The sequence below is a fragment of the Streptomyces sp. NPDC046465 genome, assembly GCF_040646035.1.
Classification (GTDB): domain Bacteria; phylum Actinomycetota; class Actinomycetes; order Streptomycetales; family Streptomycetaceae; genus Streptomyces.
In genome coordinates, this window is record NZ_JBEYZK010000002.1 from 56782 (window position 1) to 112111 (window position 55330).

General features: G+C 71.2%; 52 protein-coding genes and 2 pseudogenes (2 of these 54 running past the window's edge). 25 read left to right on the forward strand and 29 right to left on the reverse strand.

All coding sequences use genetic code 11. From position 1 onward, the window contains the following. Nucleotides 1-220: the start of a cellulase family glycosylhydrolase gene (locus ABZ953_RS03175; RefSeq protein ID WP_361715852.1), read on the reverse strand. The gene continues 1253 nt to the left of window position 1, outside the view; the window shows 220 of its 1473 coding nt (coding positions 1-220); it begins with the start codon at nt 218-220; the stop codon falls past the left edge of the window. 110 nt (nt 221-330) lie between these two features. Here ABZ953_RS03175 and ABZ953_RS03180 point away from each other — a divergent pair, with 110 nt between their 5' ends. Next, on the forward strand, nt 331-906 hold the full coding sequence (locus tag ABZ953_RS03180; RefSeq protein WP_361715855.1) for a hypothetical protein: 576 nt from the start codon (nt 331-333) through the stop codon (nt 904-906). 4 nt (nt 907-910) lie between these two features. Here the strand turns inward: ABZ953_RS03180 and ABZ953_RS03185 are convergent, their stop codons facing one another. The 5 genes from ABZ953_RS03185 to ABZ953_RS03205 all read right to left on the reverse strand — a co-directional run bounded on the left by ABZ953_RS03185 (nt 911) and on the right by ABZ953_RS03205 (nt 4867). Beyond that, nucleotides 911-1198, reverse strand: coding sequence for an SCO5918 family protein (locus ABZ953_RS03185; protein WP_361715858.1), 288 nt, complete (start codon nt 1196-1198; stop codon nt 911-913). A 91-nt stretch (nt 1199-1289) separates the two neighbouring features. Beyond that, nucleotides 1290-2729 carry a DEAD/DEAH box helicase gene (locus ABZ953_RS03190; RefSeq protein WP_361715861.1) on the reverse strand — a complete coding sequence of 480 codons (1440 nt, stop codon included), beginning with the start codon at nt 2727-2729 and terminating at the stop codon, nt 1290-1292. Between the two features lie 240 nt (nt 2730-2969). Beyond that, nucleotides 2970-3173 (reverse strand): cold-shock protein, encoded by a 204-nt coding sequence (locus tag ABZ953_RS03195; protein WP_030788646.1) that lies wholly within the window; start codon nt 3171-3173, stop codon nt 2970-2972. A 317-nt stretch (nt 3174-3490) separates the two neighbouring features. Next, on the reverse strand, nt 3491-3790 hold the full coding sequence (locus ABZ953_RS03200) for a MerR family transcriptional regulator (protein ID WP_361717014.1): 300 nt from the start codon (nt 3788-3790) through the stop codon (nt 3491-3493). A 225-nt stretch (nt 3791-4015) separates the two neighbouring features. Next, nucleotides 4016-4867 (reverse strand): serine protease, encoded by an 852-nt coding sequence (locus ABZ953_RS03205; RefSeq protein WP_361715865.1) that lies wholly within the window; start codon nt 4865-4867, stop codon nt 4016-4018. A gap of 204 nt (nt 4868-5071) precedes the next feature. Here ABZ953_RS03205 and ABZ953_RS03210 point away from each other — a divergent pair, with 204 nt between their 5' ends. Both ABZ953_RS03210 and ABZ953_RS03215 read left to right on the forward strand, forming a co-directional pair. Then, a complete protein-coding gene (locus ABZ953_RS03210; protein WP_361715868.1) occupies nt 5072-6283 on the forward strand; it encodes a pyridoxal phosphate-dependent aminotransferase in 1212 nt (403 codons plus the stop codon). A gap of 117 nt (nt 6284-6400) precedes the next feature. Then, on the forward strand, nt 6401-6811 hold the full coding sequence (locus tag ABZ953_RS03215) for a hypothetical protein (protein WP_361715871.1): 411 nt from the start codon (nt 6401-6403) through the stop codon (nt 6809-6811). Between the two features lie 103 nt (nt 6812-6914). Here ABZ953_RS03215 and ABZ953_RS03220 read toward each other — a convergent pair whose 3' ends face one another. Together ABZ953_RS03220 and ABZ953_RS03225 are read right to left on the reverse strand one after the other, a co-directional pair. Continuing rightward, nucleotides 6915-8630: an Ig-like domain repeat protein gene (locus tag ABZ953_RS03220; protein ID WP_361715874.1), complete on the reverse strand. Its 1716-nt coding sequence runs from the start codon at nt 8628-8630 to the stop codon at nt 6915-6917. Nucleotides 8631-8824: 194 nt separating this feature from the next. After that, nucleotides 8825-10669: a phosphoenolpyruvate carboxykinase (GTP) gene (locus ABZ953_RS03225; protein ID WP_361715877.1), complete on the reverse strand. Its 1845-nt coding sequence runs from the start codon at nt 10667-10669 to the stop codon at nt 8825-8827. 331 nt (nt 10670-11000) lie between these two features. Between ABZ953_RS03225 and ABZ953_RS03230 the strand changes: the two genes are divergently transcribed. From ABZ953_RS03230 to ABZ953_RS03245, 4 genes are all read left to right on the forward strand, one after another. Further along, nucleotides 11001-11717: a hemolysin III family protein gene (locus ABZ953_RS03230; protein WP_361715880.1), complete on the forward strand. Its 717-nt coding sequence runs from the start codon at nt 11001-11003 to the stop codon at nt 11715-11717. A 136-nt stretch (nt 11718-11853) separates the two neighbouring features. Beyond that, entirely contained in the window at nt 11854-13419 is a 1566-nt protein-coding gene (locus ABZ953_RS03235; protein WP_361715883.1) for an MFS transporter, read from the forward strand. After that, on the forward strand, nt 13416-14087 hold the full coding sequence (locus ABZ953_RS03240) for a TetR family transcriptional regulator (RefSeq protein ID WP_361715886.1): 672 nt from the start codon (nt 13416-13418) through the stop codon (nt 14085-14087). The genes ABZ953_RS03235 and ABZ953_RS03240 overlap by 4 nt, the downstream gene beginning before the upstream one ends. 29 nt (nt 14088-14116) lie before the next feature. Continuing rightward, a complete protein-coding gene (locus tag ABZ953_RS03245; protein ID WP_361715889.1) occupies nt 14117-14881 on the forward strand; it encodes a Mut7-C RNAse domain-containing protein in 765 nt (254 codons plus the stop codon). Here ABZ953_RS03245 and ABZ953_RS03250 read toward each other — a convergent pair. Next, on the reverse strand, nt 14842-15297 hold the full coding sequence (locus ABZ953_RS03250; protein ID WP_361715892.1) for a nuclear transport factor 2 family protein: 456 nt from the start codon (nt 15295-15297) through the stop codon (nt 14842-14844). The two genes, ABZ953_RS03245 and ABZ953_RS03250, sit on opposite strands and share 40 nt — an antisense overlap. Before the next feature lie 177 nt (nt 15298-15474). After that, nucleotides 15475-17493 (reverse strand): thioredoxin domain-containing protein, encoded by a 2019-nt coding sequence (locus tag ABZ953_RS03255; protein WP_361715895.1) that lies wholly within the window; start codon nt 17491-17493, stop codon nt 15475-15477. Nucleotides 17494-17669: 176 nt separating this feature from the next. Between ABZ953_RS03255 and ABZ953_RS03260 the strand changes: the two genes are divergently transcribed. Continuing rightward, a complete protein-coding gene (locus ABZ953_RS03260) occupies nt 17670-20918 on the forward strand; it encodes a tetratricopeptide repeat protein (protein WP_361715898.1) in 3249 nt (1082 codons plus the stop codon). A 725-nt stretch (nt 20919-21643) separates the two neighbouring features. Here ABZ953_RS03260 and ABZ953_RS03265 read toward each other — a convergent pair. Then, complete coding sequence (locus ABZ953_RS03265; RefSeq protein WP_361715901.1) at nt 21644-21892, reverse strand: hypothetical protein; 249 nt, start codon at nt 21890-21892, stop codon at nt 21644-21646. Continuing rightward, entirely contained in the window at nt 21885-22766 is an 882-nt protein-coding gene (mca, locus tag ABZ953_RS03270) for a mycothiol conjugate amidase Mca (protein WP_361715904.1), read from the reverse strand. The genes ABZ953_RS03265 and mca overlap by 8 nt, the downstream gene beginning before the upstream one ends. Before the next feature lie 115 nt (nt 22767-22881). Between mca and ABZ953_RS03275 the strand changes: the two genes are divergently transcribed. Then, complete coding sequence (locus tag ABZ953_RS03275) at nt 22882-23313, forward strand: DUF4307 domain-containing protein (RefSeq protein ID WP_361715907.1); 432 nt, start codon at nt 22882-22884, stop codon at nt 23311-23313. A 198-nt stretch (nt 23314-23511) separates the two neighbouring features. After that, on the forward strand, nt 23512-24009 hold the full coding sequence (gene greA, locus ABZ953_RS03280; protein WP_361715910.1) for a transcription elongation factor GreA: 498 nt from the start codon (nt 23512-23514) through the stop codon (nt 24007-24009). 72 nt (nt 24010-24081) lie between these two features. Here greA and ABZ953_RS03285 read toward each other — a convergent pair whose 3' ends face one another. The 3 genes from ABZ953_RS03285 to ilvA all read right to left on the reverse strand — a co-directional run bounded on the left by ABZ953_RS03285 (nt 24082) and on the right by ilvA (nt 27442). Then, nucleotides 24082-24939 carry an ABC transporter permease gene (locus ABZ953_RS03285; RefSeq protein WP_361715913.1) on the reverse strand — a complete coding sequence of 286 codons (858 nt, stop codon included), beginning with the start codon at nt 24937-24939 and terminating at the stop codon, nt 24082-24084. Continuing rightward, complete coding sequence (locus tag ABZ953_RS03290) at nt 24936-25970, reverse strand: ATP-binding cassette domain-containing protein (protein ID WP_361715916.1); 1035 nt, start codon at nt 25968-25970, stop codon at nt 24936-24938. The genes ABZ953_RS03285 and ABZ953_RS03290 overlap by 4 nt, the downstream gene beginning before the upstream one ends. A 242-nt stretch (nt 25971-26212) precedes the next feature. Beyond that, on the reverse strand, nt 26213-27442 hold the full coding sequence (gene ilvA, locus ABZ953_RS03295) for a threonine ammonia-lyase (protein WP_361715919.1): 1230 nt from the start codon (nt 27440-27442) through the stop codon (nt 26213-26215). 157 nt (nt 27443-27599) lie between these two features. Here ilvA and ABZ953_RS03300 point away from each other — a divergent pair, with 157 nt between their 5' ends. The 3 genes and pseudogenes from ABZ953_RS03300 to ABZ953_RS03310 all read left to right on the forward strand — a co-directional run bounded on the left by ABZ953_RS03300 (nt 27600) and on the right by ABZ953_RS03310 (nt 28948). Next, entirely contained in the window at nt 27600-28118 is a 519-nt protein-coding gene (locus ABZ953_RS03300; RefSeq protein WP_361715922.1) for a MarR family transcriptional regulator, read from the forward strand. A 64-nt stretch (nt 28119-28182) separates the two neighbouring features. Further along, nucleotides 28183-28632 (forward strand): annotated as a pseudogene (locus ABZ953_RS03305) (sigma factor-like helix-turn-helix DNA-binding protein); the annotation flags it as partial. 61 nt (nt 28633-28693) lie between these two features. After that, the gene (locus tag ABZ953_RS03310; RefSeq protein ID WP_361715925.1) at nt 28694-28948 is read left to right on the forward strand and encodes a hypothetical protein; all 255 of its coding nucleotides are present in this window, start codon (nt 28694-28696) and stop codon (nt 28946-28948) included. Between the two features lie 3 nt (nt 28949-28951). Here ABZ953_RS03310 and ABZ953_RS03315 read toward each other — a convergent pair whose 3' ends face one another. Next, entirely contained in the window at nt 28952-30106 is a 1155-nt protein-coding gene (locus ABZ953_RS03315) for a cystathionine gamma-synthase (RefSeq protein ID WP_361715928.1), read from the reverse strand. Between the two features lie 101 nt (nt 30107-30207). On the opposite strand from ABZ953_RS03315, the gene ABZ953_RS03320 reads away from it, so the two are divergent. From ABZ953_RS03320 to ABZ953_RS03340, 5 genes are all read left to right on the forward strand, one after another. Next, a complete protein-coding gene (locus ABZ953_RS03320; protein ID WP_361715931.1) occupies nt 30208-31326 on the forward strand; it encodes a hypothetical protein in 1119 nt (372 codons plus the stop codon). A 98-nt stretch (nt 31327-31424) separates the two neighbouring features. After that, nucleotides 31425-32123, forward strand: a complete 699-nt coding sequence (gene msrA / locus ABZ953_RS03325) for a peptide-methionine (S)-S-oxide reductase MsrA (protein WP_361715934.1) — start codon at nt 31425-31427, stop codon at nt 32121-32123. A gap of 23 nt (nt 32124-32146) precedes the next feature. Beyond that, complete coding sequence (locus ABZ953_RS03330; protein WP_361715937.1) at nt 32147-33358, forward strand: HNH endonuclease; 1212 nt, start codon at nt 32147-32149, stop codon at nt 33356-33358. Nucleotides 33359-33502: 144 nt separating this feature from the next. Continuing rightward, a complete protein-coding gene (locus ABZ953_RS03335; RefSeq protein WP_361715940.1) occupies nt 33503-34162 on the forward strand; it encodes an ATP-dependent Clp protease proteolytic subunit in 660 nt (219 codons plus the stop codon). Nucleotides 34163-34184: 22 nt separating this feature from the next. Next, nucleotides 34185-34793, forward strand: a complete 609-nt coding sequence (locus tag ABZ953_RS03340) for an ATP-dependent Clp protease proteolytic subunit (protein ID WP_361715943.1) — start codon at nt 34185-34187, stop codon at nt 34791-34793. Between the two features lie 2 nt (nt 34794-34795). On the opposite strand, the gene ABZ953_RS03345 is transcribed toward ABZ953_RS03340, so the two are convergent. Next, nucleotides 34796-35149, reverse strand: a complete 354-nt coding sequence (locus ABZ953_RS03345) for a helix-turn-helix transcriptional regulator (protein ID WP_361717017.1) — start codon at nt 35147-35149, stop codon at nt 34796-34798. Nucleotides 35150-35375: 226 nt separating this feature from the next. Beyond that, nucleotides 35376-36392 carry a helix-turn-helix domain-containing protein gene (locus ABZ953_RS03350; protein WP_361715946.1) on the reverse strand — a complete coding sequence of 339 codons (1017 nt, stop codon included), beginning with the start codon at nt 36390-36392 and terminating at the stop codon, nt 35376-35378. A 138-nt stretch (nt 36393-36530) separates the two neighbouring features. Here ABZ953_RS03350 and ABZ953_RS03355 point away from each other — a divergent pair, with 138 nt between their 5' ends. Both ABZ953_RS03355 and ABZ953_RS03360 read left to right on the forward strand, forming a co-directional pair. Continuing rightward, nucleotides 36531-37583, forward strand: coding sequence for an NAD(P)-dependent alcohol dehydrogenase (locus ABZ953_RS03355; protein WP_361715949.1), 1053 nt, complete (start codon nt 36531-36533; stop codon nt 37581-37583). A gap of 180 nt (nt 37584-37763) precedes the next feature. After that, nucleotides 37764-38150 carry a VOC family protein gene (locus ABZ953_RS03360; protein WP_361715952.1) on the forward strand — a complete coding sequence of 129 codons (387 nt, stop codon included), beginning with the start codon at nt 37764-37766 and terminating at the stop codon, nt 38148-38150. Here ABZ953_RS03360 and ABZ953_RS03365 read toward each other — a convergent pair. The 5 genes from ABZ953_RS03365 to ABZ953_RS03385 form a co-directional block, all read right to left on the reverse strand. After that, nucleotides 38132-38938, reverse strand: coding sequence for an alpha/beta fold hydrolase (locus ABZ953_RS03365; protein ID WP_361715954.1), 807 nt, complete (start codon nt 38936-38938; stop codon nt 38132-38134). The genes ABZ953_RS03360 and ABZ953_RS03365 overlap by 19 nt on opposite strands. Before the next feature lie 6 nt (nt 38939-38944). Then, nucleotides 38945-39403 carry an ASCH domain-containing protein gene (locus tag ABZ953_RS03370; RefSeq protein ID WP_361715957.1) on the reverse strand — a complete coding sequence of 153 codons (459 nt, stop codon included), beginning with the start codon at nt 39401-39403 and terminating at the stop codon, nt 38945-38947. 135 nt (nt 39404-39538) lie between these two features. Next, the gene (locus tag ABZ953_RS03375) at nt 39539-42889 is read right to left on the reverse strand and encodes a S8 family serine peptidase (RefSeq protein ID WP_361715960.1); all 3351 of its coding nucleotides are present in this window, start codon (nt 42887-42889) and stop codon (nt 39539-39541) included. Between the two features lie 209 nt (nt 42890-43098). Continuing rightward, nucleotides 43099-44364, reverse strand: coding sequence for an Ig-like domain-containing protein (locus ABZ953_RS03380; RefSeq protein WP_361715963.1), 1266 nt, complete (start codon nt 44362-44364; stop codon nt 43099-43101). 230 nt (nt 44365-44594) lie between these two features. Then, a complete protein-coding gene (locus tag ABZ953_RS03385; protein ID WP_361715966.1) occupies nt 44595-44927 on the reverse strand; it encodes a hypothetical protein in 333 nt (110 codons plus the stop codon). Nucleotides 44928-45037: 110 nt separating this feature from the next. On the opposite strand from ABZ953_RS03385, the gene ABZ953_RS03390 reads away from it, so the two are divergent. Further along, on the forward strand, nt 45038-45340 hold the full coding sequence (locus tag ABZ953_RS03390; RefSeq protein WP_361715969.1) for an LPXTG cell wall anchor domain-containing protein: 303 nt from the start codon (nt 45038-45040) through the stop codon (nt 45338-45340). Between the two features lie 9 nt (nt 45341-45349). Here ABZ953_RS03390 and ABZ953_RS03395 read toward each other — a convergent pair whose 3' ends face one another. Next, complete coding sequence (locus ABZ953_RS03395; RefSeq protein ID WP_361715972.1) at nt 45350-45733, reverse strand: ATP-binding protein; 384 nt, start codon at nt 45731-45733, stop codon at nt 45350-45352. Nucleotides 45734-45835: 102 nt separating this feature from the next. On the opposite strand from ABZ953_RS03395, the pseudogene ABZ953_RS03400 reads away from it, so the two are divergent. The 3 genes and pseudogenes from ABZ953_RS03400 to ABZ953_RS03410 all read left to right on the forward strand — a co-directional run. Then, nucleotides 45836-45919: pseudogene (locus tag ABZ953_RS03400) on the forward strand (transcriptional regulator); the annotation flags it as partial. 16 nt (nt 45920-45935) lie between these two features. Further along, entirely contained in the window at nt 45936-46067 is a 132-nt protein-coding gene (locus tag ABZ953_RS03405; RefSeq protein ID WP_361715975.1) for a hypothetical protein, read from the forward strand. Between the two features lie 1056 nt (nt 46068-47123). Then, complete coding sequence (locus tag ABZ953_RS03410; protein ID WP_361715978.1) at nt 47124-47900, forward strand: PepSY domain-containing protein; 777 nt, start codon at nt 47124-47126, stop codon at nt 47898-47900. 111 nt (nt 47901-48011) lie between these two features. Here the strand turns inward: ABZ953_RS03410 and hutH are convergent, their stop codons facing one another. The 5 genes from hutH to ABZ953_RS03435 all read right to left on the reverse strand — a co-directional run bounded on the left by hutH (nt 48012) and on the right by ABZ953_RS03435 (nt 54218). Beyond that, complete coding sequence (gene hutH, locus ABZ953_RS03415) at nt 48012-49559, reverse strand: histidine ammonia-lyase (protein WP_361717020.1); 1548 nt, start codon at nt 49557-49559, stop codon at nt 48012-48014. Nucleotides 49560-49634: 75 nt separating this feature from the next. Then, complete coding sequence (locus ABZ953_RS03420; protein ID WP_361715981.1) at nt 49635-50789, reverse strand: GGDEF domain-containing protein; 1155 nt, start codon at nt 50787-50789, stop codon at nt 49635-49637. Between the two features lie 89 nt (nt 50790-50878). Continuing rightward, a complete protein-coding gene (locus tag ABZ953_RS03425) occupies nt 50879-51676 on the reverse strand; it encodes an enoyl-CoA hydratase-related protein (protein ID WP_361715984.1) in 798 nt (265 codons plus the stop codon). Nucleotides 51677-51749: 73 nt separating this feature from the next. After that, the gene (locus ABZ953_RS03430; RefSeq protein WP_361717023.1) at nt 51750-52841 is read right to left on the reverse strand and encodes an adenylate/guanylate cyclase domain-containing protein; all 1092 of its coding nucleotides are present in this window, start codon (nt 52839-52841) and stop codon (nt 51750-51752) included. A gap of 513 nt (nt 52842-53354) precedes the next feature. Next, nucleotides 53355-54218 (reverse strand): biotin--[acetyl-CoA-carboxylase] ligase, encoded by an 864-nt coding sequence (locus ABZ953_RS03435; RefSeq protein WP_361715987.1) that lies wholly within the window; start codon nt 54216-54218, stop codon nt 53355-53357. A gap of 127 nt (nt 54219-54345) precedes the next feature. Between ABZ953_RS03435 and ABZ953_RS03440 the strand changes: the two genes are divergently transcribed. Beyond that, nucleotides 54346-55330, forward strand: the 5' portion of a protein-coding gene (locus ABZ953_RS03440) for an acyl-CoA carboxylase subunit beta (RefSeq protein WP_361715990.1). 656 nt of this gene lie beyond the right edge of the window; the window shows 985 of its 1641 coding nt (coding positions 1-985); the start codon lies at nt 54346-54348; its stop codon lies beyond the right edge, outside the window.

Genomic DNA, 55330 nt, shown 5'->3' on the forward strand with positions numbered 1-55330 from the left:
TGGCGCTGCTCGCCGTGGACAGGCCGCGCAGCACCAGCGCGCGCCCCTGCCGGTCGGTGATCCAGCGGTGGCCGCTCGCGGTGTCGGCGCGCGCGGCGCCCGCGCCCTCCGGTCCGACGGCGACCAGCAGCGCGGCGGCGACGGCGAGCACGACGGCGCCCACCGCCCCGGCGCGCCACCGAGCGCGCCACCAAGTGCGCCGTGCCGCAATGGACTTCATGGCCGGGATGGTAGATCGCGGAAGCCCCGGCGCAACAGACCTGAGCATTGTTCACTTTTTTCGGCCGTGTCCCTGTCCGCGACGGCCGGGGCGGCCTACAGTGGCGCGCCATGCGGACGACATTCGACACGGTGCGGGACGTGGTCGTAAGGGCCCGGACCGATGCCACCGTCGTGGTCGCCGGGGTCTGCCTGTTGCTGGTTCTCGCACACGGCAGCGCCACCGTGCTGACCGCGTTCACCGCGCGGGCAGGCCTCACGGTCGCGCCGAGCGCGCTCGGCGTGCCCTACGCGCTGCCAGGCCTTCGGGCGACGCCTCTGGGCGCGACGGACTGGTCCTGGCAGCTGTGCGAGGACTTCGCGGCGCTGCTCCTGATCGCCGTGGCGGCCGCCCGGATGCGCCGCCATCTGCGCCTGCGCCCCCGCGCGGGCCGCGCCCTTCGGCTGCTCGCGGGCTGGACGGCACTGCTCGCGGGCGCCACCGTGGCCGGCGCGTGGCGGGGCATGGTCGCGGCCCGCATGGTCGAGGCGGGCACATGGGGGTGGCTGATCCTGCCGCTGACCGGCGCACTGTTCGGCGCGCTCTGGGGAGTGGCCCTCGGCTGGCTGCCGGGGGCCGCGGCGCTCGCTCCGGGACTACGGGACTACGGGACTACGGGGACGACGACGGACCGACTAGACGACTGACCGGCTAGACGACGGACGTGGGCCAGGGCGCGGGCTCCGGCGCGGGCACCACCGGCACCGGAGCGGTCCGGCAGGTGAAGCCGAGGCCGGTCAGCGCCCTGGTCACCTCGCGGGCCGAGAAGTCACGGCGGTCCTGCCGCGTGATGATCTCCCCCACCTGCTTGACCGGGTAGTGGCGCCGACCGATGATCACGGACTCACCCGTGACGGGTTCGGGCTTGACGCCCTTCATGACCTGCTCCACCTCATTCTTGAAGAGGTCGAACGGGAAGCGGGCGATGACACAGCGCATGGTGCCTCACAGGGAGAGGGGAGACGGGGAGACGGGGAGAGGAGCGGTGGTCGGGCAGGGCGCCGGGGCGGGGAGTCGGCCGGGCCCGTGGTCAGGCTGCGTTGTCCTCCCGCGAGCGGGCGGCGTAGGCGCGGCGCGCGCGGCCGTCACGGGGGCGGCGGCCACGGGCCGTCGATCCGCCGCGGCGGGAGTCCTCCCTCGGCGGCGCCGCGATGGTCACCGGGATGCCCGAGGGGGCCTTGGCGCCGGTGATGCGGGTCAACTCGGCCTCGCCGGAGCGGACTTGAGCGGTGTGCGGCCGGATGCCCGCGGCGGCCATAAGGCGCGTCATGTCGCGCCGCTGCGCCGAGGTGACCAGCGTGACGACGCTGCCCGAACCGCCGGCGCGGGCGGTGCGGCCGCCGCGGTGCAGGTAGTCCTTGTGGTCGGCGGGCGGGTCGACGTTGACGACGAGGTCGAGGTCGTCGACGTGGATGCCGCGTGCCGCGACGTTCGTGGCGACGAGCGCGGTGACCTGGCCGGACTTGAACTGGGCGAGGGTGCGGGTGCGCTGGGGCTGGGACTTGCCGCCGTGCAGGGCCGCCGCGCGCACGCCGCTGCTGAGCAGGTGCGTGGTGAGCCGGTCGACCGCGTGCTTGGTGTCGAGGAAGAGGATCACGCGTCCGTCGCGGGCGGCGATCTCCGTGGTGGCGGCGTACTTGTCGGCGCCGTGGATGTGCAGCACGTGGTGTTCCATCGTGGTGACCGCGCCCGCCGACGGGTCGACCGAGTGGACGACCGGGTCGCTGAGGTAGCGGCGGACCAGGAGGTCGACGTTGCGGTCAAGGGTGGCCGAGAACAGCATCCGCTGGCCGCCGGGCCGCACCTGGTCGAGGAGCTCGGTGACCTGGGGCAGGAATCCCATGTCGGCCATCTGGTCGGCCTCGTCGAGCACGGTGACGGCGACCTGGTCCAGGTGGCAGTCGCGGCGCTCGATGAGGTCCTTGAGGCGGCCCGGCGTCGCGACGACGACCTCGGCTCCGTTGCGCAGGGCACCGGCCTGCCGTCCGATCGACATGCCGCCGACCACGGTGGCCATGCGCAGCCTGAGCGACCTGGCGTAGGGGGTGAGCGCGTCCGTGACCTGCTGGGCGAGCTCGCGCGTGGGGACGAGGATCAGCGCGAGCGGGCGGCGCGGTTCGGCGCGCTGCCCGGCGGTACGGGTGAGCACCGCGAGGCCGAAGGCGAGGGTCTTGCCGGATCCGGTGCGCCCTCGGCCGAGGACGTCCCGGCCCGCGAGGGAGTTGGGCAGCGTGGCCGCCTGGATCGGGAAGGGGGCGGTGACGCCGAGGCCGGTGAGGGTCTGCAGCACCCCGTCCGGCAGGCCGAGCGCCGCGAAATCCTCGACGGGCGGGAGGGCCGGGGTGACGGTGACCGGCAGCGCGAACTCTCCCTGGAGCGCGGCGGGGCGGCGGCCCCCGTAGCTCTTGGGCCGTCGGCTGTGCGTGCTGTTGGTGCTGTGCGGACTGTTCGTGCGCGTTGAACGGTTCACGGAGAACCTTCCTCGATGCGGCGCGTATCGAGGAATTCTGACCGGCACCGACCGGTGCCGAGAATCGCAGGAACGGCCGGAAAAATGAAACACATTCCCAGCGGGCGCGGAATTATGCCGCGGCGGCCGGTGAAAAGCGGGGAAACATGAAACGTCTGCGTCATGTCCCGAAAACACAACGAGCTGGGGCCCGCACCCAAGGTGCGGGCCCCAGCTACGTAGTACGCGTGAGCGTCAGCGTCAGGCGGGAACGATGTTCTCGGCCTGCGGGCCCTTCTGGCCCTGCGTGACGTCGAAGGTCACCTTCTGGCCCTCCTGCAGCTCACGGAAGCCCTGGGTGGCGATGTTCGAGTAGTGAGCGAAGACGTCGGCGCCGCCGCCCTCCTGCTCGATGAAGCCGAAGCCCTTTTCCGCGTTGAACCACTTCACGGTGCCAGTAGCCATGTCATATCTCCTTCGGGGCAGTGCCCGGGAGCCCGCACTGTGCGCACTCCACGTCGCCGCGATGATTACCCCGTCCGGAAATGACCGGCAATACAAAGTGCCCCCGTCGGCACATAAAGCCAACCGGAGCACTTGGAGTCTCTGGGAACCACAACTGCAACTGAAATCGACAGTAGCACGCCATCGGCGCGAGCGCCCGTCTTTCCATAACGCGTCGCTGCCCCGCGAATAACCCGTCGCGCGCACCACCCGAAATTCTGCATTTGCCGTCATAGGTATACGGAGGCACGGGGCGCAGCGTTTCGTGTCCGACGGCCTCAGGACGGCGCCGCTCCCTTGTCCTCGGGGCCGCGCTCCTCGTCCCCGGGGACGCGGCGCAGGGCGTCGTTGAGGCGGAGTGCCTCTTCGAGCTGGTCCTCCAGGATGACGATGCGGCAGGCCGATTCGACCGGGGTGCCCTGGTCGACGAGTTCCCGTGCGCGCGCGGCGATGCGCAGTTGATAGCGGGAGTAGCGGCGGTGGCCGCCCTCGGAGCGCAGCGGCGTGATCAGCCGGGCGTCGCCGACCGCCCGGAGGAAGGCGGGCGTGGCACCGATCAGCTCGGCGGCCCGGCCCATCGTGTAGGCGGGGTAGTCGTCGTCATCGAGGCGCTCGGGGCCGTGCGAGGAGGTCACCGGAAGAACGCTACCAACGGGACATGCGCATGTCTGCTTCGGCCGTGACAGATATCCGCCACATCCGGGCCGGGGCCGACACCACGAGGTGCCGCCCCGGCCCGGAGCGAGGCGCCGCCCCCCGGCCGGGATGCGAGACGGGATACGGGAGGAGATACGGGAGAAGAGCTACTTCACGCCGGACGGCTTGGGCAGCTCACAGCCCGCGCGGCTCAGGTCGATCTTGTTGCCCGCGCCGACGCACGGCACGATCCAGTAGGTCTGCTGCGCGTAGTTGATCCCTTCGCGCACCGTGACCTTGCCGTTCTCGTCGACCTCGCACGGGTTGTTGTCCGTGCACCGCTCACCGCTCTCGTTGCCGGTGTTGTTGACGGCGACGACCTTGCCGGTCGCGTCGTCGATCACCGGGGAGCCCGAGGTGCCGCCGATCGTCTGGCAGGCGGGGGTGTAGCGGACCGAGTCCTTCCAGGTCCAGTTCCCCTCCTTGAGGCGGTACGCGAAGCCGTCGACGTTGCACTTGTAGAGCTTCTTCCAGTACCCGGAGGCGACGGTGATCGCCCGCCCCTGCTGGGGCCGCGCCGCGTTCAGCTCCAGCGCCTTGATCCCGTACCGGCTCTCGATGTCGCTGTACGTGCTGGTGAGCTGGTACAGCGAGATGTCCGTGTCGGTCATCGTGCCGTACGCGACCTTGCTGGCCTTGACCTTCCCCGCGTTGCCGCCGGAGGCGTTGAGCAGGGTGAAGCTGCGCGTCGAGGGCTTGTTGACGACGACTTCGCCGGGCCCGGGGAAGCCGCTCTCCAGGCAGTGCCCGTTGGACAGGACGAGCGCCGGGTCGCCGGGCTTCGAGTTGGGCACGCGGACCACGGAGCCGGAGCAGTTGCTGAGCGCCACCGTGCCCGCGAAGTTGACGGCCTGGGCCTTCGGCTTCGCGGGTCGTTCGTTGCTGACGGCCGCCGCGGGTGCCGCCGTCGCTCCGAGAAGGAGAACGGCGAAGCACGCACCGACGAGAGGCTTCTTCATGTGGGGGTCCCCTCTGATGATGACTATGTGACCGGAGTTCTTACGGTTTTGTCATGCGCATTGTTGAGGTCTCCGGCCGTCAGGACAAGACCACAAACGGACACAACTGACCGCTGACAGAACATCCCCTCGCACTCCCCCGGCGTCCCCCTTGTGTCCCAAAACACGGAGCGGCCCGTCCGACCCGGCCGTAAGCTCGCGGACATGCAGGTCATCCAGTCGACGAAGCTCTCCAACGTCTGTTACGAGATCCGGGGCCCGGTGCTCGAGGAGGCGATGCGGCTGGAGGCGGCCGGGCACCGCATCCTCAAGCTGAACACCGGCAACCCCGCCGCCTTCGGCTTCGAGTGCCCGCCCGAGATCCTGGAGGACGTCCTCCGCAACGTCGGCACCGCCCACGGCTACGGCGACGCGAAGGGCCTCCTCGCCGCCCGCCGCGCGGTCGTCATGCACAACCAGACCCTGGGCATCGAGACCGACGTCGAGCACGTCTTCATCGGCAACGGCGTCTCCGAGCTCATCGTGATGGCCATGCAGGGCCTGCTCGACGACGGCGACGAGGTCCTCGTACCGGCGCCGGACTATCCGCTGTGGACGGCCGCGATCTCGCTCTCCGGCGGCACCGCCGTGCACTACCGCTGCGACGAGCAGGCCGACTGGATGCCGGACCTCGCCGACATCGAGCGCAAGGTCACCGACCGCACCAAGGCGCTCGTGATCATCAACCCGAACAACCCGACCGGCGCCGTCTACAGCGACGAGATGCTGCGCGGGCTCACGGACATCGCGCGCCGCCACAACCTGCTCGTCTGCTCGGACGAGATCTACGACAAGATCCTCTACGACGGCGCGACGCACACCGCGACCGCCGCCATCGCCCCCGACCTCCTCACCCTCACCTTCAACGGCATGTCGAAGGCGTACCGCGTGGCGGGCTACCGCGTCGGCTGGATGTCGATCTCAGGCCCCAAGGCGCACGCCTCCTCGTACATCGAGGGCCTGACGATCCTCGCCAACATGCGCCTGTGCGCCAACATGCCGGGCCAGCACGGTGTCGTCGCGGCGCTCAGCGGGCGGCAGACGATCAACGACCTGGTGCTGCCGGGCGGACGCCTGCTCGAACAGCGCGACACCGCGTACGACCTGCTGACGCAGATCCCCGGCGTGAGCTGCGTGAAGCCGAAGGGGTCGCTCTACCTCTTCCCGCGGCTCGACCCGAAGGTCTTCAAGATCAAGGACGACCGGCAGATGGTCCTCGACCTGCTGCGCGCCGAGAAGATCATGGTCGTGCACGGCACGGGCTTCAACTGGCCGGAGCCCGATCACTTCCGCGTCGTGACACTCCCGGCCGCGACGGATCTCGCGGAGGCGGTCACGCGGATCGGGACCTTCCTGGACGGCTACAGCCAGCCGTGACGGACCTCTCCAGGACCCGCCCCCGGACCCGCTCCCGGGCCCATCCTTGGCCTCGACTCAACTTTAGACAGAATCTAAGCTAGGATGGCTTTCAAGCAACCGTCTGGAGGCCATCCCGTGTACGAGCCGATCCGCACCAAGTCGGTCCACTCGATGGCCGACGACGCCGGCTATCCCCACCGCTCCCGCGAGGAGGAGCTGGACATCCAGCTCGCCGGACACCTCGCGGCCCTGCTCGCCCTCACCGACGAGCTGCGCGCCCTGGCCCCGTCCGCCGACCTCGACGACGCCGCCGAGCAGCTGTCGCAGCAGGTGGCACGGCTGCGCGGTGGCGTGCGCCCGCCGCGTTCCGCCGTCGCGGCCGCCGTACACGAACCGCACCTCGCCGCCCTGCACCAGCGCGCCCACGCCCTCGCGGGCCGCGCCCTGGTCGTGGCGGCGTCCCGCGCCGACACCGCGGCGGCGATCCTGGCCGCGGGGCGCATGGACGCCCACGCGGACGCCACGCGCCTGGTCGGCGCCTCCTGATCGGCCCCGGTCCGCGGCCGGTGAGGCCACGGACCGGGTGCCACCAACGGCGAACGGCACTGGGGGTGCGCGTCCCGCCGCCGGTGCTCTGCGGTACCTGCCGCTAGCCGGTGATCTTCACCGTGGCGCGGGCGGACGAGCCCTCGTGCAGGGCGTCGCCCTCGTAACTCACCGCGTACACCGTCCGGCCCTTCTTGCCGGGCAGGTCCTTGACCTTGAAGGTGCCGTCGGCCGCGACCCGCGCCGACGTGAGCTCTCCCGTCGCGCCGAGCTTGTCGGTGCGGGTCACCTTCAGCTCGATCCCGGACGGCAGCGCGCGGCCCTGCCCGGTGAGTCTGCCGGTGATCTCGACGCCGCCCGCGCGGGTCGCCTCGGCGGGCGCGGTCAGCTCGACGGCCGTAGCGGCCTTGGCCACGTCCACCGTGACCGTGACGTCCTCGGCCGGGCGGTGCGTCACATCGCCGAGGAAGCGCAGCGTGTACGTCGCCTCGCCGAGCCGGTCCGGCACGTCGAGCACGGTGAAGCTGCCGTCCGCCGCGACCTTGGCGGCCGCCACCTCGGTCGTGCCGTCGGCGTCCTTGCGGACGGCGGCGACCTTCACGGGCTCGGCGGGCGCGGGCCCGTCGAGCTCCAACGTGCCGCGGATGCCGAGGGGTTCACCGACGGCGGGCTTCGACGGCGTGGTGGTGAGGGCGCCGGTGAAGCGGGAGTCGTGCTGAGCCGCCGGGGGCTGGATGATGTGCAGCCAGTACTCGTTGCCGAAGGCGTTGGTGGTGACCGCGAACAGCCGCTGGCCGTCCTTGGACCAGTCGAGGCCACGCGGCACGACGCGGTTGCCGTCTAGCGTGCCCTCGAAGGCGAACTCGAACGGCGTCGTGCCGTCCGCCGGATCGGCGGGCTGGACGAGGAGGTCGGCGGTGCTCCCGGAGGCAGCGGCGCCGCGCGCCACATACTTCCCGTCGCCGCTGAACGCCACCGCGGAGGCCTTGGCCCCCTCCGGCAGCGCCTGGTAAGGCGTATCAGTGTCCGAGAGGTCCCCCGCGTTCAGCAGCCTGGTGCCGTACGCGGCGTCCGCGACCGCCACCCGCTTGCCGTCGGCGCTGACCGCCAGGTCCCTCAGTTGCAGCGCGCCCTTGCCCTCGCTGTCGGCGAAGCGGCGTACGGCGTCGCGTACGGGATTGTCGCCCTCGGTGCTGAAGGAGGCCAGGAACGGGTTGGCGTCGCCGGGGCCGGCCTCCTGCCCCATGAAGAACCGGTTGGCGCCGTCGGGAGCGGCCTCCAGGTTGAGCCTGCCCTTGGCGTTCCAGCCCGTCCGGGCGTGCGCGCCGCCGACGAGGCCGTCCAGGTTGCTCTGCGCCGCGGGACAGTCGGAGATGTAGTCGGTGGACTGCGACGTCCACCACACCTTGCTGCCCGTGACGGCGACCTCGCGGCCGCAGGTCTCTTCGTACGCGCCGGTGGCGGCGGTCAGCTTGAACGTCGTGGTGTCGTACGCCGCGACCCTGGTGCGCTCTCCGGCGTACAGCGTGGCGCTGTCCGCGCTGAGCGCCAGGCCCGACACCCTGCTCGTCGTGGTCCAGGAGGTGAGCTTGTGCCCCTGGAAGTCGTAGACCGCGATGACGCCGGGGTTGGTGTAGCTGCCCCGGTAGTTGTCCGAGACGAAGACCCGCTCGTGCGCCGAGTCGACGGCGATCGCCGAGTACGAGGAGATCGGCAGCTTCGCCACCTCGTCCGACGGAGTGGCGGCGTGCGCGGCGGGTGTCCCGAGGGCGACCAGTCCGGCCGACCCCAAGACCACCGCGAGCGCGGTTCCCGTCACGCGTCTTAAGCGATGAGACTTCTTCAACTTGGCCCCCCACACCCTGTGTTGACTGCCCGGAGTGATCACCGGGCCACCTTGTGGGGCCATTGAAGCATGTGAGGGGCATGTGAAGGCAACGTACGCAAGGTGTGGATGTACGCGGATGGGCCCCGCACGCCGTCGTGCGGGGCCCATCCGGAATGTGCGGCAGATCAGCCGAGACGCTGCACCAGCGCGCGGTACTCGTCCCACAGCTCCTTGGGCGTGTGGTCGCCGAAGGTGTTGAGGTGCTCGGGGACCAGCGAGGCCTCCTCGCGCCAGACCTCCTTGTCGACCGTGAGCAGGAACTCCAGGTCGTCCTTGGCCAGGTCGAGGCCCTCGGTGTCCAGGGAGTCGACCGTCGGCAGGATGCCGATGGGCGTCTCGACGCCCTCCGCCCTGCCGTCGAGGCGGTCGACGATCCACTTCAGGACGCGGGAGTTCTCACCGAAGCCGGGCCACACGAACTTGCCGTCGGCGTTCTTCCGGAACCAGTTGACGTAGTAGATCTTCGGCAGCTTGGACTGGTCGGGCTTGTCCGCGCCGACCTTCACCCAGTGCGCCATGTAGTCGCCCATGTTGTAGCCGCAGAACGGCAGCATGGCGAAGGGGTCGCGGCGCAGCTCGCCGACCTTGCCCTCGGCGGCGGCGGTCTTCTCGCTCGCCACGTTCGCGCCGAGGAAGACGCCGTGCTGCCAGTCGAAGGACTCGGTCACCAGCGGCACGGCCGAGGCGCGACGGCCACCGAAGAGGATCGCCGAGATCGGCACGCCCTTGGGGTCCTCCCACTCGGGCGCGATGATCGGGCACTGCGAGGCGGGCGTGGTGAAGCGGGCGTTCGGGTGGGCGGCCGGGACACCTGATTCCGGCGTCCAGTCGTTGCCCTTCCAGTCGGTGAGGTGGGCGGGAGTCTCCTCCGTCATACCCTCCCACCAGACGTCGCCGTCGTCGGTCAGCGCGACATTGGTGAAGACCGAGTTGCCCCACAGGGTCTTCATGGCGTTGGCGTTGGTGTGCTCGCCGGTGCCGGGCGCGACGCCGAAGAAACCGGCCTCGGGGTTGATCGCGTAGAGGCGGCCGTCCTCGCCGAACCGCATCCAGGCGATGTCGTCACCGATGGTCTCGACGGTCCAGCCGCGGACGGTCGGCTCCAGCATGGCGAGGTTGGTCTTGCCGCAGGCGCTCGGGAACGCGGCGGCGACGTACTTGCTCTCGCCCTTCGGCGGCGTGAGCTTGAGGATGAGCATGTGCTCGGCCAGCCAGCCCTCGTCGCGCGCCATGACGGAGGCGATGCGCAGGGCGTAGCACTTCTTGCCGAGCAGGGCGTTGCCGCCGTAGCCCGAACCGTACGACCAGATCTCGCGGTCCTCGGGGAAGTGCGAGATGTACTTGGTGGAGTTGCAGGGCCACGGGACGTCGGCCTCGCCCGCTTCGAGCGGGGCGCCGAGCGTGTGGACGGCCTTCACGAAGAAGCCGTCCTCGCCGAGCTCGTCCAGGACCGCCTGACCCATGCGGGTCATGGTGCGCATGGAGACGGCGACGTACGCGGAGTCGGTGATCTCCACACCGATGGCGGACAGCGGTGAGCCGACCGGGCCCATGCAGAAGGGCACGACGTACATGGTGCGGCCGCGCATGGAGCCGCGGAAGACACCACCCTGGCCGTCGGAGCCCTGGAAGATGGCCCGCATCTCGGCGGGGGCCTTCCAGTGGTTGGTCGGACCCGCGTCCTCTTCCTTCTCGGAGCAGATGAAGGTGCGGTCCTCGACGCGCGCGACGTCGGTCGGATCGGAGGCCGCGTAGTACGAGTTCGGACGCAGAGTGGGGTCGAGCTTCTTGAACGTGCCCTTGGCGACGAGCTCCTCGCACAGGCGCTCGTACTCGGCCTCCGAGCCGTCGCACCAGACCACCCGGTCCGGCTGCGTCAGTTCGGCGATCTCGGTGACCCAGGAGGCCAGCTCCTGGTGGTTGGTCGGGGCAGTGCCCAAGGACAGGGGAGCCGCGATGTCGCGCGCCACGATTGCTCCTAATCGAGGGGTTTTCAGGATGTATGCCCCGTGGGGGCTGCGACCCGGACGCTTCACGTGAACTTCCCTTGGCGCTCATCCGGTGCCGACCGCACTCATTTGATCATCCGACTCGTTCGCGCATCTGTCCAGAGGGCTTCACACTTGAGCGGCGTGAGCATCGCCACTTGAGTGGGTACGGGTGCGAGGGCGCGGATCCGTCCTCTTGTAGGGCGGAACAGGCCATTTGCCGCCCGCCGCCACCCGGCCCCGGCCGCCCCCCGCTCCGCCCGACTCGCCCGGCTGATGTGCGACTTACGGGCCCGTAGGTACGATTCGGCTCATGACCGCGTCTGTCCCCGAAGCGAGCCCGCAGCCCGCGGGCGAGCCGTCACTCGTTCCGCCCCCGGAAGCCATGCCGCTTCCCGTGAAGCCGAAGATGCGCGGCTGGCTGCACGCCGGCATGTTCCCCGCGGTGGTGATCGCCGGCCTGGTGCTCACCGCACTCGCGGACTCCCCGCGCGGCCGCCTCGCCTGCGGCATCTTCGCCCTGAGCTCCTGCCTGCTGTTCGGCGTGAGCGCGCTCTACCACCGGGGCAACTGGAGCCCCAGAGCCGACGGCATCCTGCGCAGGCTCGACCACTCCAACATCTTCCTCATCATCGCGGGCACCTACACCCCGCTGACGCTCCTGCTGCTCCCCGAGGCGACGGGACAGTGGCTGCTCTGGGGCATCTGGGGTGCGGCCCTGGCGGGCATCGCCTTCCGTGTCTTCTGGGTCGGCGCCCCCCGCTGGCTCTACACCCCGTGCTACATCGCGATGGGCTGGGCCGCGGTGTTCTTCCTGCCGGACTTCATGCGGACGGGCGGCATCGCGGTCCTCGTCCTGGTCGTCGTCGGCGGCCTGCTCTACAGCGCGGGCGGCGTGATCTACGGCATCAAGCGCCCCAACCCCTCCCCCCGCTTCTTCGGCTTCCACGAGGTCTTCCACTCTCTGACGCTGGCCGCGTTCGCGGTGCACTACGTGGGCATCTCGCTGGTGGCGTACCAGCACGGCTGACCCCTCTCCCCCCTTTACCTCAGTGGCCGCGGCTCCCCAGCCGCGGCCACTTTTCGTGCGCCCAGCGTGCGCCCGCCGACGGACGACCGCTCGCACATATTGACTATGACTATCTTTTGCGAGTTACTTTCATTTCATGGTTACTGTCACTGACTCGACCGCTACCACCGCCGCGCGGCAGGACCCCCGACGGTGGTGGGCGCTGGGCGCCCTGGTCGCGAGCATGCTCGTGCTCGGCTTCGACATGACGATCCTCAACGTCGCGCTGCCGACGATGGCCGGACAACTGGGCGCGAGCACCGGCGAACAGCAGTGGATGGCGGACGCGTACGTCGTCGTCTTTGCCGCGCTGATGCTCCCGGCCGGACTCCTCGGCGACCGCTTCGGGCGGCGCAGGATGCTGATGACCGGGCTCGCCGTCTTCATGCTCGGCTCGCTCCTCGGGACCCTCGCCGACGACGTCACGCTCGTCGTCGTGGCCCGTGCCGTCATGGGCGTGGGCGGCGCCCTGGTCATGCCGCTCGCGATGGCCGTACTGCCCGCGCTCTTCGGGCCCGGCGAACGGACCAAGGCCATCGGCATCGTCTCCGCCGCCTCCGCCCTCGGCGCACCGCTCGGGCCGATCGTCGGCGGCTGGCTCCTCGACCACTTCTGGTGGGGCTCGATCTTCCTGATCAACGTCCCCATGGTCGCGATCGGCCTCACGGCCTGCGCCTTCCTGCTGCCCGAGACCCGCGACCCCGCCTCCCCCAGCGTCGACACCGTCTCCACCGCCCTGACCGCGGCCGGTCTCGGGGCGCTGATCTACGCGATCATCGAGGCCCCCGGCCTCGGCTGGGGCGACCCGCTGGTCCTCGGCGTACTCGCGGGCTCCGCCGCCCTGCTCACCGCGCTCGTCCTGCGCGAACGCCGGATGCCGCGCCCCATGCTCGACATGACGCTGCTGCGCGACCGCGGCTTCTTCCTGAACACGATGGCGGCGACGCTCGTCATGTTCGTCCTGTCCGGCCTGCTGTTCGTGCTGCCGCAGTACCTCCAGGCCGTCCTCGGCAACGACGCGTTCGGCACCGGAGTGCGGCTGCTGCCGATGATGGGCGGACTCCTGATCGCCGCGAAGGGCGCCGAGCCCGTCGTACGGCGGCTCGGCCCGCGCGCCGTGATCAGCGGCGGCCTCGTCGTCCTCGCCTTCGCCGCAGCCCTCGGCAGCCGCACGACCGTCGACAGCGGCTACGGCTTCACCGCACTGTGGCTCTCGGTGGCCGGTCTCGGCTTCGGCTTCGCCGTCGTGCCCGCCATGGACGGCGCACTCGGCGCCCTGCCCGTGGAGCGCGCGGGCGCCGGCTCCGGTCTGCTCATGACCGTGCGTCAGGTGGGCAGCGCCGTCGGGATCGCGCTGCTCGGCTCGCTCCTCGCGTCGGCCTACACAGACCGCCTGGACACCGACGGGCTGCCGGGCCCCTCGGCGGGCATCGCGCAGGACTCGGTGGTCGCCGCCCACACCGTCGCCGAACGGCTCGGCGCACCGGCACTCACCGACTCCGCCGACGCCGCGTACCTGCACGGCATGGGCCTCGTCCTGCTGATCAGCGCGACCGCCGCCCTGCTGACCGCGCTCCTGGTCGCCGCGCTGCTGCCGAAACCCGCCGAGGAGCGGGTAGGGACCCCGGACGTGGGCGGGCCCCCGGCCGATGCCCGACAATGAGGGGCATGACGGCCGCCCGAACCCCCACCGCCGAGACCCCCGGGACCGCCCCCCGCATGGGGCTGCGCGAGCGCAAGAAGCTCAAGACCCGGCTCGCCATCCGGAACGCGACGTACCGGCTCATCCGGGAACAGGGGTACGAGGCGACGACGGTCGAGCAGATCGCGGAGGCGGCGGAGGTCTCCCCGTCCACCGTCTTCCGCTACTTCCCGACCAAGGAGGACATCGTCCTCACCGACGAGTACGACCCGCTCCTGGAGAACGAGTTGCGGGAGCGGCCCGCCGACGAGCCGATCGTGGAGTCCCTGCGGCACGTCATGCGGCGGGCGGTGGGCGCCGGTTTCGCGGAGGAACCGGAGGTGTCGCGGCTGCGCACGAAGCTGATGACCGAAGTGCCCGCCGTGCGCTCGCGGATGATGGAGAGCATGTCGGTCACCGGCGGCATCCTCTGCCGCGTCCTCGCGGAACGCACCGGGCGCGACCCCGGCGACCTGGAGGTGCGGGCGTTCTCCATGAGCCTGATCGGCGCGCTCACCGAGACCGCCGCGTACTGGGCGGAGCACGACCACGAGGACGACCTGCCCACCCTCGTGGACCGGACGCTCGACATGCTGATCAGCGGGTACGGGGAATACGGGGGATACAGGGGAGCGGAAAATCCCCGCTGACCCCCCTCCCGCCATGCCATCCTGACGGCATGAACGGTCCGGAGATCCTCATCAGTTTCGCCCCCGAGCTGGGGATTTTCGTCCCGCACGAGCGAAGGGGCGGGCCCACCACGGCCGTCACGGACGGCGCGTCCACGCTCGGGCACGTCGTCGAGTCGCTCGGCGTCCCGCTGACGGAGGCCGGCGCGCTCGTGGTGGACGGCCGTGAGGTCGCCGCCGCACACGTCCCCGCGGCGGGCGAGACCGTCACCGTGCACGCCGTCACCCGCCCCCAGCCGGTCCCCGGCGCCCCGCTCCGCTTCCTCCTCGACGTCCATCTCGGCACGCTGGCCCGGCGCCTGCGGCTGCTCGGCGTCGACACGGCGTACGAGAGCACGGACATCGGCGACCCGGCGCTCGCCACCCGCTCGGCGGCCGAGCGGCGCGTCCTGCTCAGCCGCGACCGGGGGCTGCTGAGGCGCCGCGAACTGTGGGCAGGCGCGTACGTCTACAGCGACCGCCCCGACGACCAACTCCGCGACGTCCTCGGCCGCTTCGCCCCCGAGCTGCGCCCCTGGACCCGCTGCGGAGCCTGCAACGGAACCCTCCGTCCGGCCACGAAGGAGGAGGTGACCGACCGTCTGGAGGGCGGCACCCGGGGCACGTACGACGTCTTCGCCCAGTGCGAGGCCTGCGCCCGCGTGTACTGGCGGGGCGCCCACCACGACCGGCTCGACGGCATCGTGGAGCGGGCGATGGCGGAGTTCGGCGGCCCCTACGCCGCGGCGGCCGCACCCTCCGACTCGAACGCCTGAGCCACCGCCAGGCTGTCCTCGTAGACGTGGTGGCGGGTGACGAGCCCGCCCTCGACCGTCAGGTGCAGGGCGAACCTGGCCCGATAGGCGCGTCCGGTGGACCGGGCCGTCTGGCGGATCTCGCCGAGCACCACGGCGTCGGCGCCGTCGACGAGGATGCGCTCGACCTCCGTCGCCACCTGCTCCGGCACGTGGTGCTCGGCGAGCTCGCGGTAGTGCGCGGCCGCGTCGGCCCGGGTGGTGCGGTGCCGGATCCACGGCGTGGCCGCCCTGCCGTGCTCGGACTCCGGCCAGTCCAGCTTCCAGTCGCCCCGCTCGGCATACAGCTCGGCGATGCGCTCGGGGTCGCCCTCGCCGATCCGCCGCAGCAGTTCCTCGATGACGGTACGGGTGTGCTCAGGTGCGGCGGTGGACATGGCTGGCCTCTCGGTCCGGCCCGCGTCCGGGCGGCGCGGGGAGAACGGCAGTCTCTCCGGGGCGGGCCGGGCGGGCGATTACCCCGCAGGTAATCGCCCGGAACCCTCTTCCGTGGCTGGCCCTTTCCGTAACGGCTGGCTCTTTCCGTAACGGCTGGCTCTTTCCGTAACGGCTGGCTAGGAGAGCAGCCCCGCGAGCACCGCCGGGTCCGTGGTGGGCGCGTCGCAGACGAAGTTGCGGCAGACGTACGCCGCCGGGCGCCCCTCGACCTGGGGCCGGTCGGCGAGCAGCGGAAGCTCGTCGCCGCCCTCCGGGCCCGCCGCGACCACCGCTCCCGGCGCGGTGCCCAGCAGCGCCGTGCGGTGCAGGTCCCCGAGGACCTCGCCGACGACCGCCACCTCGCGGGGCCCGTCAAGCGCCGCCTCCGCGGCCGCGAGACCGTGACCGATGAAGCGCGGTACGCGGGGGCCGAGCGCCTTGACGATGCCGAGCGCCCGCTCCGCCGCGGTGCGGTGCGGCTCGGCGCCCGTGTGGGCCGCGTACGAGAGGAGCGCGTCCGCGGCCGCGGTCCACCCGGAGGGCGCCGCGTTGTCCGTGGGGTCCTGCGGGCGGCGGATGAGCTCTTCCGCGTCGGCCGCCGTGTCGTACAGCGCCCCGCTCTCCGCGTCGACGAACTGCGCGAGGACGTGGTCCAGGAGGAAACCGGCGAACTCCAGCCACACGCCCTCGCCGGTCACCGACGCCAGCACGAGGAAGCCCTCGGCGACGTCGGCGTAGTCCTCGAGGACACCCGCGTTGGCGCCCGCCTGCCCGTCCTTGGAGGTACGGGCGAGCCGCGCGCGGTCGTCCATGTGGAGCCGTACGAGGAGGTCGCCCGCGCCCACGGCGGCCGCGATCAGGTCCGGCCGGTCGAAGTAGGCGCCGACCTCGGCGAGCGCGGCGATCGCGAGGCCGTTCCACGCGGCGACCACCTTGTCGTCACGCCCCGGCGCGGGCCGCTCGGCGCGGGCCGCGAGGAGCCGCTCCCGCACGGAGGACAGCCGCGCGGCATCCGCCAACGGCCCCTCCGCCTGCGGAAGTTGCAGAACAGAGGCCCCCTTCTCGAAGGTCCCCTCCTCCGTCACGCCGAAGCAGCTCATCGCCAACTCCGCGTCGGCCTCCCCCAGGACCTCCCGCAACTCCCGCGCCGTCCACACGTAATACGCGCCCTCGACGTGCTCCCCCGTCGCCGGGTCCGCACTGTCGGCATCGAGCGCGGAGGCGAAACCGCCTTCACCGGTGCGCAGTTCACGGACCATGAAATCGGCGGTCTCCAGAGCGACCCGACGCGCCAGCTCGGAGCCGGTGGTCCGCCAGAGGTGGGCGTAGGCGCGGCACAGGAGGGCGTTGTCGTACAGCATTTTCTCGAAGTGGGGCACCACCCACTCGCGGTCGACGGAGTAGCGCGCGAAGCCGCCGCCGAGCTGGTCGTAGATGCCGCCGCGGGCCATCCGCTCGCAGGTGTCGGCGGCCATCTGCAGCGCGCCCTCGGCGCCCGTGCGGGCGTAGTGCCGCAGCAGGAACTCGATCGTCATGGACGGCGGGAACTTGGGCGCGCCGCCGAAGCCGCCGTACGTCGCGTCGTAGTCGCGGGTCAGGCCGAGCAGCGCCTGGGCGAGCTCGTCCTCGCCGGGCCGCTCGGCACTGTTGTGGGTGAGCTGCCGCTCGCCGAGGTCACGCACGATCTTGCCCGCGACCTCGGCGACCTCGCCGCGCCGGTCCGTCCACGCCCGGTGCACGCCGTCGAGAACCTGCGCGAAGGACGGCATGCCGTGCCGCGGCTCGGGCGGGAAGTACGTACCGAAGTAGAAGGGCTCGGCGTCGGCGGTGAGAAAGACGGTCATGGGCCAGCCGCCCTGCCCCGTCGCGGCCTGCACGGCCTCCATGTAGACGGCGTCGACGTCGGGCCGCTCCTCGCGGTCGACCTTGATGTTCACGAACTTCTCGTTCATGAGCGCGGCGGTCGCGTCGTCCTCGAAGGACTCGTGCGCCATGACGTGGCACCAGTGGCACGCGGAGTAGCCGACCGAGAGCAGGACGGGCACATCGCGCCGCCGCGCCTCCTCGAAAGCCTCCGCCGACCAGGGCCACCAGTCGACCGGATTGTCAGCGTGCTGAAGCAGATAAGGCGAGGTCACGCCAGCCAGCCGATTCATGCGCCCCAGCCTCTCACAGGGCCCCTCCCAGCCGTGGAGGCCGCACGGGCTCGGCTCGCCCGGCCGGCGCAATCCGGGGACGGCGCCCCGTGATCAGTGGACACCCTCGCGCCCGCGCCCCGTACGCAGGACACTTGTGACCGCAGGCGACTGTTGCTTTCGGAGGGGGGACCCATATGCGGGACAGCCATCGGGCCGAGGCCGAGCGGCTGTTGGGGCGGGCCGTGGAGGAGGAGGTCCGGCGTTCCGGCGGGCGTGTCGACGGGGGCGTGCTGCTCTCGCGGGCGCGCGGTGCGCTGGACGCCATGGCGCTGACGGCGGCCGAGGAGTACGCGTCGTACACCGGGGCGCTCGACGAGGCGGACGCCGGGCGGCTCAGTTTCGGGCAGCGTTATGCGAAGGAGGGGGCCGGAACTCCGTTGCTGGTGGCGGTGGTTGCGGCCGTCGCGGCCGGGTTCTCCGACCTGTCGTTCGGTACGAGCGTCGGCACCGCCCTCGGCACCGGCGCGGTCGTCGCCGTGGCCGGTGCGGCGGCGACCGTCGTGAAGGTGACGGCCTCCCACGTGCCCGCGGCCAGCCGCCGCGCGGGTGAGCTCAGCAGGCCGGGCGGCCCCGAGCAGCTTCGGCTGCAGTGGCTGACCGCGCTGGAGGTGCGCGGCATCCGGCCCTTCCTCGACCAGCAGCGCGTCCTCGCCGCGTCGACGGGCACGCACGCGACGAAGAAGGCCGCACCCCAGCTGCGCGGCACGGACAAGAGTGCGGCGGCGCGCCGGCGCAACGTGCTGCAGCAGTCCTTCGGCCAACTCGCGGAGACCGCCGCCCCGTTCGTGGGCCGCCGGACCGAGCTGGGGCGGATCGCCCAGTGGGTGCACGCGGCGCGCGCCAGCACCGACACCCGGCCCACGGTCGTCGTGCTACACGGCGTGCCGGGTTCGGGGCGCACCTCGCTCGCGGTGCGGGCCGCGCACGATCTGCGGGACCAGTTCCGCGGCGCGTGCGTGGTGGACCTGCGCGGCGACGCCCCCGAGGACACCCCGCTGTCCACACGCGACGCCCTGCTCCACCTCCTGAACCGGCTGGGCGCCCCGCGCGAACAGCTGCTGTTCCGGGAGCGTTCCTCGCAGGAGCAGCAGGTCAAGCGGCTCAGCGAGCTCTACCACCAGTATCTGACGGGCCTTCCGGTGACGATCGTGCTCGACGACGCCAGCGACATCGAGCAGGTCCGTACGCTGATACCGGAGCGTTCGGACAGCCTCGTCCTGATCACCGCGAGGGAGCCGCTCGAACTGCCCGACGACCTGCCCGCCTGGGTGCACCCGCTGCCGGTCGAGGCGCTGGACGAGGCGGCGGCGGAGCAGCTCCTGAGGGAGTCCGCCGAGGATCTCTCCGGGCCCTACGACGCCGAAGCGGGCGACGAGGTACGGGAGTTGTGCGGCGGGCTGCCGCTGGCCCTGCGGGCCGCGGGCTCCTCGCTCGGCCCGCGGACGCCGCGCAGGCTGGCCGCCGACCTGTCGGCGTACGGGCCCGCCGAGAAGGTCGGTCCGGTCGAGCGCGTCTTGTGGCTGCGCTACTCCGACCAGTCCGAACCGGCCCGGCGGCTGCTGCGCCGGCTCGCGCTGGCCGGGCGCGCGTCGCTGGGCACGGCCGCCGCGGCGGCACTGCTCGGCACCGACGAGCAGGAGGCGGCCCGGCAGCTGACCGCGCTCTCCCGGGCCGGTCTGGTCGATCTGCCCCGCCCCCGCGCGGGCAGCGACGCGCCGTCCCCGGCCAGCCGCTACCGCCTGCACGACCTCGTGCGCGCCTTCGCGCGGACCCGTCTCCTCGACGAGGAGGAGCCCGCCGAGCGCACCGCCGCGCAGGAGCGCCTCATCGCCAGCTACGGCGAGCTCGCCGACACGGTGATCCGTCTGGTCGACGGCAAGACGTCCACGCGCGCGGACCAGTTCGGGCAGCACGGTTTCGCCTCCCTCGACGCGGCGCTGCGCTGGCTGGACGACGAGTCGACGTTCATCACCGCGGCCTTGCGGTACGCGGAGGGCGTCGACCAGCGGGCCGTGCTCAACCTTCTGGGCGCCCTGTGCGACTACTGCCTGCTCCGCGGTGACCTCTACCGTCTCGGCGAGATCAACGAGCTCACCCAGGCCATCGACCAGGGTCTGCTCGGCCGCAGCGTGCAGTGGCGTACGGGTATCGCGGCCCGGCAGCTCGGCGAGCTCGACCAGTCGCGTACGACGCTGAACTCCGTCGTGGACCTGTACTTCGAGGCCCACCAGGACGCGGCGGCCGCCCGTGCGCTCGGCTCCCTCGGCATCACCCTGCACCACCAGGGCAATCTGACGGAGGCCGCGGCCCGCCTCACCGAGGCGCTTGAGCTACAGACGGCCGACGAGCTGGCGGGCGACCGCGCGTGGACGCTGCACGCGCTCGCGGCCGTGGAGCGGGACCGCGCCCACCTGGCGCACGCGCTCGACATGCTCCGGACGGCGCTCGCTCTGCACCGTACGAGCGGCTCGGTGCACGGCGAGGCCTGGACGCACTTCCAGCTCGGTCAGCTCTGCCTGCGCATGGGCGACGTAGCGCGGGCGGAGGGCGAGCTGCGGGACGCCCTCGAACTGTACGGCCGCACCCACGACGCGCGCGGCGAGGCCTGGGCCCTCACGCAGTTGGCCCGGGCCCGCCTCGTGGACGGCGATCCGTCGCCCGCGGTCGACGGCATGCGTCAGGCGGTGTCCCGGCACCGCGACAACGACGACGCACGCGGCGAGGCCTGGTCGCTGTACTACCTGGGCCAGGCCCTCGAGGAGACCGGCGACCTCGACCAGGCGGTGCGGGAGCTGGAGCGGGCCCGCACGATGTTCTCCCGGATGCGGGACGTGTACGGCCTTGCGTGCGCCCGGCACCACTCGGCGCGCGTGACCCGCGACCAGCGCGCCGCCCAGACGGGCTCGCTGCGCAACTCCGGTTTCGCCCGGCAGCTCCTGGTGGACGCCCGTGCCGACTTCCAGCGCATCGGTGTCGCGCACGGCGAGGCCTGGACCTGTCTGGAACTGGTGGTCGTGGACGCGGGCAACACCCGTGCCCAGCAGGCGCTCGCGCTGTGCGACGAGGCGATCGGCCTGTTCACCTCGTACGGCGACCGGCGCGGTGAGGACTGGGCCCGCTTCCTGCGCTGCACCCTGCTGCCGTACGCCTCACCGGGCGGCTGGGAGATCGGTACGGCCGTCGCGCAGGAGGAGCTGAGCCGGCTCGCCCGCGCCGACCACCCGACCCGCGACGGCAAGCTCGCCGACTACGTCCAGGCGTACGGCCTGCTTCTGGAGCGGGGGGCCGAGCTGGAGACGGGCTGGCAGGCCTGGCGCCTCGGCATGGTGCCGAGCCGTCATGCGCGGGAGGTGATGGGGGTGGATGTGCCCCAGCCGCAGTGAGGCGGCGCGGGGCAGGGGCACAGTGCCGGGGCAGGGGGCAGTGCGGCGGCGGGGGGCAGTGCGGCGGCGGGGGCGCAGTGCGGCCGCGGGGGCAGAGGGCTCGGCCGGTCGGCCATGGGCGCCGACACATTCCCGCGGCACCGGCACCCATGGGTTGGACAGCACCGCCCGGGGAGGGGAGCTGAACGCGGGCGGCACGCCCTGTCTCCACACTCCTCTTCGCGCGGGCTCCTGACCGGAACTACGGTGCGCAATTCCTCTACGCCAGGAGGCTGGTGTCAGTCTCCGGTGTCCGTTTTCGGACAGGAAACCCGCAGAACGCCCAGGCGGCATTCCCACCGGTGCCGCCGTCGCTCTACCCTCACGTAGAGAGGGATGGAGCGCTGCCGCCTTGAGGGCCCGCGCCCACCCCGAACCACGGCTCCCAGACCCCGGGTCGCGCACGGTTTCGTACCAGGACATGCCCGCGCCTGCTGGAGCCGCATCGCCGACGACCCGGCTCCAGCCGCCGTTCTCCGAACGCGCGGCCAGGAAACTCCCGCTTCCTGCCGGCCCAGGAGGACACCCGCGCGAGGAGGCGTCGGAGGGGAGCCCGCCGCCTCGCGCGCCCGACGGTCGCCGCCGCACCCATGAGCGGCGGCGGCCGTCACCCACGGCGGTGGGTGACGGACCCAGGCGGTGGGTGACGGACCCAGGCGGTGGGCGACGGACCCGACCCGGCGGAACTAGCGCTGCTCTCCGGAAGCGGGCTTCTCGGGGTCACCGGCGGCCGCGCCGACCGGCTCCTTCTCCGGATCCTTGAAGTCGACCTTGCGCATGTGCTTGTTCATCGACTTCATCAGGCCCCAGACGGCCAGTGCCATCACCGCGAAGACGATGAAGCCCAGGACGCCGGGAGTCACCTTGTCGTCGTCGACCTCCTTGGCAAGAGGGACGAGATGCGTCATTGCCAGATGTGCGTTCACGCTAGGCATTGTCGCGGATGCCCGCAAAGAGGTCGTCCTCGGGGAGGGAAGTATCGACGAGCGACTTCGCGAGCTCGTACTCCTCCGTGGGCCAGACCTCCTTCTGGATCTCCATGGGCACCCGGAACCAGCCGCCCTCGGGGTCGATCTGCGTGGCGTGCGCGATCAGCGCCTTGTCACGGATCTCGTAGAAGTCGGCGCACGGCACGTGCGTGGTCAGGGTGCGCTCGACCCGCTCGAACTCGTCCCAGCGCTTGAGCCAGTCCCCGTACGGCGACTCCATGCCGCGGTCGAGCATCGCGTGGTGCAGAGCCTCGGTGCGCGGCCGGTTGAAGCCCTGGTTGTAGTAGAGCTTCTGGGGCTGGAAGACCGGGCCGAACTCGCTCTCAGGGTACTTCTCGGCGTCGGCCGCACCGTCGAAGGCCACCATCGAGATCTTGTGGGTCATGATGTGGTCGGGGTGCGGATACCCGCCGTTCTCGTCGTAGGTCGTGATGACCTGCGGGCGGAAGGAGCGGATCTGCCGGACCAGTTCGCCGGCCGCCTTGTCGACGTCCTCGAGGGCGAAACAGCCCTCGGGCAGCGGCGGCAGCGGGTCGCCCTCGGGCAGGCCGGAGTCGACGAAGCCGAGCCAGTCCTGCTTGACGCCGAGGATGGCACGCGCCTCGTCCATCTCCTTCCTGCGCACCTCGTGGATGTTCTCCTGAATGTAGGTGTCACCCTGGAGCTTGGGATTGAGGATGTCGCCGCGCTCGCCACCCGTGCAGGTCACGACGTGCACGTCCACCCCCTCGGACACGTACTTGGCCATGGTGGCCGCGCCCTTGCTCGACTCGTCGTCGGGGTGGGCGTGCACGGCCATCAGTCGCAGCTGCTCAGTCAAGACTCGATCCTCAAGTTTTTGGGCGCCCTCGGTCATCCGGCGCAACACGCGGCTTCTATAGTGACGGAACCGGGGGGCGGAAAATTCCGGCATCCCCTGTTCCTGGAGGACGATCATGGCGGCGGCGAGCTCGAAGCTCCCCGAGGGACGTCCCGGCGGCCTCCCCGAGGGTCGGTACGGCCGCTCGCGCACGGCCGACGAAGCGGCCGACCGCAAGCTGAAGATCATCGGTGCGGTGCTCGGCGTGCTGCTGCTCGGCATGGTCGGCTGGTTCGGCTACGACTACATCGACGGTACGAAGGTCAGCGGCGAGGTCATCAAGTTCGACGTCGTGTCGGATCACGCCGTCGAGGCCCATCTGGAAGTGCGCAAGGACTCCGACGCGCGCGGCTACTGCACCCTGCGCTCGCAGGCCGAGTCCGGTGCCGAGGTGGGCCGCGCGGACTTCCGCTTCGACCAGCGCACGGACCGGATCGACCAGACCGTCACGCTGCGCACGACGGGGAAGGCCACCAACGTCGAGCTGCTGGGCTGCCACTCCGACTGAGCTGCCATCCGACCGCGTTGCCACTCCGACTGGGTCGATCGGCTTTACCGCGTTCACCTGCGTTGACGCAAATCTGACGGCTTATGTCCTCCCCCTGGGGCCCCTGAATTGTTAGGCTCGTGGTTTCGCCCACCCGTGAAGGAACATCCTTCTGGGTAGGGCGATGCTTTGTATTCCCAGTACCTACGAGGAGCACCTGTGACCCAGACCAGCGAAAACGTCACCTGGCTGACCCAGGAGGCGTACAACCAGCTCAAGGCCGAGCTGGAGTACCTGTCTGGTCCCGCGCGCACCGAGATCGCGGCGAAGATCGCGGCAGCGCGTGAGGAGGGCGACCTGCGCGAGAACGGCGGGTACCACGCGGCCAAGGAGGAGCAGGGCAAGCAGGAGCTCCGCGTGCGCCAGCTGACCCAGCTCCTGGAGACCGCGCGGGTCGGCGAGGCGCCCGCCGACGACGGTGTCGTGGAGCCGGGCATGGTCGTCACCATCGCCTTCGACGGCGACGAGGACGACACCACGACGTTCCTGCTCGCCTCCCGTGAGTACGCGAGCGGCGACATCGAGACGTACTCGCCGCAGTCCCCGCTGGGCACGGGCGTGCACGGCAAGAAGATCGGTGAGAACGCGGAGTACGAGCTGCCGAACGGCAAGCTCGCCTCCGTGAAGATCCTCCAGGCCAAGCCGTACAAGGCCTAGCGCGCTCTTCGAGCTCCACACATGGCTCCATACATGGCAGGGCCCCCGGCACCGTGAGTGCCGGGGGCCCTGTCATGCCGCCGCCGAGCGGTACTTGCGCACCGCGAGGGTCCGGAAGACCACGAGGATGATCACGGACCAGATCAGCGACGCCCACACCGGGTGCTGCATGGGCCAGGCGTCCGGGGTCTTGAAGCCGGGCGGCAGATTGCCGAAGAGCTCCCGGCAGGCCTGGACCGTGGTGCTGAACGGGTTCCACTCGGCGATGTGCCGGAAGAACGTCGGCAGTTTGTTGGAGTCCACGAAGGCGTTCGAGATGAACGTCAGTGGAAACAGCCAGATCAGGCCACCCGAGGTCGCCGCCTCCGGCGTACGGACCGAGAGGCCGATCAACGCGCCGATCCATGAGAAGGCGTAGCCGAGCAGGAGCAGCAGGCCGAATCCGGCGAGGACCTTGCCGAAGTTCTCATGGGTGCGCCAGCCGATGAGGAGCGCGACCATGGCGAGCACGACCAGCGTCAGGGCCGTCTGCACCAGGTCGGCCACGGTGCGGCCGGTGAGGACCGCGCCCCGGGCCATGGGCAGGGAGCGGAAGCGGTCGATGAGGCCCTTGTGCATGTCGTCGGCGATCCCCGCGCCCGCGCCGGCGGTGGCGAAGGTGACGGTCTGCGCGAAGATGCCCGCCATCAGGAAGTTGCGGTAGTCCTGCGAGGACAGGGAGCCGCCGACCTGGATGGAGCCGCCGAAGACGTACGTGAAGAGGATCACGAACATCACCGGCTGGATGAGGCCGAACAGGACCATCTCGGGAATCCGGCTCATGCGGATCAGGTTCCGCCGGGCGATGACCAGGGAGTCCCTGACGGACTGGCCGATGCCGCCGGAGGGCCTGGGGCCCGCCGTGGGCACGGTGTCGGTGGCGGTGCTCATTGGTCGGCCTCCTCCTTGCGCTGGGGACCCTGGGGACGCTGGGGACGCCGGGGATCGGTCTCGGCGCTCTCGCCGTTGCCCTCGGCCTGCTGTTCGGCGACATGGCCCGTGAGGGAGATGAAGACGTCGTCGAGGGTCGGGCGGCGCAGGCCGATGTCGTCGATCTCGATGCCGCGGGTGTCCAGTTCGCGGATGACCTCCGCGAGCAGCTTGGCGCCGCCGGTGACCGGGACGGTCAGCTTGCGGGTGTGCCGGGCGACGGCGACCTCGCCCTTGCCGAAGCCGCGCAGCACCTCGGCGGCGGCGGCGATGTGGTCGGGGTCGTGCACGACGACCTCGACGCGCTCGCCGCCGGTCTGGGCCTTGAGCTGGTCGGAGGTGCCGCGCGCGATGACGCGGCCGTGGTCGACGACGCAGATGTCGTGCGCCAGGTGGTCGGCCTCTTCGAGGTACTGGGTGGTCAGGAGCAGGGTGGTGCCGCCCGCGACGAGCTCCTGGATGACTTCCCACAGCTGCTGGCGGTTGCGCGGGTCGAGGCCGGTGGTCGGCTCGTCCATGAACATCACCGGCGGGGAGACGACCAGCGCGGCGGCGAGGTCGAGGCGGCGGCGCATACCGCCCGAGTACGTCTTGGAGGGGCGGTCGGCGGCGTCGGCGAGGTGGAACCGGTCGAGCAGCTCGGCCGCCCGGACCTTGGCCTCCTTGGCCTTCATCTGATAGAGCTGGCCGACCATCTGCAGGTTCTCACGGCCTGTCAGATACTCGTCCACGGCGGCGAATTGGCCGGAGAGGCCGATCGAGCGCCGCACCTCGTTGGGGTGCTTGAGGACGTCGACGCCCGCGACGACCGCCTTGCCGCTGTCCGGCGTGAGCAGTGTCGTCAGGCAGCGGACCGCCGTCGTCTTGCCCGCGCCGTTCGGCCCGAGGAGGCCGAGCACGGTTCCTTCCGGGACATCGAGATCGACGCCGTCCAGAGCCCTTACGTCACCGAAGGTCTTCACCAGGCCTTCGGCGTAGATGGCGCCTGGCATGTGGTTTCTCCCGTGGTGTGGGTGACTTTCTACGTGTGGGTGACTTTCTACGGACGAGCTTAGATTTTCCGGACTTCGCTCGCCCGGCGAACGGGTGACACGAGACACACCATAACGCGATACATCGCGTCGGCTCAGCTGTTTTTCGAAAGACGAACCAGAATCCGGGTAACCCCTACGGGCTCGTCCGGTCTGCCCCCTCCAGCCCCGGCCGATGTGCCCCCTACAGCCTCCCAACAGCCTCAGCCGATGACCGTGTAGCCCGCCGCCCGCAGCTCCGCGCCCACCTCGGTGCAGTGCGCGGGCCCCTTCGTCTCCAGGTGCAGCTCGACCTCCGCCTCCGTCAGGCCGAGGCGCGGGTCGGTGCGTACGTGGCTCACGTCGAGGACGTTGGCGTCCACCTCCGACAGGACCCCGAGAAGCGTGGCCAGCGCACCCGGGCGGTCGGTCAGGCGCAGCCGCAGCGAGAGGTAGCGGCCCGCCGCCGCCATGCCGTGCCGCAGGATCCGCTGCATCAGGAGCGGGTCCACGTTGCCGCCGGACAGCAGCGCCACCACCGGCCCCTCAAAGGCCTTCGGGTCGCTCAGGAGGGCCGCCACCGGGCTGGCCCCGGCCGGTTCCACGACCATCTTGGCCCGCTCCAGACAGAGCAGCAGGGCGCTGGACAGCTCGTCCTCCGAGACCGTCACGACATCGTCGACGAACTCCTCGAACAGCTGGAACGGCACGTCGCCGGGGCGCCCGACCTTGATGCCGTCGGCCATCGTCGCGGGGTTCTCGATCGAGACCGGGCGCCCGGCGGCCAGCGAGGGCGGATAGGCCGCGGCGCCCGCCGCCTGCACGCCGACCACCCGCACGTCCGGGCGCAGCGCCTTCACCGCGACCGCGATGCCCGCCGCGAGACCGCCGCCCCCGACGCCGACGAGGAGGGTGCGCACCTCCGGGCACTGCTCCAGGATCTCCAGGCCGACCGTGCCCTGCCCCGCGATGATGTCCGGGTGGTCGAAGGGGTGGATGAAGACGGCGCCGGTCTCGTACGCGTACTCCTGCGCGGCGGCAAGCGTCTCGTCGACCACCTGGCCGTGCAGCCGCACCTGAGCCCCGTACTCCCGGGTCGCCGCGACCTTGGGCAGCGGCGCCCCGGCCGGCATGAAGACCGTGGAGCGCACGCCGAGGAGCGAGGAGGCGAGGGCCACGCCCTGCGCGTGGTTGCCCGCGCTGGCGGCGACGACACCGGCGGCGCGCTCCTCGGGGAGCAGGCCCGCGATCCGCACGTACGCGCCGCGGAGCTTGAAGGAGCCGGTCCGCTGGAGGTTCTCGCACTTGAGGTGCACCGGAGCCCCGACCAGCTGCGACAGGTGCCTGCTGCCCTCCATCGCGGTCGTCCGGGCCACTCCGGAGAGCATCTTCTGCGCGCCGCGCACGTCGTCGAGGGTCACCGTCGGCAAGGAGTGAGGCGTGCGGTAGCTCATGTCGGCAAGTCTTGCAGCCGGCGCCCGGATCCTCCTGGGACGACCAAGGGACGAGACCGTTCTCCCCGTAGGTTTGCGCAGCGCAGGTACGGGGCGCCCCGCAGCCGCGTACCCTGTCCCCCAACCCATCGCCCTCGCATGAAGTGAGCCCCCGGCCATGCCCACAACTCCGGACATGACGACCGCCAGCGACCCCGGCCTCCTGGACAGCCTCCAGCACCAGGTGGCCGTCTTCGCACGCCGCGCGGAGCAGACGCGCCTCGGCGGCGTAGGCCAGGTCCGCAACTCCATGGACCGCGCCGCGTACCTGCTGCTCAACCGGCTCGACAAGGAAGGCCCGATGGGCGTCAAGGCGCTTGCCGCGAGCATGGGCATCGACTCCTCGACGGTCACCCGGCAGGTCGCTCCGCTGGTCGACACCGGACTCGTCAAGCGCACCTCGCACCCCGAGGACGGCCGCGCCGTCGTCCTGCAGCTCTCGCCGCGCGGCCAGGCCAGACTCGACGAGGTGCGCTCCTCGCGCCGCGAACTCATGGCCGAGCTGACCCAGGAATGGGCTCCGGAGGAGCGCGAGAGCTTCTGTGCGCTCCTCACACGCTTCAATTCCGCCCTCTCGGCACGGCAGACGTCCCAGACGGCCCCCGCGGGAGAAGTTCCGGCCACTCCGGAGTCTTGACCCCGGCCCCGCATCTGGCCTCATATGAGACCGGGACCCCCCTTCCTTCCGGCCGGGAGGCGTGGTGCGAGAACGGCAGGCGCTCCAGAGCGCCCGCCGTGCCCGGGAGTTCGAGGCGTTCGTCGCGGGCGCGGCAGGGCGGCTCCTGCATGCCTCGACGCTGCTCACCGCCGAGCTCCCGGACGACAACCCACGCGCGCGGGGCCTGCTGACCGCGGCCCTCGCGCACACGTACGCGACGTGGGACCGGCTGCGCGGCGAGGACCCCTACGACCGCACCCGCCAGCAGCTCGCCGTCCGCTTCGGGCGCGCGGCCTGGCGCCGCCACCGCGGCCACGGCGGGGTCCTGGCCGGGCTCAGCCCCCAGGAGCGGCTGATTCTCGTCCTGCGGGTGTACGAGGGCGTGGCCGAGGAGCAGACGGCGGCGCTCCTCGGTCTTCCGGCGGAGCGGGTCGCGCTGATCTGTGCCCGCGCCACGGCGACAGCCCTGCACCCGCCGCGCGGGCCCGCGCCGGCCGCGGCGCTGAGCGGGGCGGTGCCTCACGGGACGGTGCCCCACGGGACGGTGTGCCCTCATGAGCCAGTACGAGCGCAAGGAGCAGGCCGTCCGGCGCCTTCTGGAGGGCACGGCGCCCGCTGTGCCGCCCGAACTCCTCGATGACGCGGTGCGGCGCGGCAGCCGTCTGCTGCGGCGCCGTACGGCGGTGCGGAGGCTGTTCTGGACGCTGCTGTTCGCCGCCGCGGTGGTGTTCGTCGTGTGGGCGTCGCTCACCCGGCCGTGGGTGGAGCCGCCCTCGGACACGACTCCACCCCTGACCCGCTGGGGATAGGGCTTAACCCAGCGCCTGCTGCAGGTCGGCGACGAGGTCATCGGCCGACTCGATGCCCACGGAGAGGCGTACGAGGTCTGCGGGGACCTCGAGGGCCGAGCCCGCGACCGAGGCGTGCGTCATGCGGCCCGGGTGCTCGATCAGGGACTCGACGCCGCCAAGGGACTCGCCGAGGGTGAACAGCCCGGCGCGGTTGCAGACCTCGACGGCCGCCTCCTCGCCGCCCTCGACCCGGAAGGACACCATGCCGCCGAACGCCCTCATCTGCTTGGCGGCGATCTCGTGGCCGGGGTGCTCCGCGAGGCCCGGGTAGAGGACGTGCGTCACGCGCGCGTGCCGGGTCAGCATCTCGGTGATCTTGGCGGCGTTCTCGCTGTGCCGGTCCATGCGCACCGCGAGGGTCTTGATGCCGCGAAGGACCAGCCAGGCGTCGAAGGGGCCCGCGACGGCGCCCATCGCGTTCTGGTGGAACGCCAACTCCTCGCCCAGTTCGGCGTCGTCGACGACGAGCGCGCCGCCGACGACGTCCGAGTGGCCGCCCATGTACTTCGTCATGGAGTGCACGACGACGTCCGCGCCGAGCGCGAGCGGCTGCTGGAGGTAGGGGCTCGCGAAGGTGTTGTCGACGACGAGGCGCACACCGGCCTCGCGGGCGATCTGCGCGACCGCGGCGATGTCGGTGATGCCGAGCAGCGGGTTGGAGGGGGTCTCCACCCAGATCGCCTTCGTACGGTCGGTCAGCGCGGCCCGCACGGCCTCCGGGTCGGAGGTGTCGGCCACCGACCACTCCACGCCCCAGCGCGAGACGACCTTGGCGAAGAGGCGGAAGGTGCCGCCGTACGCGTCGTTGGGGATGACGACGTGGTCGCCGGGGCTGAGCAGCGTACGGAGCAGGCAGTCCTCGGCGGCCAGTCCGGACGCGAAGGCGAGTCCGCGGCGGCCGCCCTCCAGTGCGGCCAGGTTCTCTTCCAGGGCGGTCCGTGTCGGGTTGGCGCTGCGGCTGTACTCGTAACCGCCGCGCAGGCCGCCGACGCCGTCCTGCTTGTAGGTCGAGACCTGGTAAATGGGCGGGACGACGGCGCCGGTGAGGGGGTCGGCGGTGTTGCCCGCGTGGATCGCCACGGTCTCGAAGTTCTGGGTGCTGTGCGAGTCGCTCATGCGGCCTGAGCGTAGTCCGCGCGCGGCCCCTTACGGGGGGTCGGTCCGGGTACGTCCGGGCAGGTTGGCCAATTGTCCGACGCTTCTGGTTCGCTTGTGTCATGGAGATTCTCTGGTTCCTGTTCGCGGTGATCATGATCGGTGCGGTTCTCGGGCCCGTACTGCTGCGCAGGCGCGGCGGAATCCGGCAGGTGGCCCCGGGCTCGCCGGACGCCGCGGACCCGGAGAACTACGGCTTCCTGCGCCAGGAAGAGCTGGACATCCGCATGCCGGGTCCGGACACCGACCTCATGGAGGTCCTCGACCTCGTGCAGCGCACGCAGGGGTGGCAGGCGGCCTCGCAGCTGCTCGCGGGCACGGAGACGCACGGCGAGCGGCGGTGGCAGCGCGTGCAGGCCTTCGCGGGCGCGGCCTCCCTCGAACTGCAGCAGCGGCCTGGCGGCGTCGGCGACAGCCCCGGCGGGCAGTGGCTGCGGGTCTGGCGGGCGGAGGCGCCCAAGGACGCGGGCGGTGCGGCGGTGCACGCGGAGTTCCTCGTTCAGCAGGCGTGGCGCACGGCGGTGCAGGGGACGGATGAGTTCCGGATCATTCTGGAGGAGGCCAGGGAGGCGTGCGGGCAGGCGGCGCTGCTCTCCCCCGGCGACCCCGTTCCGTACGTCATCGAGCTCTCCATCGCGCGCGGACTCGCGTACTCGCGCGAGGAGTTCGAGCAGCTGTGGCTGAAGATCCTGGACCGCGCGCCCGCGCACATGGGCGCGCATCTGGCGGCGCTGCACTACTGGTGCGAGAAGTGGCACGGTTCGCGTGACCTCGCGTACAGCTTCGCGGAGGCGGCCGCGGCCCGCGCGCCCCGGGGTTCGCTGCTCGCCGCGCTCCCCCTCTTCGCGGTCTACGAGCACCTTCCCGAGGTCACCCTCGTCCGTGGTTTCTACGAGAGCGAGGTCGTCACCAAGGCCGTCGAGGGCGCCCTCTTCGCGGTGCACGCCGCCCGCCCGGACGACCCGATGCTGGCGCACGTCCGCCACCTCCTGGTGTTCTTCCTGGTCCGCAGCGAGCGCTGGGGCGAGGCCATGGGCCAGCTGGTGCACGTGGACGGCCACGTCGGCGCCCTGCCCTGGACCCTGACCGGGGACCCGGCCGAGGGGTACGCGGTGTACCGCGCGCTCGCCGTCGCCGGTTACGAGGCGAACGGCGGCAGCCCGGCGACGCTCCCGCACTGACCGGAATGCGCACTGACCGGAGTGCGCACTGGCCGGAATGCGGCGACGGCCGCCCACGTTGACGTCGTAGACCCCTGTCACGCACGAGGAGAGACCCCATGATCTTCGGCCGCACGCCCGAGCTCCCCACCCCCGAGCAGGCCCTGAAGGGCCGGGCGACCCCGGAATTCGAGGTCCCCTCCCGCCACACGGTCCTCGGCAATCCGCTGCTCGGCCCCTACCCCGCGGGCCTGGAGGTCGCCGACTTCGCCCTCGGCTGCTTCTGGGGCGCCGAGCGCAAGTTCTGGCAGACCGAGGGCGTATGGACGACGTACGTCGGCTACCAGGGCGGTTCCACGGAAAACCCCTCCTACGAAGAGGTGTGCTCCGGCCTGACGGGCCACACGGAGGCGGTCCGCGTCGTCTTCGACCCGGCCAAGGTCTCGTACGCCTCGCTCCTGAAGCTGTTCTGGGAGTCCCACAACCCCACGCAGGGCTTCCGCCAGGGCAACGACGTCGGCACGCAGTACCGCTCGGCGATCTACACCCACTCCCCCGCCCAGGCGGAGGCGGCGACCGCCTCCCTCGATGCCTACCAGCAGGTCCTGACGACCGCGCGCTACGGCACGATCACGACGACGGTCCTCCCCGCCGACACCCGCCCCCTGTGGCCTGCCGAGCCGTACCACCAGCAGTACTTGGACAAGAACCCCGACGGCTACTGCGGAATCGGCGGCACGGGCGCGGTCCTTGACGCCCCGTCGGAGACGAACTGGGGGCGGGCCTGCCCTACGGGGATCGCGCCTGCCGGTGACTGAGGGGCCGCGTCTATCGTTGCCGCATGGCCCTGGGCGACGGCGGGATCGGTAGAGCGGAAGTCCTGCGTGCGGTCGGGGAGTTCGACCGGATCGGGCGGGACGCCTTCCTGCGGAAGTACGGCTTCCAGCCTGCCCGTACGTATCTGCTGGTGATCAACGGGCGGTACTACGACTCGAAGGCCGTCGTCGGTGCCGCCCACGGCTTCCTGCCGGGCCGCGGTCCGTTGCTGGCCCGGGAGTTCTCCGGCGGGCGCGATCACGCGGCGAAGCTGCTCGGCGCTCTGGGGTTCCAAGTGGTGTCCCGCGAAGCGGTCACCGACCCCTCGCCCCGGCACCTCGTCGAGCAGATCGCCCGGCTTCGCGTCGCCCACGCGGAGGACGGCCCCCGCCTCTACCAGCCGATCGCTCTCCTGTGGGCGATCGGACGCGCGCTCCGCGGTGAGCCGCGCACCCTGCCCTGGAGCAGGACGAACGCGGCCCTGAGCTCGCTTCTGGAGACGTACGGGGTGCGCGGCGAGCGTCCCCGGCCCGACTACCCGGTCCTCGCGCTTTACCACGCGGGGCTGTGGTCCCTCCACGACTACGAGGGGACCGTCCCGCTCGCCCACGGCGATGCCGTGCCCCGCCGCTGGTTCGCCGCGCAGCAGCCCGTCGGAGGCCTGGCCCTGCCGGTTCACGACGCCGTGCACGGCTCCGGGCAGGCCCGCGTCGAGGTGATACAGGCGATCGTGGACCGGTTCTTCGAGGGGCTCGACGAGGTTCCGCTGCTCCGGGCGGTCGGGCTGTTCGCGGAGTCCGTGGCCGAGGACCTGGATCCCGTCACCCCGGACCCCGTCGCCCTCGCCGCGCAGTACGACAGGCTGTGCACCCTTGTGGAGCGGCGGGAGGAGTCCCGGCACGGTCGGCGGCGCGAGCGGCTGACCAGGGATCCCCTCCGCTCTGGAACGGCCCGGCGTGCGGTACTCCTGCGCAGCGGGGGGCGCTGCGAGAACCCCGCCTGCAGCGGGCAGCCGGTCGACGTGACCGATGCGGGCGGCCCGATACTCGAGGTCGACCACATCGTGGAGATCGCGGGGAAGGGCCGCGACCACCCGAGCCAGATGATCGCCCTCTGTCCGAACTGTCACGCCGTCAAAACCCGCGGCAGGACGCGGAACGAGCTCCGCGCGGCCTTCCTCGAAGTGGTGCGCGAGCGCCACGCGCGGGCGGGCGGAGCGGGGCCGGGCGCCTCCTGAGCCAGCCGTCACCGCCCGGCGAAAGACCTCCTCTGCCCTCAGCGAATCTGCCGCAAGCCGAGATCTCTGACAGCGGTGGTTGTGTGGGCAACAGTGAAGTCATGGCGCGGCGTTGGGGCCGCGGGACTTCATGGAGGCGGCGTGATGGCAGGGAACGACAGTGGGTGGGACACGGTGGCGCGGCCGCGTGGGGAGGACGGGGAGACCGTTCCTTCGCGGTTCGACGATCATCTGGCCACGCAGTTGCTGAACCAGCGGATCGTGTTCCTCGGGACACAGGTCGACGAGGTATCCGCCAACCGCGTCTGCGCGCAGATGCTGTTGCTGTCGGCGGAGGACCCGAAGACCGACATCAGTCTGTACATCAACAGCCCCGGCGGCTCCGTCACCGCCGGGCTCGCCATCTACGACACGATGCGGCTCATCCCGAACGACGTCGCGACCCTCGCCATGGGATTCGCCGCCAGCATGGGGCAGTTCCTGCTGAGCGTGGGGACGCGCGGCAAGCGGTTCGCGCTGCCGAACGCGCGAATCATGATGCATCAGCCGTCCGCGGGCATCGGCGGCACCACCGCCGACATCGCCATCCAGGCGGAGAACCTGGAGTTCACCAAGCGGGCCATCGAGCGGATCACCGCCGAGCACACCGGCCAGAGCGAGGAGACCGTCTCGCGGGACGGCGACCGGGACCGGTGGTTCACCGCCGAGCAGGCCAAGGAGTACGGGATGGTCGACCACGTCGTCCAGTCCCTGGAGGACGTGCGGCCCGCGGGGTCGAAGCGGCGCATCGGTCTGGGAATCTGAGAGTACGAGGGGACTGAACAGAATGAGCCAGTACACGATTCCGACCGTCGTCGAGCGCACTCCGCAGGGCGAGCGGGCGTACGACATCTACAGCCGGCTGCTCTCCGAGCGCATCATCTTCCTCGGTACGGAGATCGACGACGGCGTCGCCAACGTCGTCATCGCGCAACTGCTCCACCTGGAGTCGTCCGCCCCGGACCGCGAGGTCGCCATCTACATCAACTCGCCGGGCGGTTCCTTCACTTCACTCATGGCGATCTACGACACCATGAGCTTCATCTCCGCGCCGATCTCCACCTTCTGCGTCGGGCAGGCCGCCTCCACGGCCGCCGTGCTGCTCGCGGGCGGCGACCCGGGACGGCGGTTCGTGCTCGACCACGCGCGCGTCCTCCTCGGGCAGCCCGCGAGCCGCGGGCAGCAGGGGACCGTGTCCGATCTGAGCCTGCAGGCCAAGGAGATGCTGCGGATCCGGTCGCAGGTCGAGGAGGTCCTGGCCCAGCACACGCACCACGACGTGGCCACCCTGCGCGCGGACATGGACCGCGACAAGGTCTTCACCGCGCAGGAGGCCGTCGCGTACGGGCTCGCCGACCAGGTGCTCGGCCGTCGGGCGCTGCCCCTCGCCGCCTGAGGTCAGGCCGCCAGCCGGACCTCGGCCTGGTACGACGCCCTGGCCGGCCTCGCGCGGGGAAGGCCGGCCAGCCGCGTCTGGGCCAGGGACAGCAGGTCGGGCAGGCCGAGACCGAGGGCACGGGCAGCGGCCGCGAGGACCTCCGACGAGGCCTCCTTACGGCCGCGCTCCAGCTCGGAGAGGTAGGGCATGGAGATCCGGGCGGCGTCCGCCACGTCCTTGAGCGTGCGTTCCTGGGCCAGGCGCTCGCGGCGCAGGACGTCGCCGACGATGTCCCGCCAGAGGGGTTCCTTGGCTGGTTTGTCTGCCTTGCCCACCTTGTCCGCACCGGCCGTCCTGCCGCCCGGCGCGCGCATCTCGCCCGGCGCACGCATCTCGCCCGGCGGGCGCAAGGGGATCACGCGGGCTTCCGGCTTCCGCGACGGCTGCTGCTTCGGCGACTTCTGCGGCGCTTGCGCCTCATGGCTGCTCACTCCCACAGCCTAGGAGGCGCGGCGCCACCGGGTCAGTACGAAGCGTTCCGCCGCCCGCGAAATCCCGTACGCCCGGATCGGCGGCGAAGCGATCGGCGCCGGATCGGCCTCACTTCGATGCCGAGCCCACCGACGACGCGTCCCGCCCCCAACTGGCCAGCAGCCGCAGCCCCTGCGCCGACGCCGATTCCGGCTCCGCGTGGTACATGATCAGCGACTGATCGCAGTCGTCCGGCAGCTTCAGCGTCTCGAACGACAGCGTCAGCTCGCCCACCAGGGGATGCCGCAGACGCTTGCTGCCGTGCCCCTTCTCCCGGACGTCATGCGTGGCCCACAGGCCGCGGAACTCCTCGCTCTTCACGGAGAGTTCGCCGACCAGGGAGGACAGCTCGGGGTCGTTGGGATAGCAGCCCGCGTCCATGCGGAGGAAGCTGACGATGTCCGACGCCTTCTTGTCCCACTCCACGAAGAGGTCGCGCGAGCGCGGGTCGAGGAAGCAGATCCGCGCCCAGTTGCGTTCCTTCGGGTCCAGCTCGCCCCAGTCGCCGAAGAGCGCGGCGGCCAGCGCGTTCCAGCCGAGGATGTCCGAGCGGCGGCCGACCACGTACGCGGGCACGCCGTCGATGGAGTCCAGGAGCCGCTGCAGCGCGGGCCGCATGTGCTGCTGCCGCGCGGCGCGCTTCTTCTTGTGGGCCTTCGGCTTCGCGAGGTGGCTGAGGTGGGCGCGCTCGGCGTCCGTCAGGCGCAGGGCGTGCGCGATGGCGTCGAGGACCTCGCCGGAGACGTTGCGGCCGTTGCCCTGCTCAAGGCGGGTGTAGTACGCCACGGAGACCCCGGCCAGCTGCGCCAGCTCCTCGCGGCGCAGACCGGGCACCCTGCGGTGCCGGCCGAAGTTCGGCAGCCCGACGTCCTGCGGCTGCAGCCGTGCCCTGCGCGTACGCAGGAACTCGCTCAGCTCGGCCCGGCCGTCCAGGGGCTTGCCCTCCGGCCCGGCGGGCAGCGCGGGGCCGTGCGGACTGCCGGGCGCCTGGGGACTGCCGGGCACCTGAGGACTTCCGGGCACCCGCGTACGGCCTGTCGCCTGCGGACGGCCGGTCGTCGCCTCTGCCTCGGGGATCTCGTCCATACGTTCCAGTATCCAGGGTCGCGGGGCGTTATCCAGGGTCGTACGCCGCTGAGCCTGACCCCGCCAGTGGTAGGCACAGTGGTCGTAGGCAGAATGGGTGTCTGGGCGATTGACCAGGTCAGTGGCAGCCTCGATGACATGACTGAGCAGATCACCACCGTTTCCGCCTACGCCGCTCCCGCCCCCGGGGCGCCCCTGGAGCGGACCACCGTGCCGCGCCGCGCCCTCGGCGAGTCCGACGTCCTGATCGACATCAAGTACGCCGGTATCTGCCACTCGGACATCCACCAGGCCCGTGACGGCTGGGGCGAGGGCATCTACCCGATGGTGCCCGGCCACGAGATCGCCGGAGTCGTCACCGAGGTCGGCCCCGGTGTCACCAAGTTCACCGTGGGTGACCGCGTCGGCGTCGGCTGCATGGTCGACTCCTGCCGCGAGTGCGAGAACTGCAAGGCCGGTCTGGAGCAGTACTGCGTCAAGGGCAACGTCCCGACGTACAACGGCATCGGCAAGGACGGCGAGCCGACCTACGGCGGCTACTCCACGCACGTCGTCGTGGACGAGGCGTTCACCGTCCGCATCCCCGAGGGGATCTCCCTGGACGTGGCCGCGCCGCTGCTCTGCGCCGGCATCACCACGTACTCCCCCCTCCACCGCTGGAACGCGGGCCCCGGCAAGAAGGTCGCCGTGGTGGGCCTCGGCGGTCTCGGCCACATGGCCGTCAAGATCGCGCACGCCATGGGCGCCGAGGTGACCGTGCTCTCGCAGTCCCTGCGCAAGAAGGACGACGGCCTGCGACTCGGCGCCGAGCACTACTACGCGACCAGCGACGAGGCCACCTTCGAGCAGCTCGCGGGCTCCTTCGACATGATCCTGTCGACGGTTTCCGCGCCGCTCCCGCTCGACAAGTACCTGGGCCTGCTGCGCTCGGAGGGCGCCTTCGTGAACGTCGGCGCACCTGAGGAGCCGGTCTCCCTCAACCTCTTCTCGGTGATCGCCGGTGGCAAGACCCTCGCGGGCTCCATGATCGGCGGCATCCAGGAGACGCAGGAGATGCTGGACTTCTGCGCGGAGCACAAGCTCGGCTCGGAGATCGAGCTGATCCGTGCCGACCAGATCAACGAGGCGTACGAGCGGGTGCTCGCCAGCGACGTGCGCTACCGCTTCGTGATCGACACGGCGACGATCTGAGCGACCTGGCTTGAATCCGGTGCGCCATGGGGCCTAGGCCCCATGGCGCACCGTTTCGTCGTCCCCGTGACCGATACGGCGGCCGCCCTCCCGACCTACCGTTGTCCGCATCAGCGACGCACAGCAGGCGACGGACAGCAGGAAACGGACAGCAGGAAACGGACAGCAGGAGGTCACACGATGTCGATCGAGCTGAACCACACCATCGTCGCCGCCGAGGACAAGAAGGCGTCCGCCCAGTTCCTCGCGGACATCCTGGGGCTCGAAGTCGGCCCCCAGTACGGCCCCTTCATCCCGGTGGAGATCCCCAACGGCGTGACCCTCGACTTCTACGACGGCGACCAGGGCCCGTTCGCGCCGCAGCACTACGCCTTCCTGGTCTCCGACGGCGAGTTCGACCAGATCTTCGGGCGCATCAAGAGCCGTGGCCTCACCTACTGGGCCGACCCGTACCACCGGCGCGACGGCGAGATCAACACGAACGACGGCGGCCGCGGCCTCTACTGGGAGGACCCCAACGGCCACAACCTGGAGATCATCACCAAGCCCTACGGCAGCGGGGCCTGAGCCAGGAACTCGAGGACCGGCGGGGTGGCGACGTCCGCGAACTCCTCGAAGTAGGCGTGCCGGGCGCCGGGCACCAGCAGGGTCCTGGCATCCGGGACGCGGGCGGCGATCAGCGGGGCGTTGGCCGTCGGGTTGAACACGTCGTCCGTGCCGTGCACGATGAGCGTCGGAGCCTTGATCCGCGTCAGCGCGTCCCACGCGTCGTGGCGGGCGCTGGCCCGCAGATGGCGGCGGCGCGCGTACGCGGGCATGGTGGCGTCGCCCAGCGTGTGGAACTCCCGCCCGGGGCGGGCGCGTTCCTGTTCGGCCTGCCAGCCCGGCGTGTACATGAACGTGAGCAGGGCGCGGCGCACGGCGTCCGGATCGGCCTGGATCAGGGCCTCCCACACCTCGGGGCCGCGCTCGACGGCATGCGGGCCGCCGGGCGAGGTGCAGCCGAGGACGAGACGGCCGACGCGGTCCGGGTGGTCGGCCGCCAGCCACTGGGCGATGCGGCCGCCCATCGACGTGCCGTAGACGTGGGCGCGGTCGATGCCCGCGTGGTCGAGGACGGCGAGCACGTCACGGGCGAATCCGGGCGTGCTGTACGTGTCGGTGTCGGGCCGGTCGCTCCCGCCCGTGCCGCGGTGGTCGAGGACGAGCGTGGTGAAGTGTGCGGCGAAGTCGGCGCGTACGGGATCCCACCAGTGGTGGTCGTTCGACTGCCCGGCGATCAGCACCAGGGGCTCGCCCGAGCCGTACATCAGGTAGTGGAGGGCGGCGCCGTCGGCCGCCTCGGCGAAGGGCACGAACAGTCACTTCTCCCGCAGGTCGGCCACGAGCCGGAAGCGCTGGAGGACGAGCGAAGTCGCGTCGTCCACGGTGAAGGCGGGGTCGCCGAGCGAGGCGCGCATCTCCGCGCCGTGCCAGAACTCCTCGTGCTGCGCCCGCCATTGGGCGACCGTCGTGTATCCCTCGCCCTCGTCCACGGCGTGGGCGAGGTCCACGTCGGCGAGCGGCGCGACGCGGACCTCGGTCGTCTCGATGATGCCCACGGGCCGGTCGTCGGAGTCGACGACGAGCTCGCGCTCCCCCACGACCGGCAGCGGGTCGCCCTCGTGCTCGTAGTCGGCGACGAGCCCCGTCGTAGAGGTCTTGGACCCGTCGAGCACGGCCGCCACGAGCTGGTCACGCAGCGGGCCGGGGAAGCCGAACTCGGCCTTGGGGAGAGGCTTGGGGAGAGGGTCGGGCGCGTCCGGGGGGCTCTTCGTCATGGGGGCACAGTAGCGAGGGCCCGACGAGCGACGCGGCGCCGGAGGGGGTTCTGGCGGTATATGACCGTCAGTCCCTCCGGCGCCGCGCCGCAGTCAACTCGCTGAACTCACCGTTTGCGCGTCAGGACGGCAGCCTCACTTGCCGTAGTACGCGTTGTAGATCGACAGCGTCGACTTGTTGCCCTTCTTGTCCGCGATCTTGGCGTGGAACGAGACCGCCTTGTCCTTCGCGGGGTTCTTCACGGAGATCTTTCCGTTGCTGACCGTGGCCTTCTTCCAGGTCTGGCCGTAGTCGTAGGAGACGTACACGGCCAGGGACTTGAGGTTGGCGCCGGCCGCCGAGCCGAGGACCTTGACCGGCACGGACTGCTTCTCACCGGCCTTCGCCCTGCTCCACAGATCGACCGCGGGGCTGAACCGCGCCGCGGAGACGGGCAGCCTCGCGTTGTCCGCCTTCTTGGAGCGGAACGAGAAGCTCGCGTCGACGCGCGTGGTGGCCGCGCCGATCCTGACGCTGCGCTTCACGGACGTGGTCAGCCGGTACGCGGCATCGCCCGAGGGCACCTTGAACGGCTTCTCGCCGACCAGCGGGTCGTCGCTCTCGCCGTACTTGGTGCCGTTGCGGTACAGCGTCGTCTTCACCGACGAGTACAGCGAGTACCCGGCGTGCGTCTGGCCGTCCGCGTAGAGCGGGAGGTAGCCCTCGATCTCGTTGCCCCGCCGGAAGACGCCGTACGAACCGCCGATGCGCGGGCCGAAGACGGCCGTGTTGAACGTCTTCTCGTAGGTCTTGCCCGCCTCGAAGGTCTGCGGGGTGCCCAGCGAGTAGCCCGCCTCGGTCGTCGGGAAACCGTCCTCGTCCGGCGCCCCGAACTGCTCGAACTCCAGTCCCCACTTCACCTTGTCCGCGGTGGACACGTGGAGCGTGCGGGTGGTGGGCAGCTTCGTCCCTACGCCGACGGACCAGTTGCCCCCGGTCGCGGGCAGTTCGCCGGACGCGCGCAGCGAACCGGACTTGCCGCGCGTGGAGGCGCCGAGACCGGCCTTGACCGTGGAGAGCTCCGCGGCCTTGTAGTGCTTGGTGTAGCCGGTGGCGACCTGCTTCACCGGGCCGCCCGCGACGGTGTTGTACTCGGTGTTGTCGCCCTTGGTCCAGACGGCCGCCCACTGCTGGCTGACCTTGACGCCGGTCGGGACGGGCCCGACGGCGCCGGTGCGGAAGTTCTGGAACTCGTCGAGCAGCCAGCCGAAGCCGCTGGCGAGCTCCGTCGTCGACACCGTGTACTCGGGCGCGGCGAGCACGCCCTTGAGGCCGGTGGCGGGCACGGTGACGTCGACCGGCTTGGCGGTCCGCGCGTCGACCGTCACCGTGGTGTTCTTGGTGACGTCGAGCTTCGGCTGGGCCAGCCAGTCGATGCCCTTGGAGAGGTCCTCCGAGTCGACCAGGACGTTCGAGTTGAGGATGTAGGCGCCCTTGGGCACCCGCACCTTGACGGTGCCGGACGCGTCGTACGGCGACAGGTCCACGCCGATGGCCGTGCCGGTGATGCCCGTAAGGGAGGCGTCGTAGTTCTTGGTCGGCTGCCCGTCACGGCCGAGGTACTTCAGCGTGACGTCGTACGACTCCACCTCGCGGTCGACCGCGGCCGCGGTGCGCACCGACTGGCCGCCGCCGTCCGCCACGACGTACGCGGAGTACGCGCCGTCGACCGTGCCGCCCAGCTTGGAGTCGGCGGTGAGGTCGACGGAGGCGGTGCCGCCCGCGGGGACGGTGACCTTCTTCGTGCCGAGCGTGAAGAACCCGGCGGGGGCCGGACGGCCCTTCGGGTCGGTGGCGGTCACCGTCAGGTCGAGGGTGACGTCGTCCTTGCCGAGGTTCCGGTACGTCACCTTCTTGGTGACCGGCTTGTCGTCGGTGTGCGGCCACTGCTGCGTGCCGAAGCTCACCGACACCGGGTCGGCGATGACGGTCTGCTTGATGGCCTTGTCGACCGCGATGCGACCCGAACCCTGCTGGAACGCCGTGTACGCGCCGCCCTTGGTGGAGCCGGTGAGGGCGCCCTTGAGCTCGGGCTGCTTCCAGTCGGGGTGCTGCTGCTTGAGCAGGGCGGCGGCGCCCGCGACGTGCGGGGTCGCCATCGACGTACCGGAGATCGTCAGATAGCCCTCGGGGTTCTGGCCGACCTCCTTCTCGATGACGGAGCCGGGCGCGGCGGCGGCCGTGATGTCCACGCCGGGCGCGGTCACGTCGGGCTTGATCGCGCCGTCGCCGACGCGCGGGCCCTGGCTGGAGAAGTCCGCGAGCTTGTCGTTGTCGTCGACCGCGCCGACGGTCAGGGCGGCGTCCGCGCTGCCGGGCGAGCCGACCGAGCCGGGCGTGCCGTCGTTGCCCGCGGCGATCGCGAAGAGGATGCCCTTGTCCTTGGACAACTTGTCGACGGCGGCTTCGAGCGGGTCGGTGCCGGGGGTGTCGCCGCCGCCGAGGCTGAGGTTGACGACGTCGGCGCCCTCGCCGGCCGCCCAGTCCATGGCGGCGATGATGCCGGAGTCGTCGCCGTAGCCGTCGTCGCCGAGGACCTTGCCGTTGAGGAGCTTGGCGCCGGGTGCGACACCCTTGAACTTGCCGCCGGACTTGGCGCCCGTACCGGCCGCGATGGACGCGACGTGGGTGCCGTGGCCGTAGCGGTCCTTGGCGTCGGCCGACTGCGAGAAGTTCCTCTCGGCGACGACCTGGTCCTTGAGGTCCGGGTGGGTGGCGTCGACGCCCGTGTCGAGCACGGCAATCTTGACGCCCTTGCCGTCGTACCCGGCGGCCCAGGCCTTGTCGGCGCCGATCTGCTTGACGCTCTTGTCGAGGCTCGCCTTGCGGACGCCGTCCAGCCAGACGTGGCTGATGCCGGACGCCGCGGTGCGGGCGCCTTCCTTGCCGCTGGTGAGCGCGGACCACAGGTCGGCCGCGTCCTGCTTGGGCGTGCTGACGGCGTCGGCGTTCAGCGACTTCAGGGACCTGCGGACGGCGGTGTCACCGGCGCCCCGGACGCCTGCCTTGGCGCGGGCGGCGGCCCCCTTGTAGCCGACGATGACCTTGAGGCCCTTCTTCTGGGCCGTGCGGTTGGGCTTCTTGTTCAACTCCGTGACGTCGAACAGCCGTCGGTCGATCGTGCCGTCGGCTATCAGGCGCCGCGCGTCGGCGGGTATCAGCAGCGTGTGCCCGCCGTTGCGCCGCACCTGTACGGGTATGTTTTCCCGGCCCTTGGCGCGGTCGAGCCCGATCACGCGGCCGTCGGCGTCGAGGACGGCACGGTCTCCGGTGATCAGCGTGATGTGGGTGGTGCCACTGCTGCCACTGGATGACGTGGCACCCAGGCCCCCCGCCGCGCCGCCCTGTCCCGCGGTGGCCGGGTCCGCGGATGCCGGGCTGGTCATGCCCGCCGCGAGGGCCACGGCCACCGCCGCGGCGATACCGGCCCCGTACGCTCTCTTCACTTGTCTGTGCAAGTCTCCCCCTGGAGGTTAAGGGGCAGCCGCCCCTCGGACATCGAAGTATGCCGAGGGGCGAACACCTGCTCAATAGCGAGACAGGAGTGCAGAGTTGGTGCGACCGAAATTCATTCAGCCCTGGCCGCTTCGGAGGCCGGAATGCACGGAAACGGCCCGCACCCCCTCAGTCAGGAGTACGGGCCGTGGGCCGTGGATCAGGCGGCGGAGCCGGCCTTCCACTGCGCCCAGTCCATGTTCCAGCCGTTCAGGCCGTTGTCCGGCGCGACGACCTTGTCACCGGTGTTGCGGACGTCGACGACGTCACCGGTGATGGAGTTCTCGTAGAACCAGGAGCCCGGGGTGCTCTTGTTGTTCGCGCCCTTGGCGTCCTGCAGGCCGATGCAGCCGTGGCTGGTGTTGGCGCCGCCGAAGATCGAGGGCGAGCCCCAGTAGTTGCCGTGGATGAACGTGCCGGAGTTCGACAGGCGCATGGCGTGCGGTACGTCCTTGATGTCGTACTCGCCCTTGCCGTCGCCGTCCTTGAAGCCGACGGTGGCGCCGTCCATGCGGGTCTCCTTGAACTTCTCGGAGATCACCATCTTGCCGTTGTACGTCTTGTTCTGGGGCGAGCCCGCGGAGATCGGAATGGTCTTCACGACCTTGCCGTCCCGCATGACCTTCATCGTCTTGGTCTTTGCGTCGACGATGGAGACCTGGTTGCGGCCGACCTTGAACTGCACGGTCTTCTGCTGCACGCCGTAGACGCCGTCGGCGCCCTCGACGCCGTCGAGGTTCAGCTTCAGCGTGACCGTGGAGTTGCCCTTCCAGTAGTCCTCGGGGCGGAAGTCCAGGCGGTTGTTGCCGAACCAGTGCCCGACGATCTCCTGCCCGCCGGTGGAGGACACCTTGACCGCGGACTGGACTTCCTTCTTGTTGGTGATCGCCTTGTCGAAGTTGATCGACACGGGCATACCGACGCCGACCGTGGAGCCGTTCTCGGGGGTGAAGTTCCCGATGAAGCTGTTGGCCTTCGAGACGGTCGTGAACGCCGAGTTCTCGTGCGCCTTGCGGCCCTCGGAGTCCTGGGCGGTCGCCGAGATCTTGTATTTGGTGGCGCGCTCGAGCTGGCCGGTGGGCTTCCAGCTCTTCTTGTCCGCGGCTATCTGCCCCTTGACGGCGGTGCCGCCGTCGGCCGGCGTCATCGTCACGTCCGTGAGCGTGCCCTCGCTGACGGTGACCTTGGCCGCGCTGTTGATGCTGGCATTGTCGGAGCCGTTCTTCGGCGCGATCTCGATCTGGGCGGCGGAGGACTTCTTGGCGGCCGCCTCGTCGACCTGGTTCTGCGACTCCTTGCCGCCCGAAGCCTTGTCGCCGTCGTCGCTGCTGCACGCCGAGAGCACGAGCACGCCGCCCACGAGGGCGGACACGGCTGCGACGCCCTTGCGTCCACGCCCGAGCTTGCGACGCCTACTGTCCGTCATCACACGCATCTCCATAGTTGCCGAATCCCCAAGTCAACCCCCGAGAGTCCCCCGCAACCCCGCATAACGTCCTGCCCGGTTCGTCCCGTTCCACTATCGCGAAGAGTGTGGGGAACACCACGTTCGCGGTACTGGACTGCCTGCCGTCGGCCACCGTGCACGGTGAGACGACTGAACCCCGGGCGGCGGTTGCTGCCCGGGGTTCCCGTTTCCGGATTCTTCAATCCGGGCTACAGCTCGTCGTCCTCGCCGTCATCATCCTCGTCCGTCTCCCAATCCGGCGAATCGGGGTCGTAGTCGATCATCTCGCTGCTCCACGAGGCCTGCGTGAGCTCGATGCCCGGGACCTGGCTGACCAGGTCGAAGGGGTCCACGAGGTAGGCAAGCGCCTCGGCGGCATCCTCCTGCACGGCGGCCTCGGCGTGCGCCCGCTCCTCCGAAGGCATCTGCTCGTCCTCGCCGATATGGCCGAGCGCGGCCGCGGTCAGCTTCTCGGCGTCACCGACCTCGACAACCATTTCGACCCTGAGCCGTACAAACCGTGATGTCTCGTCTCCACTCATACGACGGAGCGTACGGCCCGCCGCCCTCGCGACTTTCCCGCGACCCGCACCTTTCATTAGCATCGCCCCACACGGCCAATTCGCCAGCGCCACAAGGGGGATCCGATTCCGTGTCCGCACGTCGATCATTGCTGACCACAGCCGCCGCCGGAGCCCTGCTCGGCGCCCTGTGCTTCGTCCCCTCCGCGAACGCGACGTCCCCCGCGCCGCACGACGCCCCGGCCGACAACCGGCCCGCGACCTCGCCCGCGTCCCACCACGAGACGACGGCCACGGGCCGCCTCGCGGAAACGGGCACCGGCTTCGACACGACCCCGTACGTGATCGGCGGGACGGCGTTCCTGGGCCTCGGGGCGGGTTTCGTGGTCTTCTCGGTCCGCAGGGAACGGGACGGCGGGGACGCGGCGTACTGAGGGCCCCGCCTACCCGTCGGCGGCTGGGCGGCCCGCGTGCCGCCCGACCTCACACCAGAGCGGCTTCCCGCCCCGCCCGAACAGATCGTCCCCCAGCGGGTAGCCGCCCCACGCGTCCGCGTCATGGCATACGAGGAAGAGCCCCCGCCCTCCGTCCGCCGCCCCCGGCACGGGACACGGCCCGGCGACGCCGGTTCCCCGGAAGGGAGGGGGAATGTGCGGGTTGGAGTCCCACACACTCACCCGCAGCCGCTGTCCGCCCTCCAGCGCCCGCAGTGGGCGGCGGGCCACGCGTGGCGCGCGTGCGTCGTGCGGGAGCTGTAGGGCGTAGGCCCAGGGTGTGGCTTCGGCGAGCGGGCCCGCGGGCGCCTGCGGCGGGGATACGGTGACCATGAATGCCTCCTACGGTGACGGGACTTGTCCGCTTCGCGGCTGCGCCGGGCGGTGGCATGCCGCGGCCTCGCGGTGCGCTTCCGGCTTGCTGGCGAGGCCACGATGCCACCCAGCACCAGCGTGACGTTGCGCCAGCAGCGCCTAGGCGCCGAGCTGCGCAAGCTTCGCGAGCGCGCTGGTCTCACCGGAGGGCTCATCCTGCGTGTACATCGCAGCCGCCCCCGACCGAACGCTCCACCTCCGCGAGAGCGACGACCACCCTGCCGCGATCCTCACCACTGGCCCGCGCCAGCTGAACGCCCTGCTGACAGCGATACGTACCTACGGGCGCTGAACAGCACGGCACCTACGGCGGGGCGGTGTCTTCGACGGCTTCCCGGGGCCGCCCGGCTTTTTGCGGAGTGTGGCGCCTCCGGGCCGCCAGTAAAGGGCGCTCCGCTGCGCTCCACGTCGGCTCCGCCGATTCCGCTCCGCTCCACCCTTGACTGCCGTCCCTCCACCGCACGCTAACTTTGACCCGGACGCCCAGGGGTGGGGGCTGCGGACTCCTCTGCTCGGGCCATCACCCTTCACTGCCGGGTGCGGACCGGCCCAACGTGAGCGCGGGCTACGGCCTGAGCGCGGTCCCCGGCCACGCCGCTCGGGCCACCCCCGCCCGCCGCCGGGTGCGGACCGGCCCATCGTGGGTCCCCGTCACGGTCGAGACGCCGCCGGGCACGCGGAATGAATGGCGAGACCGGCCGCTCCCGGACATCTACTTTGGGAAAGTTGCGAAGCAGATCGCCGCGCGCCCCCCTGTCGGAGGGGAGTGCGCCCCCTTCACCCTCAGGTACTCGGGTCACCATCAGGTTTACGGGCCCGTGAAACACGGCCGGGGCAGGGCGCGCGGGACATCGCAGGGGGCGCGCGGCCAATCGGTTCGCAACTTTCCCAAAGTAGATGTCCGGGGGCGGGGCCAGCCTGCTCGTCGGCGCCTCGACCCTCACGTCCAGCCACGATGGGCCGGTCCGCACCCGGCAGCGGGCGGGGATGGCCCGAGCGGCGTAGCCGGGCGGCTGGCCGAGCCCCGAGCGTGGCGCCCACTCACGATGGGCCGGTCCGCACCCGGCGGTGAAAGGGGATGACCCATCCCCACAGTCCCCGTCGGCCCCACCCCTGGGCGTCCGGGTCAAAGTTCACGTGCGGTGGAGGGACGGCAGTCAAGGGTGGAGCGGAGCGGAATCGGCGCAGCCGACGCGTAGCGCAGCGGAGCGCCCTTTACTGGCGGCCCGGAACCGCCACACTCCGCAAAAAGCCGGGCGGCCCCGGTCACCGTCGAAGACACCGGTCGATCGGGTGACCCTGGGCGCCGGGCAACATGGGCGGGCCGGGTGGCGGCTAGGCATGCGGTATGAGATTCGAGCCCCGGCCCATGAAGCCCGGCACCACCCGCGTCCGCCGCATCCGCCTCGTCGGCACCGTCTGCGCCATCGCCGCCTCGGCCGCCCTGGTGACGGGCTGCGGGGACAGCGACAGCGAGACGTCCGCATCGTCGGCGTCCGGCGCGGCGCAGTCCGCCAAGGACGCGCCCACCCCGTCGGAGAGCCCCTCCGGCGGCGCGTCCCTCACGCAGGACCAACAGGAGCGCAAGGCGCTGCTCACCACCACCAAGGTCACCTACGACAAGGCGGCCGCCACGGCGGTGAAGAAGGTCGACGGCGGCATGCTGACCGACCTGGACCTGGACGGCGTGGACGACGACGATGACAGCGACGACGCGAGTGCGAGTGCCAGCGCGAGCGCCAGTGCGAGTGCCAGTCCCAGCGGCAGCTCGGCCGGGCCGCGGTGGAACGCTGACGTCGCCGAGAAGAACGGCACCGTCCACAAGGTGAGCATCGACGCCGTCTCGGGCGAGGTGATCAGCTCCGCCCCGGACAAGGACCAGGACGCCGACGACAAGCGCGAGACGGCCGACTGGCTCTCCCGCAGCAAGCAGACGGCGGAGCAGGCCGCCAAGACGGCCACCGACAAGAAGAAGGGGACCGTCACCTCCGTCAGCCTGGACGACAACGACAGCGGCGGTCTCGTCTGGAACGTCGACGTCGTCACCGACGACTGGAACAAGACCGACTTCGACATCGACGCGGTCAAGGGCAAGGTCACCCGCGAGCACGTCGACCGCGACTGACGTGCCACCAGAGACACGGAAGAGGGTGCCGCCACCATGTGACGGCACCCTCTTCGACGTACGGGCCTTGCGATACGGGCCTTGCGATACGGGCCTGCGATACGGGCTTTGCTAGGCCAGCGCCCCCGTGACCGGCTCCACCGCCGCCACCAGCGCACCCGTCCGTACGAACGTGTCCGCCGCCGCCAGGTCCGGCGCGAGGAAGCGGTCCGGGCCGGGACCCTCGACGCCCGCCTTGCGGATCGCCTCGACGACCGCACGCGTCGCGGGCGCCGGAGTGAGGCCCTCGCGCAGCTCGACCGCGCGCGTGGCGGCGTACAGCTCGATCGCCACGATGCGCGTGAGGTTGTCGACCGCGGTGCGCAGCTTGCGGGCCGCGGACCAGCCCATGGAGACGTGGTCCTCCTGCATGGCGGAGGAGGGGATGGAGTCGGCCGACGCCGGGACGGCGAGCCGCTTCATCTCGCTGACCAGGGCCGCCTGCGTGTACTGGGCGATCATCAGGCCGGAGTCGACGCCCGCGTCGTCCGCGAGGAACGGCGGCAGGCCGTGCGAGCGGTTCTTGTCGAGGAGGCGGTCCGTGCGGCGCTCGGCGATGGAGCCGAGGTCGGCCGCGGCGATCGCGAGGAAGTCAAGGACGTACGCGACGGGGGCGCCGTGGAAGTTGCCGTTGGACTCGACGCGGCCGTCGGGCAGGACGACCGGGTTGTCGACGGCGGCGGCCAGTTCGCGCTCGGCGACCAGACGCGCGTGCGCCATCGTGTCGCGGCCCGCGCCCGCGACCTGCGGAGCACACCGCACCGAGTACGCATCCTGCACCCGCGGCGCGTCGTCCTGGTGGTGCCCGGTGAGGCCGGAACCGTCGAGGACGGCGAGCATGTTGGCGGCGGAGGCGGCCTGGCCCGGGTGCGGGCGGATGGCGTGCAGCTCGGGCGCGAGGACCTTCGCGGTGCCGAGCAGCGCCTCCAGCGTCAGGGCGGCCGTGATGTCGACCGACTTGTAGAGGTTCTCCAGATCGGCGAGGGCCATGATCAGCATGCCGAGCATGCCGTCGGTGCCGTTGAGGAGGGCCAGGCCCTCCTTCTCGCGGAGCTCCACGGGTGTGATGCCGTGCGCGGCGAGCAGTTCACCGGCGGGCTTCAGCTCGCCGTCGGGGCCCTCGGCGTCGCCCTCGCCCATCAGCGTCAGCGCGCAGTGGCTCAGCGGCGCGAGGTCGCCGGAGCAGCCGAGCGAGCCGTACTCGTGGACGACGGGCGTGATACCCGCGTTCAGGACGTCGGCCATCGTCTGTGCGACCTCGGGGCGCACGCCCGTGTGGCCGGAGCAGACCGTCTTCAGGCGCAGGAACATCAGCGCGCGGACGACCTCGCGCTCCACGCGCGGGCCCATGCCGGCCGCGTGCGAGCGCACGATGTTGCGCTGCAGCTGGGCGCGGAGGTCGGGGCCGATGTGGCGGCTGGCCAGGGCCCCGAAGCCGGTCGAGACGCCGTAGACGGGCTCGGGCTTGGCCGCGAGCGCGTCGACGATCTCGCGGGCGGCGGCGAGCGCCGTCAGCGCCTCGGCCGACAGTTCGATCCGTGCGTTCCCGCGCGCGACGGCGATGACGTCCGCCGCGGTCGTCCCGGAGGTCCCAAGGGCCACGGTGCCCACGCTGTGCATATCCATATTCAGCAGCGTACGGACTGAATCGCCGGGTGTCACTGGTGGATTCGGTGCGGGCCTCTTACAGGCCTCTCACGCCGGGCCCCGCCCCCGGAACTTCCGCCGCTCCCCCGCACCGGACGTACCCTCCGGCGCGTCCGCGAGGCGGATCACCGGGTCGTCGTCGCCCTCGCGCCCCGCCACCACCGGCTTCACCGCGCGTGCCGCCTTCGCGCGGTACTGCGCCGCGTCGGCGAGGCGGAAGAGGCGGCGGGCCGAGTGCACGGGGCCGATCGGGTCGCCGGTCGACGCGACGCCGCACGCGACACCGTCGCCGAGCTCCAACTCGGCAGCCCGTACGCAGAGTTCGTCGGCGACCCGCACCACCTCGTCGGCGGTGGGCCCCACACTGAGGAGGCAGAACTCGTCGCCGCCGAGCCGCGCGGCCAGCGTCCCCTTCAGCATCGCGCCGCAGAGCGAGAGGACCGAGCCGAAGCGCTCCAGGAGCCGGTCGCCGACCGCGTGGCCCTGGGTGTCGTTGACCCGCTTGAGCCCGTTCACGTCACAGACGACCAGGCTGACCACGGTCTCATCGGCGAGGTGCCGCTCCACCGCCTCGTCGAGCCCGCGGTCGACCGCGCGGCGGTTGGCGAGTCCCGTCAGCGCGTCCGTGAAGGCCAGTCGGCGGGCCTCCTCAAGGCGCTCGGTCTGCGCGATCCCGGCGGCCACCACCGCCGCGAGGACCGTCGCGAGGTCGGCGTCGGCCCGGTCGAAGACCGGTGCGCCCGGCGGACGCGCCACGTACAGCTCGCCCCACGCGCGCCCGTGCAGCACGATCGGGGCGACCACGCAGCAGCCGCGGCCCCGGCGGCGCAGCGCGGCCACCCGCTGGTGGCAGTAGCCCGCGGCGCGGGCGCCCGCGGGGCCCTCGGCCGTCTCGACCCAGGCGTGCGGCTCGCCGCCGCCCGCCCAATGCTCGTGCAGGAACTCGGTGATCTCGGGAAACTGGTGGACGGGGTACGCCTCGTTCGCCGGGAACTCCTCCTCGCCCCTGGCACGTTGGCCCGCGTTCACCAGGACCCGCAGTCGGGACATGTCGCGCTCCCACACGGACAGCGCGGCGAAGTTGCCGTTCAGCGCGCCGCAGACACCGACGGCGGCGGCCCGCCAGGACTCACGTGGAGTGTGCGCGGCAGCCATTCCCTGCGCCAGTTCCACCACGGCCCGCAGCCGGATATCCTCTCCCATTTCCCCAGATTATGAGGTTTACGGGGTTTTGGAACATCGGGGTGCCGCGCACGTTCCGTAGCGGCCGCCCCCTGCACGCAAGCGCTCCCTCACTCGCCGGGCCACTGCGGCTTCCGCTTCTCGTTGAACGCCGCCACGCCCTCCGCCCGGTCCGCCGAGAACGCCACCGTGCGCCACGCCGCGTCCTCGACCTCCAGACCGGCCCGCAGGTCGAGGCCGTGCCCCAGACGCAGGGCGCGCTTGGCCGCGCGCAGGCCGACGGGCGAGTTGGCCGCGATACGGGCGCCGAGCGCGAGCGCCTCCGTACGAGCCTCGCCCTCCTCCACGAGGACGTCCACCAGGCCCAACTCCCGCGCCTCCGCGGCCTCCACGCGGCGCGCGGAGAAGATCAGCTCGGCGGCGCGGGCCGCGCCCACCCGGCGCGGCAGGAGCTGTGTGCCGCCGCCGCCCGGGATGACGCCGACGGAGACCTCGGGGAGGCCGACGACCGCGGTCGGGTCGGCGACGATCATGTCGCAGGAGAGCGCGAGCTCGAAGCCGCCGCCGAGCGCGAAGCCGTGCACGGCGGCGACGGTCGGCATGGGCAGGTCGAGCACGCCGGTGTAGGAGGCGCGCGTGGTGGGGCGCTGGCGGCGCAGCTCGGCGTCGCCGAAGGAGTTGCGCTCCTTCAGGTCGGCGCCCACACAGAAGGCCCGCTCGTGGGTGGAGGTCAGGACGACCGCGCGGGCGTCCCGGTCCTCGGCGAGGGCGGCGCAGGCGGCGGCGATGGAGCGGGCCATCTCCGTGGAGACGGCGTTCATCGCCTTGGGGCGGTCGAGGACGAGCTCGACGACGTGGCCGTGCCGCCTGACCGCCACGTACTCCCCGTACCGCTGCTCGTCACCCATGACGCTCCTCCACCCGGCGGTTAACGACCGTTACCCGTGGATCATGTCAGCCGGACCCGGGCTCGGGAAGGGGTCAGCCGCGGCGGGCGAGCAGCCACGGTTCGACGACGCCGAGGCCTCGCACGGGGCGCTGCCACATCGGCTGGAGGGCGAAACGGTACGAGGGCGGCTCCTCGCCCTCCTTCTCCGCCTTGGCGGCCTCCTCCGCGGCATCCGCCTCGGAGGCGGGCGCCTCGCCCGTCCGCGTCAGCTCCTCCGCGAGGGCGCCGTCGACGAGGACGGCGTCCCGGGGCGCTATCGACGTGAGGCGGCTCGCGAGGTTCACGGTCGTGCCGAAGACGTCACCCATGCGGGTCGTCACGGTTCCGAAGGCGATGCCGACGCGGAGCTCCGGCATGGTCTCGTCGTTGGCCATGGTCTCGATGAGCCGCAGCGCGATCTCCGCGGCGACGCCCGCGTCGTCGGCGGCGTAGAGCACCTCGTCGCCGAGGGTCTTGATCAGGCGGCCGCCGTGCGCGGCGACCAGGTCCGCGGCGGTGGTCTCGAAGGCCTCGACGAGCTCGCCGAGCTCCTCCTCCTCCATGCGCCGCGTCAGCCGCGTGAAGCCGACCAGGTCGGCGAAGCCGACGGCGAGCCGCCGGTCGACCATCTCCTCGTCGTCCGCGGCCTGCACCACCCGGCCGGTGGCGGCGGCGAGCTGGCGCCGCCAGACGTAGACGAGGAACTCCTCCAGCTCGGGCAGGAGCAGCTCTATCAGCGGATACGTGACCTCGGTGCGGGTCATGCCGGGCTCGGGCGGCTCGGTAAGACCTTCGAGGAAGGAGTCGATCTGCCACTCGGCGAGCCGGGCCGTGGTCTGCCCCGTGGAGCGCGCCACCTGCACGGCCATCGCCTCGCTGAGCAGGCCCGCCTCCACGAGTCCCGCGAGGCGGCGCAGGGCAAGCACGTCCGCCTCGGTCAGCGCCTTGGCCTGGCCGATGTCGGGGAAGCCCATGGCCCGCCAGAAGCGGGACGCCAGCTCCATCGAGACGCCCGCGCTGCGGGCCGCCTGGAACGGTGTGTACCGGCGGTCGGCGCCGAGGATGAGCTGTTCGAGGCGGAGGGCCAGCGGGTCCTTCTCCGCCTCACCCTCGCCCCTGTCGTCCACGTCGGGCACCTCGGGCACCCCGGAGACGTCCGCCACCGCACCCTCCGCCCCGCCGTCGCGGGCGGCCGCGGACTCACCGGTACGGCCGGACCCGCCGTCGGGGGCGGGGTATGCGCCCTCGCCGGAGCCCGTGTCGTCGACGGTCACGCCTGCTGCCCTTCCGATCTGCCGCGGTCATATATCGACCGGCGCCAACTTTACGGCAGGTGTGCCGCAGCTCACTCCCGACTCCCCCGACCGGCTTATTGACGCGGCCGGGGGTCCGGGGGTCGCCCCCGGGCAAACACAGCACGGCAGGTGTGCCGCAGCTCACTCCCGACTCCCCCGACCGGCTTATTGACGCGGCCGGGGGTCCGGGGGTCACCCCCGGGCAAACACAGCACGGCAGGTGTGCCGCAGCTCACTCCCGACTCCCCCGACCGGCTTATTGACGCGGCCGGGGGTCCGGGGGTCGCCCCCTCATCCCCGGCCCCCGACGACCGACTTGCTGACGCGGCCCGGGTACCGAAACTCACTCAGTCAGAACCGCCTTCACTCCGCGCCCCTCAAATGCACGATGTCCCCCGCCCCCACCGGCTCCTGCACGCCCTCCTCCGTGGCGAGGACCAGGCGGCCGTCGCCGTCCACCGCGACCGCCTCGCCCACGATGAAGCGGTCGCCGGGGAGCTCCGCGCGGACCCGGCGGCCGAGCGTGGCGCACCCGGCGGCGTAGGTCTCCTGAAGCCGGGACGCCGCGGGGTCGCCCTCCGCGTCGCGCCACTCCCCGTACCACTGCTCCAGCGAACGCAGCACGGCCCGCAGCAGCGGATCGCGGTCCGTCGTCCCCGCGCCGGCCAGGGCGAGGGAGCCCGCCGTGGGCACCGGCAGCTCCTCCTCGCGGAGCGTGACGTTGATGCCGACGCCGACGACGACGCCCCCGCCGGACGCCGACCCCGCCCGCTCCACGAGGATGCCGCCGGCCTTCCGCTCCTCGTCGCCCACGGTCACCAGGAGGTCATTGGGCCACTTGAGTGCGGTGTCCACCCCGGCCACCCGGGAGAGCCCCGTGGCGACGGCGACCCCGGTGAGCAGCGGCAGCCAGCCCCACCGCTCGACCGGCACCTCGTCGGGCTTGAGCAGGACGGAGAAGAAGAGGCCGGAGCGGGCGGGCGCGGACCAACGGCGGTCGAGACGGCCGCGGGCCGCGCTCTGCTCCTCGGCGACGAGCACCGCACCCTCGGGCAGCTCGTCGGCGCGCGCCGCGAGGTCGGAGTTGGTGGAGCCGGTGACGGCCACCACGTCCAGGGAGGACCACAGACCGCCGTCCCGCAGCAGCGTCCGCCGCAGCGATGCGGCGCCGAGCGGCGGCCTGTCGAGGTCGGACCAGCGATTGTCTTCAGCATCTGACGGCGTCATGCAAGCCACCTTAGGTGTGGTAAACGCCGCACTGCCGAACGGTATCGGCGCCGATACGCTACGGGTCAGTAGCCACCCGCACCGCCGTAAGACAAGCCCCTTTGAGCAGGCAGGGAGCCGCATCCCGATGTCCGAGCCGGAAGAGCCCAACGTGCCCGCGTCAGACCGCAGCGCCGACCGCAGCGCCGACCATGGCGCCATCGACATCCATACGACCGCGGGCAAACTCGCCGACCTGCAGCGCCGCATCGAGGAGGCCAAGCACGCGGGGTCGGCCCGTGCGGTCGAAAAGCAGCACGCCAAGGGGAAGCTGACGGCCCGCGAGCGGATTGAACTCCTGCTCGACGAGGGCTCCTTCGTCGAGCTCGACGAGTTCGCGCAGCACCGTTCGACCAACTTCGGCCTGGAGAAGAACCGGCCGTACGGCGACGGCGTGGTGACCGGATACGGCACCGTCGACGGCCGCCCGGTCGCCGTGTTCTCGCAGGACTTCACCGTCTTCGGCGGCGCCCTCGGCGAGGTCTTCGGCCAGAAGATCGTCAAGGTCATGGACTTCGCGCTGAAGACCGGCTGCCCGGTCGTCGGCATCAACGACTCCGGCGGCGCCCGCATCCAGGAGGGCGTCATGGCGCTCGGGATGTACGGCGAGATCTTCCGCCGCAACACTCATGCCTCGGGCGTCATCCCGCAGATCAGCCTGGTCGTCGGCCCCTGCGCGGGCGGCGCCGTCTACTCCCCGGCGATCACCGACTTCACGGTCATGGTCGACCAGACCTCGCACATGTTCATCACGGGCCCCGACGTCATCAAGACCGTCACCGGTGAGGACGTCGGCTTCGAGGAGCTGGGCGGTGCGCGCACCCACAACTCCACCTCGGGCGTGGCGCATCACATGGCGGGCGACGAGAAGGACGCCATCGAGTACGTCAAGTCCCTTCTCTCCTACCTGCCTTCGAACAACCTCAGCGAGCCGCCCGCCTTCCCCGAGGAGGCCGACCTCGCGCCCACGGACGAGGACCTGGCGCTCGACACGCTGATCCCGGACAGCGCCAACCAGCCGTACGACATGCACGGCGTCATCGAGCACGTCCTGGACGACGCCGAGTTCTTCG

What these genes read in the sequence shown, in the direction of transcription:
- ABZ953_RS03435 (WP_361715987.1), bottom strand. Translation starts at nt 54,218, where the DNA reads ATGACGCCGTCAGATGCTGAAGACAATCGCTGGTCCGACCTCGACAGG.
- ABZ953_RS03315 (WP_361715928.1), bottom strand. Translation starts at nt 30,106, where the DNA reads ATGAGCGACTCGCACAGCACCCAGAACTTCGAGACCGTGGCGATCCAC.
- ABZ953_RS03205 (WP_361715865.1), bottom strand. Translation starts at nt 4,867, where the DNA reads ATGAAGAAGCCTCTCGTCGGTGCGTGCTTCGCCGTTCTCCTTCTCGGA.
- ABZ953_RS03330 (WP_361715937.1), top strand. Translation starts at nt 32,147, where the DNA reads ATGGCCCTGGGCGACGGCGGGATCGGTAGAGCGGAAGTCCTGCGTGCG.
- ABZ953_RS03275 (WP_361715907.1), top strand. Translation starts at nt 22,882, where the DNA reads ATGGCGGCGGCGAGCTCGAAGCTCCCCGAGGGACGTCCCGGCGGCCTC.
- ABZ953_RS03320 (WP_361715931.1), top strand. Translation starts at nt 30,208, where the DNA reads ATGGAGATTCTCTGGTTCCTGTTCGCGGTGATCATGATCGGTGCGGTT.
- ABZ953_RS03240 (WP_361715886.1), top strand. Translation starts at nt 13,416, where the DNA reads ATGAGGGGCATGACGGCCGCCCGAACCCCCACCGCCGAGACCCCCGGG.
- ABZ953_RS03360 (WP_361715952.1), top strand. Translation starts at nt 37,764, where the DNA reads ATGTCGATCGAGCTGAACCACACCATCGTCGCCGCCGAGGACAAGAAG.
- ABZ953_RS03265 (WP_361715901.1), bottom strand. Translation starts at nt 21,892, where the DNA reads ATGCCTAGCGTGAACGCACATCTGGCAATGACGCATCTCGTCCCTCTT.
- ABZ953_RS03355 (WP_361715949.1), top strand. Translation starts at nt 36,531, where the DNA reads ATGACTGAGCAGATCACCACCGTTTCCGCCTACGCCGCTCCCGCCCCC.
- ABZ953_RS03345 (WP_361717017.1), bottom strand. Translation starts at nt 35,149, where the DNA reads ATGCGCGCGCCGGGCGGCAGGACGGCCGGTGCGGACAAGGTGGGCAAG.
- ABZ953_RS03185 (WP_361715858.1), bottom strand. Translation starts at nt 1,198, where the DNA reads ATGCGCTGTGTCATCGCCCGCTTCCCGTTCGACCTCTTCAAGAATGAG.
- msrA (WP_361715934.1), top strand. Translation starts at nt 31,425, where the DNA reads ATGATCTTCGGCCGCACGCCCGAGCTCCCCACCCCCGAGCAGGCCCTG.
- ABZ953_RS03285 (WP_361715913.1), bottom strand. Translation starts at nt 24,939, where the DNA reads ATGAGCACCGCCACCGACACCGTGCCCACGGCGGGCCCCAGGCCCTCC.
- ilvA (WP_361715919.1), bottom strand. Translation starts at nt 27,442, where the DNA reads ATGAGCTACCGCACGCCTCACTCCTTGCCGACGGTGACCCTCGACGAC.
- ABZ953_RS03350 (WP_361715946.1), bottom strand. Translation starts at nt 36,392, where the DNA reads ATGGACGAGATCCCCGAGGCAGAGGCGACGACCGGCCGTCCGCAGGCG.
- ABZ953_RS03260 (WP_361715898.1), top strand. Translation starts at nt 17,670, where the DNA reads ATGCGGGACAGCCATCGGGCCGAGGCCGAGCGGCTGTTGGGGCGGGCC.
- ABZ953_RS03250 (WP_361715892.1), bottom strand. Translation starts at nt 15,297, where the DNA reads ATGTCCACCGCCGCACCTGAGCACACCCGTACCGTCATCGAGGAACTG.
- ABZ953_RS03235 (WP_361715883.1), top strand. Translation starts at nt 11,854, where the DNA reads ATGGTTACTGTCACTGACTCGACCGCTACCACCGCCGCGCGGCAGGAC.
- ABZ953_RS03395 (WP_361715972.1), bottom strand. Translation starts at nt 45,733, where the DNA reads ATGGTCACCGTATCCCCGCCGCAGGCGCCCGCGGGCCCGCTCGCCGAA.
- ABZ953_RS03420 (WP_361715981.1), bottom strand. Translation starts at nt 50,789, where the DNA reads ATGGGAGAGGATATCCGGCTGCGGGCCGTGGTGGAACTGGCGCAGGGA.
- ABZ953_RS03300 (WP_361715922.1), top strand. Translation starts at nt 27,600, where the DNA reads ATGCCCACAACTCCGGACATGACGACCGCCAGCGACCCCGGCCTCCTG.
- ABZ953_RS03210 (WP_361715868.1), top strand. Translation starts at nt 5,072, where the DNA reads ATGCAGGTCATCCAGTCGACGAAGCTCTCCAACGTCTGTTACGAGATC.
- hutH (WP_361717020.1), bottom strand. Translation starts at nt 49,559, where the DNA reads ATGCACAGCGTGGGCACCGTGGCCCTTGGGACCTCCGGGACGACCGCG.
- ABZ953_RS03245 (WP_361715889.1), top strand. Translation starts at nt 14,117, where the DNA reads ATGAACGGTCCGGAGATCCTCATCAGTTTCGCCCCCGAGCTGGGGATT.
- ABZ953_RS03370 (WP_361715957.1), bottom strand. Translation starts at nt 39,403, where the DNA reads ATGACGAAGAGCCCCCCGGACGCGCCCGACCCTCTCCCCAAGCCTCTC.
- ABZ953_RS03410 (WP_361715978.1), top strand. Translation starts at nt 47,124, where the DNA reads ATGAGATTCGAGCCCCGGCCCATGAAGCCCGGCACCACCCGCGTCCGC.
- ABZ953_RS03385 (WP_361715966.1), bottom strand. Translation starts at nt 44,927, where the DNA reads ATGAGTGGAGACGAGACATCACGGTTTGTACGGCTCAGGGTCGAAATG.
- ABZ953_RS03425 (WP_361715984.1), bottom strand. Translation starts at nt 51,676, where the DNA reads ATGGGTGACGAGCAGCGGTACGGGGAGTACGTGGCGGTCAGGCGGCAC.
- ABZ953_RS03290 (WP_361715916.1), bottom strand. Translation starts at nt 25,970, where the DNA reads ATGCCAGGCGCCATCTACGCCGAAGGCCTGGTGAAGACCTTCGGTGAC.
- ABZ953_RS03380 (WP_361715963.1), bottom strand. Translation starts at nt 44,364, where the DNA reads ATGACGGACAGTAGGCGTCGCAAGCTCGGGCGTGGACGCAAGGGCGTC.
- ABZ953_RS03180 (WP_361715855.1), top strand. Translation starts at nt 331, where the DNA reads ATGCGGACGACATTCGACACGGTGCGGGACGTGGTCGTAAGGGCCCGG.
- ABZ953_RS03195 (WP_030788646.1), bottom strand. Translation starts at nt 3,173, where the DNA reads ATGGCTACTGGCACCGTGAAGTGGTTCAACGCGGAAAAGGGCTTCGGC.
- ABZ953_RS03200 (WP_361717014.1), bottom strand. Translation starts at nt 3,790, where the DNA reads ATGGGCCGGGCCGCCGAGCTGATCGGTGCCACGCCCGCCTTCCTCCGG.
- ABZ953_RS03255 (WP_361715895.1), bottom strand. Translation starts at nt 17,493, where the DNA reads ATGAATCGGCTGGCTGGCGTGACCTCGCCTTATCTGCTTCAGCACGCT.
- ABZ953_RS03310 (WP_361715925.1), top strand. Translation starts at nt 28,694, where the DNA reads ATGAGCCAGTACGAGCGCAAGGAGCAGGCCGTCCGGCGCCTTCTGGAG.
- ABZ953_RS03335 (WP_361715940.1), top strand. Translation starts at nt 33,503, where the DNA reads ATGGCAGGGAACGACAGTGGGTGGGACACGGTGGCGCGGCCGCGTGGG.
- ABZ953_RS03230 (WP_361715880.1), top strand. Translation starts at nt 11,001, where the DNA reads ATGACCGCGTCTGTCCCCGAAGCGAGCCCGCAGCCCGCGGGCGAGCCG.
- ABZ953_RS03340 (WP_361715943.1), top strand. Translation starts at nt 34,185, where the DNA reads ATGAGCCAGTACACGATTCCGACCGTCGTCGAGCGCACTCCGCAGGGC.